The following is a 40596-nucleotide window of genomic DNA, read 5'->3' as shown; positions in this document are numbered from 1 at the left end:
CTTGGGTAATTTTTGTGAATGCATCTTCGCCATTAACTGCTTTAGTAATCTTATAGTTTTGCAGATAAAGATGGTTGACCAAAACCTGAAGATTTACTGGTTCATCATCTACAATCAAGATTTTCAAGGCTTTCATAGTTGGTGGTGATAAGTTCTGATCAGACATCAGGTGATCAGACATCAGGTGATCAGATATCAGGTGATCAGATATCAGGTGATCAGACATCAGGTGATCAGATATCAGGTGATCAGATATCAGGTGATCAGACATCAGGTAATCAGATATCAGGTGATCAGATATCAAGTGTTCAGAGTCACTTGCCATCGCCAAATAATTCTGAACCTGGGAAACTTCCTCTCGCTGTTTCCTCTCTACTTTACCCTTTGATATCGGTAGAGTGAAACTAAACCGTGAGCCAAGGTTTGGCGTAGACTCCACATCAATATTTCCGCCGTGGAGCTGCACCAGTTTTTTAGTAACAGCTAAACCTAACCCCACTCCTCCATATTTCCTATTAATGGAGCCATTCCCTTGTTCAAAAGCTTCAAAAATTCGGTCTACTTTATCAGGTGGGATACCAATCCCTGTATCATAAACGGTAATTTTAAGATAAGAATTGACCACCTCTGCTGATACTTTAATGGTACCACGTTCAGTAAATTTAATGGCATTACCCACCAAATTATAGAGAATCTGTTGGAGTCGGTTTTCATCAGCATCCACAGGGGGACTCGATGAGGAAACTTGATTAATCAGTTGTAGGTTTTTATTACCCACAAGGGGACGGGATAGCAATAAAACAACTTCTGTGATTTCTCGCATCCCCACTGGCTTGATTCTCAGGTTGATTTGTTTATGCTTGAGGGCAGAAAAATCCAGTAAATCGTTAACAAGCTGAGTTAACCGTTTGCCACTAGAGACAATCAGAGAAAGATTAGATGCTGTTGACTGGGATAACTCACCTGTTGCTCCATCAATCAGAGATTCAGCGATGCCGATAATGCCATTCAGAGGTGTTTTCAGTTCATGAGATGTATTAGCTAAGAATTCATTTTTGAGCTGATCCATTTCCTGAAGAGCAGCATTCTTGGTTTCTAGTTTCTGGTTATATTCCTTTAGCAGTCGCCTGGTTTCAGCAAATCGTCGTTCTAAAATTAATCCTAAGGATAGGATAAAAAGCAACATTCCCCAAGGATAGAATCGCTGATACCAATTTTCCGGTTCAAAGCGATAAACTAAAATATCATGCATTGCTGTTATAGCCAGGATAGATAATCCTAAACTAAATATTTTCGCATAATAGTTTCTCTTATTAATAGCTATAGGAATAGCATGGATCAATAAAATTATTGTACTAGCCAGGAGCAGGTAGTGATCAATATATATCTCATACAACCAGGAACTGTTGTAGATAAAAATTAATCCTAAAGAAATTACGGAATAAATTATGTGAATTTGCCATAACCGCTGGATGATGGAAAAATACCCTGAACCAAATATTTGTTCAAAACCAATCAGGCTCAGAATAGGAAGAAAACAAAAAGCCGTATATCGACTATACTCCCAATTCATTGAATCCTTAAATAATAAGGGAACAATGGTTGATTGGCTAAGGTTGTAAATGCCACCAGCTATGGCTAATAATGCAAAGGCTAGAATCAATCGTTTATCTTGAGACCGGAATAGACAGGTTAAACTAAACCACAGCCCAATTAAAATAAAAATGCAGCCTAAAATAGTGCTTATTTCGTCTTTGAATAAACACCGAATTACGTTAAATTTAGAACCAATAACTATCCGGTCGAAAAAACCGATGTAAATAGACTGATCACCACCGACATAAACATTAATGAACAATGATTTGCCGGAAAAATTTGAATCAAGAGGAACAATTGGCCATTGATACCCTTCACCATGACCTGGAGGCAATGAGTTAGGGGATAATCGGGTATAAATCAGTTGCTCATCTAAATAAGCTTCTAGTATATTCGGAACTGCTCCGAGATAAAGAGTGGGAGATTGCAATTTACCCTCTGGTAACCTAACCCCTAACCAAACATTGTTTTGCTGTTGATCTTGCGGTGACTTCCATAGTCTTTCTGGAAACGTAAATTCTTTCCAGCAAGGGTCGCCGTTGGAAATCTCGAGCTTAGGACAAAGCTTGGCATTATGGAGGTTATTGATAGAAACATCACCCCAGAGATAGTGCCATCCTTGGGTAATCTCCAATCGCGGCAAGGTTTTAGTTGCCTGAGATTGTGCTTGACTAGGTGCTATGGTTAATAGGCTAATCAGTACTGATATCAAAAAAGCACCCAAACACAAGGGGATTTGGGCACGTTTCCAACTAAACATACGTTTCACTGGTATCTCCTGGAGGGGCTATGGGTCACACCCCCCTCTACTAGTTTAAGTTGGATTTTGGAGCTTGGAAACTGTTTGTTAAACTTTGCTTAGCTCCTGGCATCGGTTAAGTTAGGCAACGAGACTGTAGGAGCTATCTCCGGTAACCCACCAATAGTCAGGGACTAATCAGTGTTTTAATATCTACTTTCTGAACAGTCTCTGATTATTCGGCGTTGCTTAATAATGGAATGATTTTAAGACTTTTGTGGAACGGGCATCTTGGTGGAACGGGCATCTTGGTGGAACGGGCATCTTGGTGGAACGGGCATCTTGGTGGAACGGGCATCTTGGTGGAACGGGCATCTTGGTGGAACTGGCATCTTGCCAGTTTCAATATATTCCCAGGCGGGCAGGATGCCCACTCTACTCCTATTCAAAAGAAGATTCACCAACGCCGATTGTTCAATGTTCAAATACATCTCGATAGTGCAACAAATCGAGAGATACCATAGTCGGTAACGCCTCAAAGCACTGTTGAGCTAATTCCCACCGGTCTTCCCGTTCCAGCATATTGATCAGTTTTTGCCGCACATTTAACAAGTAGCGTACATCATTAGCAGCGTATTCCAACTGCTCATCGGAGAGGTTAGCGACATTACCCCAGTCAGAACTCTGAGCACTTTTATCCAAATCTATCCGTTCTAGCTCTTTGACCAATTCTTTGAGACCATGGCTACTAGTATAGGTGCGGGCTAACTTACTAGCAATCTTGGTGCAGAATACAGGATTGACTTCAATACCGAGATTTTGCCTGAGCATAGCGACATCAAACCGAGCAAAGTGAAACACTTTGAGCACATTAGTCGCTTCTAACAACTGTTTTAATCGGGGTGCTTCTGTTTGTCCTTTGTCAATGCGGACAAAGGTGACTCGTCCTTGTGGATCACACAGCTGTACAAGACATAAGCGATCGCGTTGGTAAATCAGTCCCATGGTTTCCGTATCCACGGCGAGGGAATCTGCCCTTAGATACTCTTGGCATATAGATTCGGGTAAATCGCGATCGCAAACTTGAAAATCCTTCAATTCTTCAATTACAGTTGTGTTGGTCATTGGTTCAAAGGTTATAGGTTGTAGGTTCTAGAAGTTTGTTGGATGGGATAATGTTTGATGCGATAGTATTGATGCGATAGTATTGTTAGGGATAACTCCCAGGATTTGGTTTATTCGATGCTCCTATGGGGTACCGTTTCTGTTCCCATGATCAGAAGGTCTACGGCATAGTTATTCGTTAAGATGACAGTAACCACTGAGACTAACCACTACCGGTAGTGTTAGTTAGTAGTGTCAGTTAGTAGTGTCAGTTAGTAGTTTTAGTTATCGCTGTAAAGCGATGTTATAGCACCATAACTAGCAAATAAATCACAGTGGTTACTAGAGTTAACCACCCTTGATAAAAACTTGGGTTAATTCCACAGCAAAGATCAGCATTCCCAAACTAATCTTGAGCAATGGTGTTGGCATGAGCAGGCTGGCTAAAAGCTGGGCTCTAATTTCTAGGAATTACTGTATCGTAGTTTACAATTTACCCTTGACAGTCCACATTTCCTATGTATTTTTTATTTTCTTAATCTTTCGAGGTCTGAGCTGACATAAATTTAGCAACAGTTTGCACATCCTTATCACCGCGACCGGAACAGTTAATCACGATCTGGGGATTACCACTTAGTTGGGGACATAGAGTTTCGAGATATGCGATCGCATGAGATGTTTCCAGTGCCGGTATAATTCCCTCCAGCTGAGACAAGCGTTGAAACGCAGCCACCGCTTCTTTGTCTGTAACACTATAATACTCTGCCCGACTGCTATCCTTCAAATAGCTATGCTCTGGACCAACACCAGGATAGTCCAATCCAGCACTAATCGAGTGAGCTTCGAGCACCTGACCATCCTGATCTTGGAGCAAATAACTCATTGCCCCGTGCAACACTCCTGGTCGTCCCTTAGTTAGAGTAGCCGCATGTTTAGCAGAATCTACACCAGCGCCTGCTGCTTCTACTCCAATCAGCCGCACAGAGGGTTCATTAACAAACTCATGGAACAGGCCCATGGCATTGGAGCCACCTCCGACACAAGCTAACAAAATATCCGGCAAACCGCCCCACTTTTCCAAGCATTGAGCGCGAGTTTCCTGGCCAATCACAGCATGGAAATCCCGTACCATTTTTGGGTAAGGATGAGGACCTGCCACTGACCCAAGGATATAGTGAGTAGTTTCCACATTTGTCACCCAATCTCGAATCGCTTCCGAGGTAGCATCCTTGAGAGTACCAGTCCCAGCCGATACCGGTTGCACCGTTGCTCCCAGTAGCCGCATCCGAAACACATTCAGGGATTGCCGTTCCATGTCCTGAACGCCCATATAAATGACGCATTCGAGACCAAATCGAGCACATACTGTTGCGGTAGCCACACCATGCTGACCCGCTCCCGTTTCAGCAATGATGCGCCGCTTACCCATGCGCTGGGCTAGCAATACCTGAGCCAGAGCATTATTAATCTTGTGAGCACCGGTGTGATTTAAATCTTCCCGTTTTAAATAAATCCGTGGTCCACTACCATCAGATTTGGTATAGTAGTTACTCAGACGTTCAGCAAAATACAGAGGACTAGGACGTCCCACATAGTCTCGCAGCAGTTGTTGTAGTTCCTGTTGGAAATCCGGGTCATTACGGTATTGCTCAAAAGACTGCTCTAGTTCACTTAGAGCAGGCATCAAGGTTTCTGGAACATACTTGCCACCAAATTTACCAAAACGTCCCAAAGCGTCCGGTTGTTGGGTCGCTTGGTCCCTCTGGTCGCCGATACTAAGGGGTAGGGGGGTTTTAGTCACAGCGGTGTCAAACAATTATAGAACGAACATCTCGAATATATATTATAAAACCCAAAATGCTTTACCACCAGTCTTCTAGCATTTTGTATCAACACTAACAATTATTTTCGAGCTAATGTAGAAAAGTAATGACCATAATTACCAAGCCGGTGCCTTAGCAGCTTACCATGAATGAACCAACTGATCAACAAATTAACAATCACTCCAATTCCGTAGAGGCAGATGTTCAACCAAAGGTCAGTGTCGAAGAATTCAGTATTAGTGGTAATGACCTGATTGACAAAGTTAAAGACCTAATTAATCAGGGGAATATTCGCCGAATTATGATCAAAAATGAGCAGGATCGGATTTTGTTGGAGATTCCGCTAACTTTTGGCGTATTAGGAGGAGTTACTGCTATTTTCTTGGCTCCTTGGTTACTCCCCCTGGGAGCGATCGGGGCATTGGCGGCTCGATTGAAAGTAGTGGTAGAACGAAAGGAATAGCAGTCTAGATATCTACGAGATCTACCCTAACCCCTAAACAGGTATGGGACATCCTAGAGAAAGATTGCCCGCGATCGCTAAAAATATCTTAAGATATACTTAAGATATACCTTGAGCGGTCAACTTTGAGTGATCAGCTTTGAGTGATCAGCTTTGAGTGATCAGCTTTGAGTGATCAGCTTTGAGTGATCAGCAGTCAGCCAAAAGCCTATAAGTCACCCTGGACAACTAAACTAATTATGCCAGTGTGACTTACATAATCATGGGTTTCTTGCTCTGTAGCTGGGCGGTTAAGAGAGCCCCTGAGGTGCTGAACTGGTGGCTTGAAAAAATAAAATTAGTTAAACCAACTTAATTAAATAAACCTGAGCAAAACTGCCTAATCCTAGCATCAAGCCGACTCTCAAAGCTATCAGTTCTGAAAACTATCAGTAAGTAATGATTCAATAATCTCCGGGACTGGATGAGTGATTGGTATCACTGGGTTTGACCAGGGGCTGGTAAAGGACAGCAATTGACATCATTCAAGCAAACTTTGCCCCACTTTAAGGCCCAACGAACCAAACCAACCCGGTTATCAGTGCAGGTTTTGGTCAGAATGTTACTGATATGATTATCAACAGTGCGCTTACTGATTGCCAGCTCCTGGGCGATCTCGAGATTGGTTAAACCAGCCGCTACATGTTCGATGATTTGCAATTCGCGGTAAGACAGAGTTGCGGGAGTCTGGGATTTACCACTAGCCATAAGTAATTTTTCTCTAGTAGATATACCTATCTTATCTAATTTTACCGCCAATGGTGACCCGCTTCACTTAATTTGCCATGGGGAAATTAAGTGATTATCAATAAACAGGACAAGGAGGAGTTGGGGAAAGGGGAGTGGGAGGAGTGTGGGAAGTGTGGGAAGTGTGGGGAGTCAGATGAGCAACTGGCGTCGAAACTTCTGAAATTAACATCAATGGAGAGCAACTAATGGAAGGTCTTAGTAATTTTATTAACCAGAGAATGGAAGAGTGGAAAGTCCCAGGGCTGGCTGTCGCTATTGTTCACGATAGCGAGATCATCTTTTGTGAAGGCTTTGGTTTTAGGAATGTAGAAAAAGGCTTAAAAGTAACCTCTAAAACCATCTTTCCGATTGGGTCTTGCACTAAAGCGTTTACCACAATGGCTATGGGCATCTTGGCTCAGCGACGAAAATTAGATTGGGATAAACCAGTTAGACATTATCTGCCCACGTTTAAACTATACGATTCCTATGCTAGTGAACACATGACTCTCCGTGACCTGGTCACTCATCGTTCTGGCTTACCCGAGCATTTGTTCATGTGGTATAACAGTTCTTTGACTCGTAAAGAAATAGTTGAGCGCTTACAGTATCTCGAACCTAATCATGAATTGCGGAGTGTCTATCAGTATCAAAATTTGATGTACATGACGGCTGGCTACTTAGTCGGTCAAATTGCCGAGAGCAGCTGGGAAGAATTTGTTCAGCAGGAAATTTTTAATCCCTTGTCGATGGCAGACAGCAATTTTTCCGTTGTCAAATCCCAGGAGACTGACGATTTTTCCCTTCCTTATCGAGAGAAAGATGACGTAGTTAAAGCCATCCCATTTCGCAATATCGACGCCATGGGTCCTTCTGGCTCTATTAATTCCAATGTTACTGATATGGCGAAGTGGCTTCTACTCCATCAAAACCAGGGAAACTATGAGGATAAGCAGATTATCAACCCTGGTATTCTGACTCAGATGTATACACCACAAATCGTGATACCGTTATCCCTTGAGTATCCGGAAATCTGGCATTACTCTTATGGATTAGGATGGTACCTCACTGCCTACCGAGGTCATAATCACGTTCAGCATGGGGGTTATATTGACGGATTTTATGCCCTGACAACGTTGATGCCTCAAGATAAAATTGGTGTGGTAGTTCTCACCAATCTCGAAGTAAACCCATTGCGAGAAATTATAACTTATCACATTTGCGATCGCTTGCTCGGTCTCGACGAAGTTCCTTGGAATGAAAGGATTAAGAGTAAGCTTGAGGAAGCTAAACAAGCTGCTGAACAAGGCAAACAGAACACCAAACCACAGCCTAAAACTGGCACTCAACCATCACATCCCCTAGAAGATTACACAGGAGATTTTGAGCATCCCGGATACGGAATAGTTTCCATTGCGATCAAAGATCAGCAGTTAACGGCAACTCATAATTCAATTGTTTATGAACTAAAGCACTACCACTATGATAGTTTTGAATTACTATCAGAGGGTTCTGATAATTTTCAACTATTATCATTTTTTAATGACCCCAAAGGAACTATTCAGAGACTGTCCATACCTCTAGAACCGACGGTGAAGGATATTGTATTTGAACGAATCCCTGACCAAAGCATTTTAACCACTAGTTTTATGGAAAAATTTGTGGGTGACTATGACATTTATGGTCAATCATCTATAACTATCTTGATCAAAGATAATAAACTATTTTTGTCATTAGCTGGTCAGCCAGAGATAGAGTTAGTTCGTTACCAAGGAACCGAATTTTATTTTAAGGATGTACCAGGATATAGTATTAACTTCACTACCGATAATGCTGGGGTTGTGACTCAAGCAGTGATTACTCAACCCAATGGCGTATTCACGGCTAATAAAAAAGTGTCTACCTAAGCTATAGGAAAGGGAGTAGGGAGTAGGGAGTAGGGAGTAGGGAGTAGGGAGTAGGGAGTAGGGAGTAGGGAGTAGGGAGTAGGTAGAATGAAATTGTCTGTACCTCATAAGTACCAGAAATGGTATATATGTATAATAAACCTCTTACAAAATTAGTTTTCTGATCGTGTTTCCGTCAATTCTTGTCCACTGTTCCCTGTTCCCTGTTCCCTGTTCCCTGTTCCCTATTCCCGACTTCTGCAAGAAGTCTAATGACTAATTTCTTGAATTCAAACCTTCCATCTACTCAACCCCTACCTAAGGTAATTGCTAATCACATTGCTACAGCACCTAACCAGCGAATTACCTTTGCCCAGTACATGGACTTAGCACTATACCATCCACAGCTAGGTTACTACGCCAGTGGTGCAGTTAACATTGGTTCATCAGGAGACTTTTTCACCTCACCCCACCTAGGAAAAGACTTCGGGGAGTTACTTGCTGAACAGTTTGCCCAAATGTGGGATATCCTCGGACAACCTAATCCCTTTACTCTGATGGAAATGGGAGCAGGACAGGGACTCCTAGCAGCAGATGTTCTAGTTTACTTGCACCAGCACTACCCAGATTGCTATGGTGCCGTAAATTACATCATTGTGGAAAAGGCAACAGCAATGATTGCTCAACAGAAGCAGCTGTTGTTGAAACTCAACCTACCTAGACTGGACAATGACCAGCCCTCGTTACCTGTGCGGTGGTGTTCTTGGGAAGAAATAGAAGACAATTCCGTGACTGGTTGCTGTTTCTCTAACGAATTGGTTGATGCGTTACCGGTACATCAAGTTGTGCTGCAAGCAGGAGATCTCAAAGAAATCTATATCGGAACCGTTGATCAGGATGACATTAAGTTTGTAGAAGTTTTAGATACCCCTTCTACACCCCAACTGAGAGAGTATTTTGATTTGGTAGGTATTGATTTGTTCTCTGGTTCCTATCCAGAGGGCTATCGCTCTGAGGTGAATCTAGCAGCACTGGATTGGATTAAAACTGTTGCGAAACGGTTAAACCAGGGGTTTCTCCTAACCATTGATTATGGCTATCCAGCCCAAAAGTATTATTTGCCAGCCCGTGATCAGGGAACATTACAGTGTTATTATCGCCACCGCCACCATAATAACCCCTATAGTTATATCGGCGAACAAGACATTACGGCTCATGTGGATTTTACTGCCCTAGAGCGACAAGGAGAGTTATGTGGTTTGGGTAAAGTAGGTTTCACCAAGCAAGGGTTGTTTCTAATGGCATTGGGATTAGGCGATCGCATAGCTGCCCTTTCTGATCCTAGAGAAAGGGGAAATGCGAAAGCAACAGCACAGGATGTGATCAACATTATGCAGCGTCGCCAACGGTTACACCAGTTGATCGATCCCACCGGATTGGGTGGCTTTGGGGTTTTAATTCAAAGTAAGGGGTTAACCCCATCAGCAGAAGGGGTGGCTCTTAAAGGGTTGACCGTACCACCGATCAGCTAATAGCGCTGGGAGCGGGGAATAGGGAAAGAGAGGGGAGTGTGGGGAGATGGGGAGATGGGGAGATGGGGAAATGGGGAGATGGGGAGATGGGGAAATGGGGAGATGGGGAGATTTTTATTAAGGGTAATTATCGGTTCTTGTAGTAATAAGGTAAACAATATTTTTTCCCAATTCCCTACTCCCTACTCCCTACTCCCTACTCCCTACTCCCTACTCCCTACTCCCTACTCCCTACTCCCTACTCCCTACTCCCTAAAATTCAAAATCCTATTTATCACAAAAAATTCACACTTGTTTTAGATAGTGTATTTGTTGAATCTTGGCTAGAGGCGATTCATGCACCAATCGCCTCGTTCCTTATATTTAGGCTAATTTTCAGTAAACTCATTCCACCGAGTAATCAGATTAGAAAATTTTTTCTGGATGAATAAACTGGTAACCTGCATCAATTATTTTTTTATTTGACACTCGGGCATTGTAAGGTCGGGCTTTAGTAACGGATGAATCCCAGGATACGGGGGGTAAGTTGTGCTGTTTAAATACTTTTTCAAGCAAGTCTTGATAAGTCAGTATTTGGTCATCTACTAGGTTATAAATCCCTTGAAGTTGGTGAGAACGGACAAATTCTATTGCACCAACTATGTCATCTAGATGAATCCAATTGGTGACTTCTTGACCCGAACCCTCACGAGTAGTACCTGCGAATCGACCAAATATTTTGAGTAGTTCCCGCTTCGGACCATAAATTCCTCCCAGACGCAGGATACAAACCTTCAGATTAGGATTGGATGCTGATAGTAATACCTGCTCAGTTTCTGCCAGAATTTCATAATTGGGACTAGGGGGAGCAATCGGTGATGTTTCGTCTACCCAGCCTGCCTCTCGATCACCGTAGACAGCATAGCTTCCCGTGTAAATTAGCTGTCGTACCCTAGGAGTGGTTTTGAGCACAGAAACTAAGGTTTGGGCTGTGTCTAAGTAGGCTTCTTGATAGACCTTGCCATTGGCAGCACCCACAGACAAAAGAATAATCTCCTGGTTTTTCACTACCGATTCGAGACCAATAGGGTCGTTTCCTTTAACCACAACGACTCGGTCAGCAATTGTTTCTAGTTCTGGGACACGCTCAGGGGTAGTAGTGGTTACTGTAGTTGATAACCCTAACTCTTGATGCCAAAGGTGAGCAACGGCACTACCAACGTATCCACAACCAATGATTGCTACATTCATCGCTCGATTGAGTTTTATTTTTTAAAATTCGATTATTATAAAAAATCTTACCTTCGCGCAAGCTTTACCCGGGTGTATCTCAATGCATGAAATTAGGCAAAAATTCCGGCGAAAATTCCCGCGCCCGGGCCCCACACTCCCCACACTCCCCGCGCCCGGGCCCCACACTCCCCGCGCCCGGGCCCCACACTCCCCACACTTGCGATCTTTTTTACAAATATGAGATGCACCCTACCCCTTGGGTCTTTCCTTGAAAACCCCGTCTTTTTCAAGGGGGGATGAAACGTGAGCGTGTGGGGAGGTTTTAACCGCCGTGGATAGTTTTCTTGACATCTGGGACTAATTGCGTTAAAATCATCCTGGATTACAATAAAGTTTTAACAAGAGTAGGAAAGAAAAATTTAGCAAGTAACAAAAGTTAAAAAAAAATAAGTTAATAAACTAATAAAGTAATAAACCAACAAATTAAACCAATAATTTCAAACAATAATTTAAAAATAAGTTAAAAAAACAATAAGTTATTGCCCAAATCCTTCGTCCGTAGAGTAAAGTAAAAAGTATCGCCAGAGATAGGGTACTGCGTAATCCTTGCCTAACAATTTGGTCACCTAGGTCGGCTTAGAAGCAAACAACTAGTTAGCTATCAAAAGCCGTTTTGAGAAACAAGTTACAGCAGGGAATGCAGAAAACTGGGTCAATAAGACCTAAAACCCTTCGGTAGATTTGCCCTCTAGCTTGGTTGGTATAAACCCGTCAGGTTATGGCGAGTCGATCAACCTAGAATCTCCGTCCGTTTAGAGCGGAAAATGTCAAGATAGAAAAGTTTAGCTATCAGCAAGCCCCAGGTCTATATGGCTCGCTACAATCGTTCCATTAAAATCACTATTTCCCTTGATCGTCTTCTACCGTTACTGATTGAGGTTCTAAAATCCTGCCATTTTGAGATTCTCTACGAGAGTGATGACTATATAATGGCAAGAGAGAGTCCGGATAATATATCCTTTACCAAGCTGGTTACAGTGGACGTATTGATTGACAAATCGAAAGCCACTGAGCAACAAGTGCCCATAAATTTTGTGGTCAAAAATGAAGAGTTACCTCTACAGGTTAATAACCATTGTCGGCAAATGTTTGAGCTACTTCAAGAGGCAGTTAATAACAATCCCGATTGGCAAATTGTGGAGGAGCTAGCTAGTTAACAAGTAAGCAATCAGCAATCAGCAATTAGCAATCAGCAATTAGCAATCAGCAATCAGCTATCAGCAATCAGCTATCAGCAATCAGCAATCAGCTATCAGCAATTAGCAATCAGCTATCAGCTATCAGCTATCAGCTATCAGCTATTGAATAGCTTTTGAATAAAATGAGGTTTATTTTAAGCACCTCAAGTAGCCTGGCCATTCCCGTAGCGTGGCCAACGGCTGACCGCTGACCGCTGACCGCTGACCACCTAGCTAGTTAACAATAGTTTTAAAAACATCTTCTCCATTGTAGCTCGCTACCAGCTGCATTTTTAAAGGACCAGCTGTGTAGGCAGTTTCTTGGGCAATAGCTTTGACATTAAGGGGTTGACTATACTGCTCCAGCTGCTCAATAAAGTTGGTTAGGGTGGTCAGCCGACCATCTCCGACTTGGATATCACCCAAAATCCCAGCGCGACGAGCACGGAACTCAGAGGCTGCCAACAACTGATCGAGCCGCTTGCGAATTTGCTCATTGGTCATAGTTGAGGGATTAGTCGAGATGGTAGCAAGCACATCACCCCCCTTAAAGACAACCTGATTGAGGGCTGCATCTGCAAATACTTGTATTGGTTTTTCCCCCTCAACGTAGTTACCCGCTGAGAGAATTCGCACCACGTAGTCTCTACCATCTTTAATCTGCTGGATTAACTGATCTACTTGTGCTTGAGTAATTTGCACCAGTGGCTCTTGGGAATTACTGCTACTAGCACGGGTAATGTCTACGGCTGTCTTATTGGCTTGGCTCAACAGTTGATCAACGGCTTGATTTACAGCTGTTGGATCGACAATTCGTACTACTCCAGAGGTGAGTACCTGACCACGAAATAAAGCAACATTTCCCTGACGCAGTACTCGATAATTCTGATAGTACTGTTCTAGAATTGCTAGTTCCCGTTTTAAAAAAGCCAGTTGTTTTTCTTGTGATTCAAGTTGTTGATTACGTTCAGCCAGTTGACTCTCCTTTTGTTTAAGTTGTTGTTCAAGTTCTTTAAGTTCTTGTTCGAGTTCTTTTAGGAAAGTTTCACGCTGAGCAATGACTTGATCTCGTTCAGCAATTTTCTGGTCAAATTGTTTTATAGCTTGGTCTTTCTCAGCCAGATCCTGCTCCCGATCCTGGATCGTTTGGTCTTGTTTGAGGATAGCTTGGTCTCGCTCTTGGATAGCTTGGTCTCGCTCCAGCATTTCCTGATCCCGTTTCTTCACCAATTCTTTTAATTGAGTGATTTGGCTTTGGAGTTGGGTAATTTGTTCATTGAGTTGATTCCGCTGTTGGATTAGCAGCTGACGTTCCCTTAGGAGTGATTTAATTTCAGTACGCAGCACCCCAACCTGAGCAGAGACATCTTTCAGTTGATTTTGAGCCTGTTGGAAATTTCGATTGGTTTCATCCAAACGCTTCTGAACCTCTATTTGCTCTGCTCTGGCGTCCTCTAACTGCCGCTCTACTCTATCTTTCTCATCCTCTAATTGGCTGACCTCCCGGCGAGCACTTCTAAGTTTTTTGAGGATATTATCAAGCTCAAAAATCCCATCCCGTAGAGACTCACTGGTGGCAAACAAAATCCCCAAGGTCGAGGCGGAAATTAAGCCACCGGTGATAATTGTTACTACCGTGGCAGTAGTACGGGGACGTAGATTAAATAAACTCAGCCGTGCTTTTCCTACTCGTGTACCCATGCGATCGCCTAAGGTAGCGAGTAACCCCCCCAACACCAAAATTGAGGCAATCAGGATATAAGCGCTGGTCATCTAAAGCCTCACGGGACAGTGGAAACTACTATTATTTATGTTATTTATGTTATTTATGTGGTTATTTATCTGGTGAAGGAAACGCGAGGAGGCGATTTTAACTGTTGTCAAAGTACTACAATAATAGTTATACAAAAAAAAACATTCGGTTGGCTGGGACTCCCAGTAGTGGGAGCTTCCACTGAAAAGACAATCAATCGAAATTATTGATTGGCTACAGCCACGTAGTCTAGTTTTAGCCCCTACAAGCAAAGGCTTTAAGGCTAGTGAATTAAACCACATACTTAACCTCAACCCCCACCACCGTGAGAGAGTAGCGGTAATTGGCACTGCCTGATGGACTGCAAGCTTATTGGTGTTACGGCAGGTTAAGTTGATGTGATTGTTTCGAGCAATGGCTAACATTTGTTAGTTAACTCCTCCGAAGAATCTGCGCCTATGGAAGAGCGCAGAGTTTCAATACTCCATTGTTGTCTATCCAGATACAGCCTATCTCATAGGTTTAGAGAATTATGTTTTTTTATGGTAAACGCTCCAAAAGATTTATCGACTTCCAGCACCAGCAGTAGGGCGTGGGGAGTAACCCATAGACTAACAAATTATCCCTAGTTTGTACAAAGGGCGCTCTAAACAATAGACCTGGGAGTTTTGAGTTCTAAAACTAAAAAAATGTGATTTTTATTTAAAATTTTTGTTGAAAGAATTATTTCCTTGGGCTGTAACGCTTATATGCTACACTCTACAAGTCTTTGCATAAATGAAGTATACCACGCCTCACACCCTACCCGAGATAACCACACGATACCGGATACAGACCGATGATTACTCCAGATGAATGCCATACAGACGGGTAGGTGTCCCATCTGGGCATCTAGATTCCATTTGATTTTACTATAGGCTATCCACTCTCCCCTCACTCTCCAACCGATGCGTTCACCTAGCCTGACGCAGTCTCCTCCAGCCTCTTGATAAATGGATTGTTGAACACTAAGTCCAAAGTGTCCTTGGCTGTATCTTACCCAAAGCTGGTCAATGGTCAGCAGGTCAGCACAGGGAAATGTTTTGAGCGACTCTACATCTAGCCATTTTTCAGCTTCTCGACCTGCTGCTTCCAGGAGTACCCTGGCTGTCTCTAAGTCGGCTTCTTTCCACTTTCCTGCTGCTAGTACGTCTCGCAGTTTAGTGTAGTCTACTCCTTTTTCAGAACGCAGTTTGAGTTCAGGTTCATAGTGATGTCGTGTCATAGGTTTGCGCCATGGTGATGGGAGTTGATCAGCAAAGATACAGTAAAGATAAAGTTTTGGCTTGTCTGTCAGGTGTGGGGTACATCCATCAACCATAGCATTGCCCTAATAGTCAACTACCAGACACTGACCGCAAAGCCATACAGCAATAATCGAGAAATTCTAGGTATTAGGCTAATCGTATTAGGTATGAGCTACAACAGGGGCACTTGAGCACCTCCGTCCTAAGAGAGCTAGACAACTTTCAACAGAACCCTCCCTAGAGTCTAAACCCTAGAGCCTAAACCCTAAATTCTGTTCGCGAAGGGTGACCGCAGGTCAAACAGGTATCTAAGAGACAAAATATGTAACAAAATGCGTTCCCGTAGCGTGGCCTACGGCCAATCGCATCTTTACAGATGTTCCTAGTCGTGCTTCAATGTATAGCCTGTGGTTATGGAGTTTAACAGGAAACCCGCAAAAAAAGGCTTAGGGGTAACACCCCTCATTCAAATTAACTACCAGTATCGGAAAATTACTGGTAGTCTAATTTAATGAACATTAGACCTGCTCCCATTTAGTTGCTCCATTTCTGTTGAAGGTTGACACAAAATAATCAACTATAAAGTGTCAACATAAGGTGTCAACATAAGGTGTCAACATAAGGTGTCAACAAAACCAAGTTTCACCGAATCGTGCAGGTAAAATGTGGCTCAAACGGGTTTTTAATGCAAATTATTACGTTGGAGCAAACCGAAAATTATGGCACCTGTATTGCCTCTACAGACGGTCGTGTTTCAAACTCTCTTCCTGCTGGTGGTAATTGCGGTGGAAGGGATAGTCCTGCAACGAGGGCTAAAACTCAACCGCAAAACCAGCATGCAGCAAGCTACATCGATTAATCTACTTTCCACTATTGTAGGTTGGTGGTGTTTTTTTGCCCTTCACGACCAACTCCCTACGGAATTTCAAGGCCAGATGATTAGTTATATCTTTTTCGATCACTTTTCAGAGGATAAGCCTGACAATTTTTATACTCTTATCGCTATGAGTGTGATCACAATTTTCTTTCTTTCCTTTATTATTAAGCTGGCAGGGCTGAGGTTACTCAAAATCTTTTTAGAACTAGCTGAAGATCAGGCAACTGCTTCCACATCAGCTTCCGACGAGGAAAAGTCATTATCCTTGAGGCGCTCTGGTCAGAGAGGATCGGGTGGGGAAAATCGAGCTATGGTCGTCCTCATTGCTAATTCCTGTAGCTATAGCGCTATTTTACTGCTTTTGTTTCTGCGTTTCCTTTATGTCAACCCCATTAGTGGATAACTAGCGTCGTGAAATTTTTCACATCCCTATTCGAATTTGTCATTGGCTTAGCGGTGGTAGACTCGCTGGTAAAGGTACTGAAACCTCCCAAGGCATTTTCCTGGCAGGCTCTAATGTGGCTAACTGTTTTTTCCTATGTAATGGCAGGGTTAGCCACGGGATTTGTACAACGGCTGATAGCAAGCTGTGGTGGTATTTTATTTATTTTATTTGTCTACTGGGTAACGGCAGCGGCGGCTAAGCTAAGAATTGCCAAGAAGAACAAAGACGCCAAGACAGGCTTGCCCCTGGGTCCCTGGATTACTGGCGCACTAACTAGTATTTACCTATTCGGCATCAATTTAAACGTTGGAGAATACCAGCTCGTAATTGACGGTATCAGTACCTATTTATTGGGCATCGACTCCAAAGACGTATCACCCTTGACGTTCATTAGTTGGCCATTGATATCAGCCGTAATTGCGGCTTTACCTTATATTTTAGCAGTAAGATTGAAGGTAAAAAAACCGTCTCCAGCAGAACGTCAATATCTAGTTATCTTATTCGGTAGCCAGCTCCTGATTAGCTGCTGGATACAGTTTTATTTCGTGATTCAAAACTGGCTAGTGCAATATCCTAGCTTACTGAGCGATGATTTTATCCATAGTTCCTTTGTCTGGAAATTGCCCTCTGCCCAAGTCACTATGGTATCTAGAGGTGTATCGATCTTAGAGGGGATGGAAGTTCAATTGAAAGAAGAGTTGAATGAAAAATCTTGGTCAGAGGTTGAGAAATCCCTGCTTAAAGTAAATCATAAAAAGTTGCTGAAGGGAATTGAATATCAAGCCAAGCAAAGCTCACCGGTTGCTGAAGATCCTCTATGGAAAGTGACCTATAAATTTTCATCCAGGAAGTCTGGGTCTGACTATAACTTAGACTTGCAGGCCAATTGGAACGGCCCCCGTTCAAACCCTGACACCAAACCTGACTCTTATTCCTTCACCAAGTCTTGTCGCATTAAGCAGGTAGATGGGCGATCAGGGTTAGGTTCTAAACCAATTGGTAATGTGGAATGCCAAGCCTCTAGGACAGGAGAAATTGAGGTGTTCGCTGACCAAGGTAAACAGTAAAAAGTAAAATTCAAAAGACTTGCTTGGATCCAGTAAACTAGAAAATAGCAACTAGAAAATAGCAACTAGGAAATCTAGGATTTATAAATAGGACACGAACAATATTGCTGATTTTTAATAACACCAAAAAATCTTCCAATCTCTTTCCTACTGCTCCCTACTCCCTGCTCCCTGCTCCCTTTTTAATTTAATCCTATGTTCACAACTAAAATAAAAATGCTATAGCAAATACTAAATACCAATTACCAATTACCAATTATTAAATACCAAATGACCAATGACCAATGAGGAAGAACAAATTCCCATTCATGGTATCAGTGGACTGGGAAAGTGTAGCAGCACGAGGATACTATCAGCCCTCCCGTAACATCAAAGTAGCTGAATCGGGGGGAGCTTACCAATTACCGCTCTCCTTTGAGACTCACTCACCCAAGGGATGCCCTAGGATACCACCAGATATTCAGTTGCGGCAGTATCAGCGGCAAGCGGTGGCCAATTGGTTTGCCCATCGGGGACGAGGAACCCTGAAAATGGCAACGGGTAGTGGTAAAACGATTACTGCTTTAGCGATCGCAACGGAACTGTATCAAAAAATCGGCTTACAGGTGTTGCTGGTGGTTTGCCCTTACCGCCACTTGGTTACTCAGTGGGCAAGAGAATGCGAACACTTTAATCTCGAACCGATCTTAGCCTTCGAGAGTGTCTACAGTTGGCAGAGTCAACTGTCTGCCCAGCTATACAACCTCCAGGTTGGGAAACAATCGTTTATTACCATAATCACTACCAATTCTACCCTGATTAAGGATGGTTTCCAGTCTCAGCTGAAGTATTTTCCTGAAAAAACCCTGATAGTGGGAGATGAAGCCCATAATTTGGGGACTACCCGCATCGAAAAGAGTTTACCCCGTAACATTGGACTGCGCCTTGGTCTGTCAGCTACACCGGAACGGTATTTTGATGAAGCTGGCACAGAAGCGTTGTTTGACTATTTTGGTTCAGTGTTACAACCAGAACTGACCTTAGCCGATGCGATTCACCAAGGAGCGCTAGTGCGTTACCTATACTATCCGGTGTTCGTGGAATTAACAGAGGCGGAAAATATTGCCTATGCTAGATTAACTCAACGGATTGGTTGGGCATTAGGGGAAGCAGACGATATAGAAAATGACACTACTTTAACATCGTTATTGATGCAACGAGCTCGGTTAGTTGGGGCGGCTGCTAACAAGTTAAGGGCGTTGCAGCGGTTAATGGCTAAGCGTCTCAACACCTACCATACCTTGTTTTATTGTGGGGATGGTTCCGTAGATGGGCAAGTGAGTAATGAAAGCAACCGTCAGTTAGCAGCAGTAACCCAGTTATTAGGTTCTCAACTGGGCTATCGGGTCAACACCTACACTGCTCAGACACCGTTGGCAGAACGGGAGGAATTACGTCGTCAATTTGAGCGGGGGGAGTTGCAGGGGTTAGTAGCAATTCGATGTTTGGATGAAGGGGTGGATATTCCATCCATTGAAACGGCGGTAATTCTGGCAAGTAGTAGCAATCCCCGGCAATTTATTCAGCGGCGAGGGCGAGTGTTGCGACCGCACCCAGGTAAGGAACGGGCAACGTTATTTGACATGATTGTTTTGCCCCCAGATTTAGGACGAGAAACTTGGGAAGTGGAACGGAGTTTGTTGAAAAAGGAATTGAAGCGATTTTTGGAGTTTGCTGAGTTGGCCGATAATGCTGGGGAGGCCAGGGTAAAATTGCTGGAAATTCAGCAGCGCTATGGAGTGCCAGATTGCTAATTCCCAAGAAAGCGATTTTTCTAAGAGACCAGTTTTTCTGGCCTCCCATGATTTTTGATCAAAAAAAGCGATGCAGCGCGGTCTTGGGGAGCCAGTGCGGTCTTGGGGGTTCCCCCCATGAGCAACTGGCGTGGTTTCCCCCATGACCGCGCTGCATCAAGACACGGTGGCAGTGTCACCGATTACGACAATAAACGATTGTCAATCTTCCGGTTCAAAATCTTCCTTACTCACCCCACAGGTCGGACATACCCAGTCATCTGGAATATCTTCAAAGGGTGTTCCCGGTGCAATGCCACTATCTGGATCCCCTACCTCTGGGTCATATACATAGCCGCAAACGGTACAGACATATTTCTTCATGGATATTGACCTAAATTAGTGTTCTTCTCTCATCAGTCTGATCATATCGTGTGCCGTTGTTTCGGTAGTGTTCTTTGTTATTGTTTTTTTATATAATTAATTCCATGACTCCCATGGAACTGAGCGACCAAGCAGTTCTTCCAATGCTGTAACTTCCTGTTTATAATACTTAGTAAGAGCATTTTTGATAGCTGGTGAAATCGACACTTTTTCCTGAGGCTGCACGTTAAGGCGTAAATAGATCGGATCGAGCGACCGTCGAATTTTCCTTAAAACTTTGTGAATGGGTTTGTCTTGTGTATATTGACGCATCGACTTTAAAAACTGCTCATAATTCCGGTGAAACCACCAATTTTTTACTGCCTTGCTGGGATTATATACTTTAAAGAGATAATCCCCATAGAAGCTGGGATCAATTCCTGCAAATCCACAGATTTTTTCAAGCACAGATTTGGGATTACGGGATAATTCTTCATAAAAATCTACATAAATTCTATCGGAGCCGAATAAGTCAAAGTAAGGCTTTAAGTAGAAAGAATAACGTCCTTGCTCAAGGGAACGCATATAGGTATAGGTATTTTCGTGATAAAAATTATCATTAATTAATTGCTGGTTAACATAGTTATCAAAGCTGATATCTTGAGGAATATACTCTTTCTGTTTAGCAAACTTATACCAAGAAATTAAGCGATAAACCGGTTCCCTTAGGATAAATATAAGTTTTACATTTGGTAGAGATAGTTTGATTTTATGGGGTGTCCCTGATGAGTAAAGATAGTCTGGTGTTGCCTCCATCCGAATTTTTTCGCAATGGTAACACTGAGCATAACGGAAAATATCATCATATTTTTCTAGACCATCTTCATATCGATAGTTGGAAGCTTCCGGATAATCTTTATCCAAAAAGAAGCGAATTTCTTTGAGGTTAGAGGTACAAACTTGAGGATGATCAGCTAGGTAATAAAATAGTGATGTTGTTGCCGCTTTTGTCGTGCCTCCAATAATCAAGTAAGCGTGCTGTTTAATACTTGAACTATTCATAGAGTTTATTAACCCTGATTAACTAGGATGGTTGGTGAGGACAGAAACACCCTTTTGATGGAGTAGATAGATGATAAGTATCACATAGATAAGAGCCATAACAGGCCAACTCATAGCAATACCAATCAATCCCCAAACTTGCCAAAATAACCAACTCAGAGCAACCCCTACAAATGCCATAGTCACCATACTCCAGACAACCAAACCATAAGCTCTCTGAGCATACAAGCCAGCTTCAAGCACGGGGATTAGAGAAATAAATGCCAACGACAGCCCTAACCACAAGAACACTTGAGACGTCTGCTCAATAGAGGTAGCTTCAAAAGAACCATGTCCGTATAGCAAACGAATGATTTCCCCATGGGATACCACAATGAAAAGTACTGCAGGTAAGCTTACTAATAGGGTTTTAGTCAGGTTTTTGCGCAAAGCCGATCCCAACCGGGATTTATGCCCAGCTAAGTCATGCTCTGTCATGGCAGGCAAGCTGGTGGTAGCAATACTGACACCAATAATCGTTTGAGCAGCGGAGACGATCCGAATCGCAAAGTAGAATGTGGACACCCCACCAACTGCTACTAAGGAAGGCAGCATCTGGCTCTTGACTAGATTAGATGCGAGCTTAATAACAAAACCGATAGTGGGTAAAGAACCTGCTTGCCACAGACGCAGGAGGTCATCTTTGCCAGCCCAGGCCAACCATTGATGCTGGTGTCCCGCTTTAAAAGCATCTAGAAATACCAGCACAAAGAATCCACCAAATCCCAAGGTATAAGCGTACGCTATCCACAGAGCAATACTAGACTGATGCCATGCCAACCCAATGGCAGCCACTACGAAACCTGGTGCGATCGCATTCCGCAGAGCTACCGCACTAAAGCGCCTTTGGCTGTTGAGGATTACACTAAAGACCGCAATCCCAGGAGCAAACAAAACCATTGGCGCACAGACCCGAAATAAAAACGTTGCTTGTGCTCTACCCTCTGGGGAAAATCCTGGGGCTAACCCAGTTATAATCAATGGCGCTAGAATTTCCAACAGAATAGTTAGACTAACACCGAGTACTAAAGCTAAGTTGACAATGCCACTGACCAAGCGATGATATTCCCTGAGACTCAGAGCATCTCGGCGCTCCATGAACATTGGAACCAAGCTTTGTCTGGTTCCCTCCCGGCTCACGGTATCAATTAGTCGTGGTAAGCTCAGGGCAACAATCAAGGCATCTGTGGTTTGACTAGTCCCCAGTTTCGCCGCCATCAAAATGTCTGCAACCCACGCCAGTAGCATACCCAAGAAGGTCAGAGACATCACTCGCAGCGTGGGAGATTTCCAGCCTTTGATTATACGGTTGGATAGGTTCATTGCTATTACTTACTGCATAGACCTGATTAAGGTAGCAGACTTGGAGTTTTTCCCTTTTGGTTGTCCGTGCTGGTAGTATCCAAAAATTACGAAATTGTTGGTAGATCCAAATTGTTGGTGCTTTTGAATTTACTAGTTTAAGACTCGGGTTGAAGTACCGGAGTGGAATCTTTGGGAGCGTCTGTCTTAGAACTCGGTTTTTCCCAGGCCAGGATAACCAGCCCAGTTGTAATTAACAGGCAAAGCGCCACAGCCCCCAGCATCACCGTTTTTTTGGTATTACCAACAGGTTCTTTCGGTAAGTTCGGCTCTACTAACAATTGCAGGGTTGGATAAGCAGTAGCATGATCCGATTTATTCAAGTTTAATTGAGCCGACTTCGCCGTAAATATAGCTTCAGAGATTTGCACCTCTCGCTCAAGCTCAGTCAGGGTTAACTGCTCCTGAATCAAGGTTTGAAGTCTAGACTCTAGCTGAGCAATTTGTTCTGCCAAGGTGTTAACTTGACCGGTTAGTCCCTGCTGTTGAGCTCTCTGGTTGATTAACACTTGTGCTAGATTTGCTCGACCTGTCTGGGCATCTAAGCCTAAATTGAGATTATCCAAACGTTGAACATCCATCCGCTTGCCCAATAGCTGTTGGCTACGAGCAAGTAATGCCTCAAGCGCCGCTTGCTTCTTAGCTTTGAGATTAATCACCTGAGGGCTATTTGGTGTCCATTGAGTATTGAGTATCGTTAGGTTAGCGCTGATATCGCTATAGTTTTGCCAAAGCTTTTTAAAGACTTCATCATCCTGAAGCATCAGAGCATCGGCTGCTTGGTCAGTTGACAACCTTAGGTTAGCTTCTAGCTGCCTTAATCCAGAGGTAGCCGCTTGCTGCTGAGCCAATAAATTAGCACGCTCCACTCGCAAGCTCTCTACTTCTTCTGAAAGGTTCTTGATTTGTTCAGAAATTTTGAGCGGTGAATTCTTTTTGAATTGAGAAAGCTTTGTTTGGGCTTTTTTTAAGTTACTATTAGCAGAGTCTAACGCTAACAACGTCTTGTTATCCTGACGAGCTGATTCTTCTGCTCTCAAGTAATCAATCCGCTTGACTAAGGCTTGATAAAAAGCCCGAGTATTTCGCTGAGCTTCCAGTTTGCTTTTGCCATCCACTTCAAATTCTATGATAGTGGTACCTCTATCCAAAGAAACCCTTGGCTTGGCAAACTCTTCAAAATCTTTGACTGAGGTATTAACAGCAGCAGCAGCTTCAGTTAATACGACGTCACTCATGGCGATATACTGGTAGTTTTCTCGTGGATCTACCTTTAAAAGATATCCGTAAGGAGACTTCTCACCTGGATTGGAGGAAGCTTGACCGACTCCAGGGAGTTGAACAGATCCTTGAGAACCCACACCAGGTATAATTGCTGCTGCCTTACTGGTGTAAGTTGGAGGGATTTGCTCGAGCACAAAAAAAGCTAAACCCAAAATAGCAGCATTACTCAAAATCCCCAAACTTATGTAGGAAAACCATTTCAACCCATTGGGTCGAGAACGTTGGCGTGCTTTTGGTAAGGCTCGAATCGGAATTGAAGATTCTGTCATCGTCTGTGATCAGAATAGATGCAGTCCACAAATTTACATTCAGACTAAATTATGAATATTTTGTGATTGTAGTTCAGATACCGTGCTTTTAAACAATTTTGACCAGTGGGATAAATCCTCTAGCTGCTATTATTATAGAACTAGATGACAGAATTAGATGACGCCCACAATAGTTTTTTTTTGCCCATTGAAATCACACCCCCATAATACTACAGATGCAGATGGGGTTAGCCAAGACCAACTAACAACGGCCTAGCCTAATCGATCTTAAAATTCACTTGATCAATCAGTTCTGATCCATGTTCAACCTACCCTACAAGGGAAGCCAAGGGTTAACAACCTTCAACCTTCAACCTTCAACCTTCAACCTTCAACCTTCAACCTTCAACCTTCAACCTTGGCCAAAAGGCCACGCAATCGCGTTCAACCTTCAACTTCCAATCTTCAACCTCCCAACTCCCGAGAACGCTGATAAGACCCTAAAACCGCCTCAATCAAAGCTGATCGAAAACCAGCCTTCTCCAACTTAGCGATCGCAGCAATTGTGGTTCCCCCAGGACTAGTCACCTTATCCTTCAATTGAGCTGGATGCATTTGAGTTTCTTGTAACAGCTGGGCTGTCCCCAATACTGTAGACAGGGCCAACTGTAATGCGATCGCTCTGGGTAATCCAGCTGCCACGCCCCCATCTGCTAGGGCTTCCACCAAAATCGCCACATAAGCTGGGCCTGACCCAGATAAACCGGTCACCGCATCCATCAGGTGTTCCGGAATCTCAACTACTTCACCAACAGCCCTAAAAATTGTCTTTGCTTGCTCCATTTGATCAGGCGATACCCATTTTCCGGCCGCTAGGGCTGTGATTCCTGCCCCAACTGTTGCAGGAGTATTAGGCATTGCCCGGATCACTGGCTGGGAGGCAAAAGCGGTTTCCAGTCGTTCCAGAGGCACTCCAGCTATAATTGAAATCACCATTGGCAACGTTCCTAAGCTGTGACCGTTGTCACCTCTACCCATTCCCAGTTCTGCCGCTACCGCTTCAAATACCTGAGGTTTAATTGCCAGTAACAAAACCTCTGATGCTGCCGCTGCCGCTTGGTTATTGGCAGTGACCCTTATGCCGTATTTTTGCGCCAAACCATCACGGCGCTGCTCCAGCAGCTCACTCACCAAGACCTGATCAGGGTGGTAAAGTTGTTGGGCAAGTAGACGGGATAGGAGGGCTTCTCCCATGACACCGCCACCAATTATGCCAAGTTTTATAGGCAACCCAACACCTCTCTTTTCAACTATTAATGTTATTCATGAAACACTATACACTTGTCAAGTCCTGACGCTTACTGAGCCATCTGATCTGGCTCAGAACCCCAGGCTGGTGACGGAGCTGTCTGACGGGGATTAGGGACTTGGGGAGTAGGTATCTCATGAATCACACCAGACTGAGTACTTACCTGAACACAGCTTGGTGTGAACAAGAAAATACTTTCACCAATACGCTCTTGATGACCATCAATAGCGTAAGTCCCACCAGCCACAAAGTCCACCGCTCGTTGTGCTTGGTCTGGATCCATGATAGTCAGGTTTAAGACCACCGACTTCCGTTCCCGCAGTGCCTGAATCACTTGGGGCATTTCTTCAAACGAACGAGGTTCAATCACTGCCACCTCTGAAATCCCATTGGCTGCTCCAGGCATGCCAATCACATTATTGATCGGAGATGGCCCTACGCCTGCTTCTGATACCGTTGTCCGCTCCCGAGAACGACGTCTTGTCGGACGTTCCTCCTCTGGTGGCGGTTGCACCGGTTGCTCTTGTGGGTAGGGAGTTGGGTAAGCATCCCCCTCCATATCTTCATATTCGTATTCGTATTCCACTGGCTCATTCAGACCGACGAAATCGCGCAGTTTATTAAAAATACCGCTCATAGTCAACTCTCCATCACAACTTTAGTGTAAGCTTCTGCAAAACCGATAATCGACCTTCTCTAGGGCAGCAGTCTTGAGTAGATGCTTAGACTAGAACGTAAACAGTCTAACTTACCCCATAAGCTTACTTAATAATTTTCACCCTTGAGAACACCACAAGGTTATCAATATAGAATATATATCTGCCTTCTGCTTGGGGTGTAGTTGTGGAAACAAACACTTAGCAGAAGGTTATGCCATTATATATAAGAGGGCAATATTGATGATGGATGTGGTTGGGTATATACTACCCCATTACTTGGCTCTAGCCATAACCTAATTTCAGAAAACCCTCACAATCATCGTTTATACCTACTTCTGGCGGTAATATCAGCCCATTCACCTTGTCCGGCTCCAAAGAGTCTCCCAATTAACCCGAACGGGTTTCCTAATGGAACTTATTGGAAGGTTTGCTGATGGATAATCCGAAGCTGCTCATAGTCAGCCGATGAACCACTGCGCCTAAGTAAGCGAAGGCGATTTTCTACCAACAGCCGAGCCTCAGAACGACTGATTGGCTCAAAGGCAATACCATTGGTGGTACTTTTCACCAAAAAGAAAAGTCTCTGGGCATAGATCGTAGTGAACAACTCTTGTTGTTCTTCAACAATGCAAACTCGAAACAGTAGACCAAAATTGGGGTGATGGAGGTAGTTTTCAGAACTCATCAAAATCCATACTAGGCGGTACTTGAGCACCGAACAGTCTGATTTGGGTCAAATAAGTCATTGCCATGACTTACTTTTCCTTAGTCAGGTTAGTGGTATTATGCCAGGGGTTTTGGTTAATTAGTTAATTCAGGTCACACTAGGAGTCACCAAGACCCTAACAATTCCTAAAGACTTTAACCAAGTTATAGAGATAATAGCTTGATTAGTGGATTTGAGTTTGCCAGGGAGAACAATTAGGGGATTGGGTCATATTGTTTCTGACACCATAAGATTTCTAAGATCATGGCAATCTGATCTAACTCACTAAGTCTACCCAAATCTTACATAAATACATCTCCCCTACCTTGGTTGAACTGCTCAATACCGATACCAACAGATTTGAGATAGACTGAGGATTGATAAGAATCCCATAGGGAAAGAGGATGGGGAGGAAAAAAATACACTAATAGTTTTGGCAATAGTTTTGGCAATAGTTTTGGCGGTGACTTCGTGAAACTTTAATAAAGATTGCTCAGAAATCCACATGTTTCAAAAATTCTAGGTCGATAATGGTTCTATAAGCTAATGATTCCCCTAGTAATTAGCCAACAAACTATCCGGATTAACGAGTCTAATGACTGAAAAATTGAATGAACAAGAGACAAAAACTATCAGTATAGAGGTGCATCCAGATAATAACTGATTAGGCGTTTTCAGGATGTTATTGATTAAGGGTAAGCATTTTGCTAATAGCCTAATCTCGACCCTGCAATGTTTGTAGGGTCATTATTATGAATTGATAGTGATTTTACAATTGTCCATGTTACTTTGTCTCAATTGCTGGGCATCAAGCGTGAGTAAGTCCTGGTAAATTGGTCACTCAATTTGGTCACTCAATTTGGATAGTAGGCTGACACACTGGGCTGTTAGTCTGTGAACTTCAATCGATAAATCTTTGAGGAGTAAAGTAGAAACATAATGTTTGACTGCATAATCGTTGGTGCGGGACCGGCTGGTGGAACTGCTGCTTATCACCTGGCTAAAGCTGGAAAGTCTGTGGTGGTTCTAGAAAAAGAATCCTTACCCCGGTACAAAGCTTGTAGTGGTGCGGTTTCCCCACAAGTGCAACAGTGGTTTGATTTCGACTTTACACCTGTCATATCTCTAAAAGCTGAGAGTGTACGCTACACCTGGAAAATGGATGATCCAGTAGAGGTGAAACTGGACACTCAAGAACCGGTTTGGATGGTGCAACGAGATGTTTTCGATCACTATCTCATCCAACAAGCCCAAAAACAAGGTGCTGAAATTCGAGATAATACAGCAGTTACAGGGGTAGAGTTTAAGGGAGACCACTGGCAGGTCAACACTGTCAATGGGACTGTGGAAGGTCGCTATGTGATTGCAGCTGACGGTGCTACTGGACCGATGGCAAAATGGTTGGGATTCAAAGAACGTAAGTCACGTTTAGCATTAGCCCTAGAAGTGCCAAAATCGGACACTAATAGTAAGGAGATCCATTTTGACTTTGGTCAGGTCAAAAATGGCTTTATCTGGAATATTCCTAAAGCCGAAGGCTACTCCATTGGTCTTGGCTCCTTACGGGGTGGTGACCTCAAAGACATCCAAAAGATAGTCAAAGGTTATGCGGAGAAATCCGGCTTAGACCTGAGTAGCTGTCAACAGCACGAAGGTGCCATCTGTGTCTGGGAAGGTCAGGAGAAGCTCCATACACAAAATGCTGTATTAGCTGGGGAAGCTGCTTGTGTGGTGGATCCCATGACTGCTGAGGGAATTCGACCCTCCATGTTTAGTGGGATGAAAGCAGCTGAGGCCATTCAACAAGCTTTGGCAGGTCAAGCTGATGCCTTAGAAAACTATACCCAGGTGATGCAGGAAGAACGGGGAACTGATATGAGTTGGGCTGCTAAGCTCGCTGGTGCGTTCTACAGCTTTCCCGGAATTGGGTACAAAGTCGGCGTTAAAAAACCCGTTGCTACTCAAATCATGCTCAACATTCTGTGTGGGCAATTACGCTACTCCGAAGTAGTAAATCGTGCCATGAAGCGCTTGAACCCATTAAGCGGGGGATAATGGTGATAGGATAATTAATCTTTTCTGGTATCTTATCACGTAAATAGTTGGGGTTGTTGAGGGTGGACGCTTGACTGTCAACCCTCAACCGTCAACAGATAATACCATTAATGTCGGGTAAAAATGACCATACTTGACCCCACCACAGGACTACGGGCAAGTAACTTTCCCTCTAGGTCAGTAATTTCCAACTTGCTAAAGTCTAATTCTTGAGACTGACTCAGCATCCTTTGAGCTAAGGTATTCTGCTGAGCATCGTTGAGTTGGTACCACTCATCATTTACCTTGACCAAGAGCATACTTCTGAGAAAGTTCGCCTCAATTGCTTGAATCAGGTCATTACCGTACTGAGCGGTAATAGCGGCAATTTGATTTTGAATTGCGACAATCAGGCTTTGTTCAGGAGTTAACTCTGGTGTGGGTATGGGTTCCGATTCCACCAGTTGTGATTCCTGAGGAACTTCCAAATTTTGTGGAGAATTAATGGTATCAGCAGGAACTTGTGCCACCTGTGCTGGTGTCTTTGGTAGAAGCGTTAGTGTTGTCCATAGAATGACTACTACCACGCTTGCGATCGCACCAGTCAACATCCAATCAGACAGTTTTTCATTCCAAGCTGCCGGTAGCAAGGAGCGGACTTTTTTTAAGGTGCCATCCCAAAACTGGCCAAGAGTACTAAGAATCGGCAGCAAGCGATTCATTAATCCAGACTTAGGCTCAGAAGACGATAACTTTCCCTTGCCAGTTGTCTGAGGCGATGGACTTGTTGTTTCCAAGCTGTCTTCGGATTTATCTGTCACTGATGGTGTCGGCGGCGTTTGAATTGGTTCATCATTTGCCGCTTCTGGCTGCTGTTTTTGCTCTTCTGACATTATACTTCCTCCCAGGCAGCGCCATTTGTTGATTCAATGGATTAACACTCCTCCTTACTCACTATATGTCGGTTTCGCGTTGCTCAAGCAAGTTGATGTCAGGGGTAAGGCTAACCCCGTATCTATAGCACCTCACCCCTCACAGTCCCCAATTTTTCGGTCAAAATGTTCCCATAATGTTAATGGGAAATTGAAGAGGTATTATACCCAATCAATTTCCCAGTATTAAAGCTCCGTCTTCAAGGTAGGAGGGCTGAGATATTTGCGATTCGGTTATACCGCAGCAAAGTAAACTTTTGATTTAACAGGGTCAGGGTTCATAGTTTTGTCACCTGGTTGCCACCCTGCTGGGCAAACTTCATCGGGATGAGCTTGAACGTATTGAATCGCTTTCAAGGTACGCAGGGTTTCGTCAACGCTACGACCAAAGGAGAGGTTATTGATAGTAGCGTGCTGGATTATGCCCTCCTTGTCGATGATGAATAAACCACGCAAGGCAATACCGGCTTCCGGGTCAAGAACGTTGTAAGCTGTGCTGATTTCTTTTTTGATATCAGAAACCAGAGGATAAGCTAAATCGCCTACACCACCACTCTTGCGGTCAGTCTGAATCCAAGCCAGGTGAGAGAATTCGCTGTCAACAGAGACGCCAAGGACTTCGGTGCCTAGTTCTTTGAATTCTTCAAAGCGATCGCTAAATGCAGTAATTTCGGTAGGACAAACAAAAGTGAAGTCTAGGGGATAGAAAAACACAACGACGTATTTACCACGATAGTCAGACAGTTTAATTGTCTTGAACTCTTGCTCGAATACAGCAGTGGCCGTGAAGTCGGGAGCCAGTTGGCCTACCCGGAGACATCCTTCTGTTGTAGTCATATAGTTATGCTCCTTAAAGTGTGTAGGGTGTCAGTTGGCTACAGATTGCTGATCAAGTGGTGGTCACCTCAAACCGTGCTACCCATACTATTTCTCAAAGTGCTGGCTAAATACATACATCTTGAGAGGGAGTTCATGGATAAGAAAATTATCTACCCAATATCCGATTTTCATGGTCAGACCATGATCTGTAACCAACCACACAAATGGTATCAAATCTAATTGATTATTTACGAACCTTTACAAATATATCATAGTCATAACGATTTTGATTAGTAGGGTTTTCTTCAGGTGCGACAATCACGCGAATTTAATTCTTAATGGTAAGAGCGCACCTAAATATCCAGTATTAGAAAATACTTGATGGAGCTTTATCCTTGATCCTTTCCACCTTATCCTTGATCCTTCCTATTTTATCCTTGATATTTTCCACTTCATCGTTTAAAATTGCGACTTTATAATTGATCCTAAATCCTTGATCCTTCAAGAATACTCAATTCCAACAGGGTTACCTCCCAAACCAATCGCGGTTGAGCATAACTGAGCAGGTATCGCCGAGCTTGCTCTAGCTTTTTAATCATGTCTGGTTGAGTGTGTGATTGCCAGTAGCAGTGTTGTAAATACTTCACTAACCAAAGCTGAGTGTGGGTATCCAGCTTGTTGTCGATTTCCTTTGCCAGTTCCAATGCTTGACGGGATGTGTGGGGTAACTGGGTAAGTTGGGTAAGTAAGTTTGGAGGCATGGCTTTGAGTTGCTCAAAAGCAGCGATCGCTTCCCCCGGACTTCCCTGGGCAATGGCGAGTACTGATGGTTCCTGTAAAATCTGTTGATGACCGGTTTGCCGCAGCACTGTTGTCATAGTTTCGGGCCCCAGGCGATAAAATGGAATCCGCTGACAGCGAGACACTAGGGTCGGCAACAAAGATTCAGTGTTAGGTGCGATCACTATCAATGTAGCGTTTCCTGGTTCTTCGAGAGTCTTCAGCAAACCATTGGCTGCTGGCTCTGCCATAGTTTCTGCCTGCTCTAGTACCACCACCTTGCGCGATGCTTCTAGAGGAGAATTACTCAGAAACCGAGCAATTTCCCGAATTTGTTCCAACCGAATTTGGGGGGGTGCCTGACGCTGAATTCCTTTTTGGACAGCCTCTGTAGCAGAAACAAGTATACCATTGTGGAGATAGGTTGGCTCTACCCACAATACATCCGGGTGATTGCCCTGAATCAGTCGTTTTTTAATTGATACTTGCCCATCAGCTGGGATACCTTGACAAAACAACTGTTCAATAAAAGCCCGTGCTACCAGATTCCGCCCCACCCCAGATGGACCGGCAAACAGGTAGGCAGGGGCAATGCGGTTGGTTGTAATTGCTCCGTGCAATAATGCGATCGCTTGGTCTTGCCCTAGGATAAAATCGAATGCTCCTGGAACCATGATTTAAACCGTTCACGCAAAATCTTCTGAATGGAATTATGGACTTCCTCCTCACTGTAGCTAGCATCTACCCGAACAATCCGATGGGGATTTTGTTGATACAACTCCTGAAATCCCTGCTGCACTCGTCGGTGAAATGCTAAGTCAGCTTGCTCCATGCGGTCAACGGTTCCCCGCTGTCGCGCCCGTTCCAGACCAATTTCGACATCAATATCCAGCCACAGGGTGAGGTCACTTTCCAGTCCAGCGGTAGCAATTTGATTAAGCTCCTCGATCAATTTCAAGTCAATACCTCGCCCATAACCCTGGTAGGCAATTGTCGAATCCGTGTAGCGATCGCATAAGATAATTGCTCCGTTGACTAACTGTGGCTTAATCAACTCTTCAACATGTTCAGCCCGATCAGCAGCATAGAGTAAAAGTTCAGCCCGAGGGTGAATCGGTGAGGAATCTTTATCCAGTAGCAGTTGGCGAACCTTAGTGCCTAATAATGTTCCCCCCGGTTCTCTAGTGACTACAACAACGGGCATGGTTTGATCCAAAGTACCTAGACAGTCTTGTAAGCCACTAGCTCGAAGCCAATTTGAGCATCGCTGTAGTTGGGTAGTTTTACCACCACCTTCCACTCCCTCGAAAACAATTAGCTTACCGCTCAAGCCTACCTCCTTTACTACTCATGCATAAACATGTTCAGGACTTACGCAACTGGCACAGTGGATAGCTTAATATAGTACTTTAGTACTATATTAAGCTACGTCTGTGATCAGCCCTTTTTCAGATTAGTAATAGTAATTAATGGTCGTTCGTTTTTTAATTTTTCTGATAAAATTAGAGGAGGGTGCTTTAAAAAATTCAGTTAGTGATGAAATTTACTAAACTTAACTATTGTCAATACTTATTAAGTAGCCACCTCAATTATACTCTCACCAATTTAGCCGAACATTTAGAGCAGATTAGCCATGATCAAATTAACCGTTATCTAAAAAATGAGAAGTTGACCCCACGCTTACTGTGGGATAATGTCAAAGACTTAATTGAAATAAATGAGCAAGCCTATCTAGTTTTTGATGACACAGTAATTGATAAACGATACTCTAGAAAAATAGAGATAAGTAAACGACAATATAGTGGTAATTCCCATGGTATAATCCAAGGAATTGGATTAATAAATTGTATATATGTCAATCACGAAACCAAAAAGTTTTGGGTAGTAGACTATCGTATTTATGACCCAGAACGGGATGGTAAGACAAAAATAGAACATGTTTTGGATATGCTCCAAAACCTTGTCTATTCTAAGGATTTGCCATTTAGAACTGTATTGATGGACAGTTGGTATGCCACAAATAAAATAATGTTATATATCGAAGGTTTGAGAAAATATTATTATTGTCCTCTCAAACGGAATCGACTTGTGGATGATACTGGCAATTCCCGAAGATTATCAAAGAATTGAATCATTAGTTTGGGATGAGAAAGAATTAAACTCCGGGAAACTAGTAAAAATTAAAAAATTTCCCGGCTCCAAAAAAGTGAAACTTTTCCGGGTAAGTGTCTCCACCGACAAAACGGATTTTATCGCTACAAACGATTTATCTCAGAATTCTACGGACGTTGTACAAAAAGAGTGTAAGGTTCGATGGAAGGTTGAGGAGTTTCATCGAGAATTAAAACAATTGACTGGTATTGAATCATGTCAATGTCGCAAGGGTCGTATTCAAAGAAACCATATTGCTTGTGCTATTTTAGTTTGGCTCAGACTCAAAAATTTAGCTTATAAAAGTGGTCAAACAATTTATCAAATTAAGCATGGACTCTTTTCGAATTACTTAATTAACCAACTAAAACGTCCCGACATTACTATGTCTATAGTTTAGTTATTACACTCTCGCCGTGCTCTAGCCCCACCATTAGTTGTGCCAGTTGCGTAAGTCCTGATGTTGATAGCCTACAGCTTAAACCATGGGTTGAACAAGCTCAGGCATTCAGCGGTTCCAATTAGCTTGGCTATAAATTACTTCTCATTAAGCTGTGCTAAGAAATACTGACGATATAAATCACAACTTGGCATGACGTGATTCCCGTCAAAGGTTATCAAACCTAGATTCTTTAATCTATTGATTAAAATTGAATCTAACTCAACACCTCTATCGGTTTGAATCACCTTGTTGAAGAAACTGGCTAACTCATGATTTTGCCTAAGTCTAGTTAATTTTAGCAGCAGATGAACCCTAGAAATTCCCTCTCCAGTAGGTGCTTGCTCAAGAATTTTTTCTAGGCTAAGGTTTTGGCAAGCCAAGTGATAGAGAGCAAGCTGCCTAGAGGGGCGACAATTAGGGGGAAAAATCAGGTATGACAAGGGGTTTAAGGAAATAGCCTCCGGAAAAATCGGAGGCTATTGTCAATAATTTTTATTTGTTGACAACAAAATTATGCAACGCCCTGAATTATTACCAAAAAAATGCAGCAGTAGCTTGGAGGAACAAAAACAAGTCTTATCACCAAGTATAGAGTTATTGAAAGAATGTTCCGATATCTAAAAAGAGTAGGATATAGTATGGAAGATACTAAATTCAATAATGACCGACTTGTTTCTATTATTTTATTGCGGTGCGCATTCCATCGCCTAGGTAATGCGCACCAATATAAATTAATTTAGACTATAGTTGGGCATTTTTTTTAGGTCATAACGGCAAACATAAAGGTGTCTCACTATGTAAATAGTACCACTTAAAAACAAATATTATACAAACGACATAGTAATTTTTTTATCGTTCTGTTTAAACATAATTAATTTACTTGCTTTGTTTTTTTGTTTTTTTAGAATAGTTAATGCAATAATTTATCTCTTTATATCCCCATAAACATCACTATTATCGCCAATGTGTGAGAGCTGCTTTCCTTCTCCAGTAGGCTTTATAGCCTTCATTATCGCCCCCCAGGAAGTTTTAAAACTTACTTTGTAAAAATTTTTGTTTATTTTGAAAAACTATTTGCGTTCTTTAGTCCCCATGACTAGAGATGAGTTAGAACAAGCTCTAGTTGATTGTTGTAATTTTTTGACTAAAGAAGAGATAACAAAATTTTTTTATTATTGTTGTTATTGTAACTAAGTTAAGTGCAAACTGCTATAAGTCCTGGTGGTTTATGGGTAGCGATCGCCCTTCTTTGCCTGAACTAGCCACAGTTAAGGGTGCCTACAGGTAAACTATAACAGTAACCATAAACTATTCCCTGTCTAGGACAATTGAACCCCTGATGCTCACAGACCTTAACTTTAGTGGCTTAATCAATCAGCGCTTCTTCCACAATTTTGTGCCTGTACCAGCAACTAACGCCCTACAACTCGGAGCAAGGACACCTGATTTTGAGCTACCAGATATTACCAATAACCGTCAGACCAAATTATCCGATTATCAGGGTAAACAACCGGTCATCTTGGCATTCACCCGAATTTTCACAGAAAAGCATTACTGTCCCCTGTGCTTCCCTCACATCAAAAACATCAATGAGAACTACCAACGTTTCACTGAGAAAGGAGTTGAGGTGTTAATGATTACGAGTACAGATATCAGGCAAAGCCAACAAGTTGTTAACGATCTCAGTTTACGAATGCCACTTCTGAGCGACCCCAACTGTGGCACCTTTCGCGGCTATAACCTTGGTCAAGCACTGGGTGCTCCCCTACCTGGCCAATTTCTTTTAGATCAGCTAGGAAAACTCCGCTTTCAACATCTATTTTCTTTTCTCAATTCAAATGCTGAAGTAGAGACACTGTTAAATGCCATCGATACCCTCTTATGAGGTAAAGTCAATGGTCTTACCCCTACTCCCTACTCCCTACTCCCTACTCCCATTAACCCACTCCTAGTAAGTCCCTCACCCAATTGAGAACTGCTAGATATAATCATAGTCGAACTTGGGACAAGTGACTCCGGGGATTGAAGCGGCGACTTTCACGGATTTTTTCATAGTACTCCTGCTCCTGATTGGTGAGGTTTTTCGGAGTTACTATCGTAATTCGCACTAACTGATCACTACGTCCACCCTTAGGTAAAGACCAGCCTTTACCCCGCAACCGCAGAGATTGACCAGAACGAATACCAGCAGGAATATTCATACTCACAGAGCCATCTGGAGTTGGTACGTCGATTGACCCACCCAAAACGGCTTCATCTGGTGTGATTGGCACTTCGCAAACCAGATTCTCACCATCGAACTCAAAGAAAGAGTGAGATTTGAGTTCTACTTTCAAATACAAATCTCCCTTTTGCTGATTCAGAGGGTTGACCTGACCCTTGCCTCGCACCCGAATACGACTACCGGGTTTGGCACCAGGGGGAATCTTGACAGTTATAGTTTCACTACCTAGGCTGAAACGTTTTTGGACACCATTAAAGGCTTCAGACCAACTGAGGCTAATGGTTGCTTCCCGGTCAGCACTTGCTCCCGTAGTGTTGTTAAAGCCTGAGGTGCTGCTATAGCCACTAAAACCACCAAAATCATTAAACCCATTAGAGTTAGAAGTACTTGTACGGTAGGAGTAGCTATGACTACTTCTGCTTCCACCACCGGGCGCACCAGTGCTAAAGCGACCTAACAATTCATTAATGAACTCGTCAAAGCTGCCGTACTGGCTAAAATCAAAGCCACCAACATCAACACCGACTCCACTACCACCAGACCATCCTTGTCCCGCTTGCTTCCAGTACTGACCAAATTGATCGTATTTCTTCCGTTTGTCCGAGTCAGATAACACTTCGTAGGCTTCATTGACTTCCTTAAAGCGAGCCTCGGCTTGTTTGTCCCCAGGATTCAGGTCTGGGTGGTACTTCCGGGCCAAACGGCGAAAGGACTTTTTAATGTCATCAGCACTAGCAGTTTTGCTGACTCCTAGGATGGAGTAATAGTCTTTGAAGTCGGTCGCAGCCATCAAGAGTTTCTCCTAATCGTCTAAGATCGTAACGGGTAAGTTATTGCCCTTGGATTATGGTTTATCTACCTCAACGCTAGGGTAACAAAGGTTTCAACTAAACTTAGTTCGGTTCTTCCTCACTGGTGCGATCGCAATTTCCGTACATGTTAAATACTCTGTCAAGGCTGTTTTCAGGGTTAGGGCAAGGTCTTCGGTAGCAAGGTGTTAGGCTAATGCTTGTAGTAATTAATGCCTAGGCTAAGCATGTCTAATCCCTATCCCTAGGGTAAGTTTGCCTAGCGCCTAATTTTGATGTAGATGAACTTACCGTTTCCACCCCATAGGACTAAATCACGGCTCCATGGGGAATTACGGCATTTTTGAGCACTACAACAATGCCATTACGAATATAAAATCCCTCGCTTTCGCAGTTGGCTTCTTCTACACGATCCTTGTTGAATATTTTGACATTGTTACCGATACAAGCATTTTTATCGATAATTGCACGACGAATAACAGTATCCTTACCAATCCCTAAAGTCACTTGGCCTTGTTCTTGGGCTGATAGACGTTCTGTTAAAGATTGATAGTAGTCAGCCCCCATAATTAAAGAGTCCTCGATAACTGTTCCAGCTTCCACTCGCGATCGCAATCCCAATACCGAGTTATTAATGCGGCAGTCTTTGAGAATACACCCTTCCCCAATGATTGACTCTGTTACCCGACAGTCTAAAAGCTTTGAGGGCGGTAGATAACGAGCCCTGGTGTAAATCGGAGCATCTTCCTGATAAAAGCTAAAGGATGGCTTAGGTTGACGAGTCAGGGATAAGTTAGCATTGTAGAATGCCTCAATAGTGCCGATATCTTGCCAATAATCATTAAATAAATAAGCTTGAATGTTATACTTTTGCATCGAGGCTGGGATAACTTCGTTACCAAAGTCTGTGTGCTCAGAATTAGCTTCGAGGAGTTCTTTCATCACTGCTTTACTAAAGACATAAATCCCCATAGAAGCAATATAAGGACTATTTCTGGCTTGTTCTGGTGTAAGCCCAAGCACAGTAGTATCCACTTGCATTTGTTTGAGCAATTCCCCTGTGGGTTTCTCGCGAAAGTCAATCACCTTGCCCCGATCATCAATTTGCATCAAGCCAAAGCTAGATGCCCGTGTCTCATCAATAGGCACAACCGACAGAGTAATATCCGCTCTAGTGTCCCGGTGACGTTGGAGAAATAACCGATAGTCCATCCGGTAGAGGTGGTCTCCGGATAGAATTAGGTATTCATCAACATCCCAGCCATCAAATAACCAGAGATACTGACGAACCGCATCTGCTGTTCCCTGAAACCAGCTTGGGTTTTCGGCAGTTTTTTGGGCTGGTAAAATTTCAACAAACCCTTCTGTCAAGCCAGAGAAATTATAGGCACGGGTAATGTGGCGATTGAGAGATGCTGAGTTAAATTGGGTTAGGACATAGATTTTGTAAATCTCAGAATTAATGCAGTTACTGACAGGAATATCGATCAACCGGTATTTGCCTGCCAATGACACCGCTGGTTTAGCCCGGGGCTTGGTTAGTGGATATAAGCGGCTTCCTGCACCACCGCCGAGAATGATTCCTAAAACTTTTTTCACAAAACACCTCTGAAAGGCTCATGCCTGAACAACTCCAGTCTCTGATCGGTTTGGGGCAGTTTTCAAGGGGGCTAAGCCAGTACTTTATTATAAATGCAAAGTTTTCGAGAAGTCTATGTAAAATCCCTAGTTAGCGCCACAGTAAGTTCGGTACTTTCCCGGTGAACAGTAGTAGGTCAAGGGGAAGAGAATAAAATCGCTGGGTCAAATTAATTGGGGAAAGGTTTTAAGACAAATTGAAACCCGGTCGGGCATTTGTATTGCCAGAGGATGGATAACTCAGATGGATACCTATACCAGTGGGTGTCCGGAATCCCTTTAGCCAATTCCTATAGACCCAAACCCGAAGCCAATTCTGATGCAGCTATCCCTAATTAGCAATTGGTACTAGCTATTGCTATAGATAACTAACTAAACATTTTGAATCACTATAGCAAACGTTACTCTTCTCCCCCCGCTGTTTTGGGGGGCTAGTTGTGATTCTCAATCAGCTCAAGTTATGACCCTGGGTCATTATCGGTAATTTCAAGGGTGACAGGAGTAAGTTCAGTATCTTCGGGATAGTTGGTTTCGTCATCTGTGGCTGTAACAGTGTGAGTGATGGTGCCGGGGTGAACACCTTCAGGAGTGCCATCATCTATAACCCGCACCGTCACAGATCCAAAGCACAGTTTATGCCTGTGGAAGTTATAGGGACTTGGTATCAGTAGTTCCAGTGAGCTTAGCAGAAAAAACCCCTTACTGAGTAAGGGGTTTTTTCTACTTTTATCAACCTTCCTGTTAATCAACCCTTCTTGGGTTTTTTCCCTGTTTTAGAATTGCTGAAAAGGATTTGGATTAAACGCGATCGCCAATTTCTGCCAACTCACGTCCACCAAAAATTGCTGAACCATCAGAGTAGAACTTAAACTCCATTAAGTTATAAAATGGATCTTGGAGGAAAAAGGTGCGATGCTCTGTAAGTTGACCGGGAAAGCGAGTCTTGGGTTGCTCGTAGAAGGGTAATTCTTTTTGTTGAGTACGGGAAAGTAAGGCTTCCCAATCAGCCAGGGATGTAAAAACTAACCCGAAATGTCGAGGATAAATACCCCGCTGAGGTGTCAGGGGTTCTTTGGTTAGGTGAGCCACGAGTTGATGACCGTATAAATTCAGAATCACCGCATGGCGAGATTCTCTACCGATTTCGCAGCCAAGTCCATCACCGTAGTAAACTTTAGTTTGCTCAATGTCGGTAACGGGAAATGCGAGATGAAATAGCACTGGTTTCATAAGTTTTGGTTTGAAGGGAAAACTGTTGAAGGTTTTGACAGTTGAACGCGCACGCGTGGCCTTTTGGCCAAGGTTTTAAAGTTTGAAGGTTGAACGCGCACGCGTGGCCTTTTGGCCAAGGTTTTGAAGGTTGAACGCGCACGCGTGGCCTTTTGGCCAAGGTTTTGAAGGTTGAACGCGCACGCGTGGCCTTTTGGCCAAGGTTTTGAAGGTTGAATGTTTAAGGTTGTTCTTGCCCAGGGATCTCTTGTAGGGTAGGTTGAACGCGCACGCGTGGCCTTTTGGCCAAGGTTTTGAATAAATTCAACTTTATTCAAGAATCTGAACTAATCTGGTATCCGATTGCTTCAGTAGTGTGCTTTGTTGTTGGTTTTTTGGATAATGGGGAATAGGCAATGAGTAGTGGGGTAATGGCTCAGAAGCAATCACAATTACCAATTACCAATTACTAATTACCACTTCTAGCAATTCTCATACTGATGAGGTACACAGGATTTTTTAGCATTCTCCCCATACCCTCGCCCGATAACCCTACTCCCTACTCCCTACTCCCTAAAACCCAGTAATTTGTACCTCACCCAATTGATAACTGCTAGAGCAATTATCAATTACCAATTACCAATATAACTATTTTGCTATGCTTGATGATATTCTTTCTTTAAATCCTTGGCTAGTTGCTGTTGGAGTGAACACAGTTTTCCTAGCCATGGTATGGATTGCTCCCAAAAAGTTACTCACCCCTGCTGGGATCGTCCACGCTTGGATATTAGGGGTACTGATTTGGGGTACTCTGAGTTGGCCAGGTTACACAGTAGTTGGATTTTACTTTTTGGTAGGGTCTGGTGTCACCCGCATTGGTATGGCGCAAAAGGAAGCGGCAGGAATTGCGGAAAAGCGTTCCGGTGCTAGGGGACCAGAGAATGTTTGGGGTTCAGCACTTACTG

The 40596-nt window shown here is 43.3% G+C and carries 37 protein-coding genes and 1 pseudogene; 13 read left to right on the top strand and 25 right to left on the bottom strand.

Going from position 1 to position 40596, the window contains the following annotated elements; genetic code table 11:
* Positions 1 to 2356, bottom strand: a 2356-nt coding sequence (locus F6K57_RS19650; protein ID WP_293070066.1) for an ATP-binding protein, incomplete at its 3' end; no start/stop codon positions are given.
* Between the two features lie 239 nt (positions 2357 to 2595).
* Here F6K57_RS19650 and F6K57_RS19645 point away from each other — a divergent pair.
* Positions 2596 to 2859, top strand: a complete 264-nt coding sequence (locus tag F6K57_RS19645; protein WP_293070064.1) for a hypothetical protein — start codon at positions 2596 to 2598, stop codon at positions 2857 to 2859.
* Here F6K57_RS19645 and F6K57_RS19640 read toward each other — a convergent pair.
* Together F6K57_RS19640 and trpB are read right to left on the bottom strand one after the other, a co-directional pair.
* A complete protein-coding gene (locus F6K57_RS19640; protein WP_293070062.1) occupies positions 2810 to 3460 on the bottom strand; it encodes a ribonuclease H-like domain-containing protein in 651 nt (216 codons plus the stop codon). The two genes, F6K57_RS19645 and F6K57_RS19640, sit on opposite strands and share 50 nt — an antisense overlap.
* A gap of 514 nt (positions 3461 to 3974) precedes the next feature.
* Positions 3975 to 5240, bottom strand: coding sequence for a tryptophan synthase subunit beta (gene trpB / locus F6K57_RS19635; protein ID WP_293024999.1), 1266 nt, complete (start codon positions 5238 to 5240; stop codon positions 3975 to 3977).
* A 167-nt stretch (positions 5241 to 5407) separates the two neighbouring features.
* Between trpB and F6K57_RS19630 the strand changes: the two genes are divergently transcribed.
* Positions 5408 to 5725 carry a DUF4342 domain-containing protein gene (locus F6K57_RS19630; RefSeq protein ID WP_293070060.1) on the top strand — a complete coding sequence of 106 codons (318 nt, stop codon included), beginning with the start codon at positions 5408 to 5410 and terminating at the stop codon, positions 5723 to 5725.
* Positions 5726 to 6202: 477 nt separating this feature from the next.
* Here the strand turns inward: F6K57_RS19630 and F6K57_RS19625 are convergent, their stop codons facing one another.
* Complete coding sequence (locus tag F6K57_RS19625) at positions 6203 to 6472, bottom strand: LuxR C-terminal-related transcriptional regulator (RefSeq protein WP_293025003.1); 270 nt, start codon at positions 6470 to 6472, stop codon at positions 6203 to 6205.
* A 227-nt stretch (positions 6473 to 6699) separates the two neighbouring features.
* Here F6K57_RS19625 and F6K57_RS19620 point away from each other — a divergent pair, with 227 nt between their 5' ends.
* The 3 genes from F6K57_RS19620 (at position 6700) to F6K57_RS19610 (ending at position 10211) form a co-directional block, all read left to right on the top strand.
* Positions 6700 to 8400: a serine hydrolase gene (locus tag F6K57_RS19620; protein WP_293070058.1), complete on the top strand. Its 1701-nt coding sequence runs from the start codon at positions 6700 to 6702 to the stop codon at positions 8398 to 8400.
* 251 nt (positions 8401 to 8651) lie between these two features.
* On the top strand, positions 8652 to 9911 hold the full coding sequence (locus F6K57_RS19615; RefSeq protein WP_293025007.1) for a class I SAM-dependent methyltransferase: 1260 nt from the start codon (positions 8652 to 8654) through the stop codon (positions 9909 to 9911).
* Positions 9912 to 9965: 54 nt separating this feature from the next.
* The gene (locus F6K57_RS19610) at positions 9966 to 10211 is read left to right on the top strand and encodes a hypothetical protein (RefSeq protein WP_293070056.1); all 246 of its coding nucleotides are present in this window, start codon (positions 9966 to 9968) and stop codon (positions 10209 to 10211) included.
* Positions 10212 to 10316: 105 nt separating this feature from the next.
* Here the strand turns inward: F6K57_RS19610 and F6K57_RS19605 are convergent, their stop codons facing one another.
* Positions 10317 to 11141, bottom strand: coding sequence for an NAD-dependent epimerase/dehydratase family protein (locus F6K57_RS19605; RefSeq protein WP_293070054.1), 825 nt, complete (start codon positions 11139 to 11141; stop codon positions 10317 to 10319).
* A gap of 851 nt (positions 11142 to 11992) precedes the next feature.
* On the opposite strand from F6K57_RS19605, the gene F6K57_RS19600 reads away from it, so the two are divergent.
* A complete protein-coding gene (locus F6K57_RS19600; RefSeq protein WP_293025011.1) occupies positions 11993 to 12340 on the top strand; it encodes a hypothetical protein in 348 nt (115 codons plus the stop codon).
* Between the two features lie 255 nt (positions 12341 to 12595).
* Here the strand turns inward: F6K57_RS19600 and F6K57_RS19595 are convergent, their stop codons facing one another.
* Positions 12596 to 14134, bottom strand: a complete 1539-nt coding sequence (locus tag F6K57_RS19595) for a DUF3084 domain-containing protein (protein WP_293045623.1) — start codon at positions 14132 to 14134, stop codon at positions 12596 to 12598.
* A gap of 725 nt (positions 14135 to 14859) precedes the next feature.
* The gene (locus F6K57_RS19590) at positions 14860 to 15474 is read right to left on the bottom strand and encodes a GUN4 domain-containing protein (RefSeq protein WP_293025015.1); all 615 of its coding nucleotides are present in this window, start codon (positions 15472 to 15474) and stop codon (positions 14860 to 14862) included.
* A 645-nt stretch (positions 15475 to 16119) separates the two neighbouring features.
* Between F6K57_RS19590 and fraC the strand changes: the two genes are divergently transcribed.
* From fraC to F6K57_RS19575, 3 genes are all read left to right on the top strand, one after another.
* Positions 16120 to 16680, top strand: a complete 561-nt coding sequence (gene fraC, locus F6K57_RS19585) for a filament integrity protein FraC (RefSeq protein WP_293070051.1) — start codon at positions 16120 to 16122, stop codon at positions 16678 to 16680.
* Between the two features lie 8 nt (positions 16681 to 16688).
* Positions 16689 to 17789: a DUF5357 family protein gene (locus tag F6K57_RS19580; protein WP_293070049.1), complete on the top strand. Its 1101-nt coding sequence runs from the start codon at positions 16689 to 16691 to the stop codon at positions 17787 to 17789.
* 284 nt (positions 17790 to 18073) lie between these two features.
* Complete coding sequence (locus F6K57_RS19575; protein WP_293070048.1) at positions 18074 to 19582, top strand: DNA phosphorothioation system restriction enzyme; 1509 nt, start codon at positions 18074 to 18076, stop codon at positions 19580 to 19582.
* Positions 19583 to 19783: 201 nt separating this feature from the next.
* On the opposite strand, the gene rd is transcribed toward F6K57_RS19575, so the two are convergent.
* From rd to F6K57_RS19535, 8 genes are all read right to left on the bottom strand, one after another.
* A complete protein-coding gene (gene rd / locus F6K57_RS19570) occupies positions 19784 to 19945 on the bottom strand; it encodes a rubredoxin (RefSeq protein WP_293025023.1) in 162 nt (53 codons plus the stop codon).
* Between the two features lie 96 nt (positions 19946 to 20041).
* Entirely contained in the window at positions 20042 to 20986 is a 945-nt protein-coding gene (locus F6K57_RS19565) for a sulfotransferase (RefSeq protein ID WP_293025025.1), read from the bottom strand.
* Between the two features lie 18 nt (positions 20987 to 21004).
* Positions 21005 to 22348, bottom strand: coding sequence for a lipid II flippase MurJ (locus F6K57_RS19560; RefSeq protein WP_293025027.1), 1344 nt, complete (start codon positions 22346 to 22348; stop codon positions 21005 to 21007).
* Positions 22349 to 22485: 137 nt separating this feature from the next.
* Positions 22486 to 23940, bottom strand: coding sequence for a hypothetical protein (locus tag F6K57_RS19555; RefSeq protein WP_293070045.1), 1455 nt, complete (start codon positions 23938 to 23940; stop codon positions 22486 to 22488).
* Between the two features lie 444 nt (positions 23941 to 24384).
* Positions 24385 to 25209, bottom strand: a complete 825-nt coding sequence (gene proC, locus F6K57_RS19550) for a pyrroline-5-carboxylate reductase (RefSeq protein WP_075900396.1) — start codon at positions 25207 to 25209, stop codon at positions 24385 to 24387.
* A 68-nt stretch (positions 25210 to 25277) separates the two neighbouring features.
* Positions 25278 to 25865 carry a cell division protein SepF gene (locus F6K57_RS19545; RefSeq protein WP_293025031.1) on the bottom strand — a complete coding sequence of 196 codons (588 nt, stop codon included), beginning with the start codon at positions 25863 to 25865 and terminating at the stop codon, positions 25278 to 25280.
* Positions 25866 to 26302: 437 nt separating this feature from the next.
* Complete coding sequence (pipX, locus tag F6K57_RS19540; protein ID WP_293025033.1) at positions 26303 to 26572, bottom strand: transcriptional coactivator PipX; 270 nt, start codon at positions 26570 to 26572, stop codon at positions 26303 to 26305.
* A gap of 323 nt (positions 26573 to 26895) precedes the next feature.
* Positions 26896 to 27045 (bottom strand): hypothetical protein, encoded by a 150-nt coding sequence (locus F6K57_RS19535; protein WP_293070043.1) that lies wholly within the window; start codon positions 27043 to 27045, stop codon positions 26896 to 26898.
* 487 nt (positions 27046 to 27532) lie between these two features.
* On the opposite strand from F6K57_RS19535, the gene F6K57_RS19530 reads away from it, so the two are divergent.
* Positions 27533 to 28648: a geranylgeranyl reductase family protein gene (locus F6K57_RS19530; RefSeq protein ID WP_293025037.1), complete on the top strand. Its 1116-nt coding sequence runs from the start codon at positions 27533 to 27535 to the stop codon at positions 28646 to 28648.
* Between the two features lie 107 nt (positions 28649 to 28755).
* On the opposite strand, the gene F6K57_RS19525 is transcribed toward F6K57_RS19530, so the two are convergent.
* The 4 genes from F6K57_RS19525 to tmk form a co-directional block, all read right to left on the bottom strand.
* Entirely contained in the window at positions 28756 to 29520 is a 765-nt protein-coding gene (locus tag F6K57_RS19525; protein ID WP_293025039.1) for a hypothetical protein, read from the bottom strand.
* Positions 29521 to 29793: 273 nt separating this feature from the next.
* Complete coding sequence (locus F6K57_RS19520) at positions 29794 to 30396, bottom strand: peroxiredoxin (RefSeq protein ID WP_293070040.1); 603 nt, start codon at positions 30394 to 30396, stop codon at positions 29794 to 29796.
* Positions 30397 to 30863: 467 nt separating this feature from the next.
* Positions 30864 to 31832, bottom strand: a complete 969-nt coding sequence (holB, locus tag F6K57_RS19515; protein WP_293070038.1) for a DNA polymerase III subunit delta' — start codon at positions 31830 to 31832, stop codon at positions 30864 to 30866.
* On the bottom strand, positions 31802 to 32488 hold the full coding sequence (gene tmk / locus F6K57_RS19510) for a dTMP kinase (protein WP_293070036.1): 687 nt from the start codon (positions 32486 to 32488) through the stop codon (positions 31802 to 31804). Before tmk ends, holB begins: the two co-directional genes overlap by 31 nt.
* Before the next feature lie 206 nt (positions 32489 to 32694).
* Between tmk and F6K57_RS19505 the strand changes: the two are divergent.
* Positions 32695 to 33709 (top strand): annotated as a pseudogene (locus F6K57_RS19505) (transposase).
* Positions 33710 to 33846: 137 nt separating this feature from the next.
* On the opposite strand, the gene F6K57_RS19500 reads toward F6K57_RS19505, so the two are convergent.
* Positions 33847 to 34191, bottom strand: a complete 345-nt coding sequence (locus F6K57_RS19500) for an AAA-like domain-containing protein (protein ID WP_293070034.1) — start codon at positions 34189 to 34191, stop codon at positions 33847 to 33849.
* Positions 34192 to 35090: 899 nt separating this feature from the next.
* On the opposite strand from F6K57_RS19500, the gene F6K57_RS19495 reads away from it, so the two are divergent.
* A complete protein-coding gene (locus F6K57_RS19495) occupies positions 35091 to 35636 on the top strand; it encodes a redoxin domain-containing protein (protein WP_293030349.1) in 546 nt (181 codons plus the stop codon).
* Positions 35637 to 35739: 103 nt separating this feature from the next.
* Here the strand turns inward: F6K57_RS19495 and F6K57_RS19490 are convergent, their stop codons facing one another.
* The 5 genes from F6K57_RS19490 to F6K57_RS19470 all read right to left on the bottom strand — a co-directional run bounded on the left by F6K57_RS19490 (position 35740) and on the right by F6K57_RS19470 (position 39812).
* Entirely contained in the window at positions 35740 to 36765 is a 1026-nt protein-coding gene (locus F6K57_RS19490) for a DnaJ C-terminal domain-containing protein (protein ID WP_293070032.1), read from the bottom strand.
* A gap of 328 nt (positions 36766 to 37093) precedes the next feature.
* On the bottom strand, positions 37094 to 38383 hold the full coding sequence (locus tag F6K57_RS19485; protein ID WP_293019000.1) for a glucose-1-phosphate adenylyltransferase: 1290 nt from the start codon (positions 38381 to 38383) through the stop codon (positions 37094 to 37096).
* A 497-nt stretch (positions 38384 to 38880) separates the two neighbouring features.
* A complete protein-coding gene (locus F6K57_RS19480) occupies positions 38881 to 39039 on the bottom strand; it encodes a hypothetical protein (RefSeq protein WP_293070030.1) in 159 nt (52 codons plus the stop codon).
* A 181-nt stretch (positions 39040 to 39220) separates the two neighbouring features.
* Positions 39221 to 39652: a VOC family protein gene (locus F6K57_RS19475; protein WP_293018997.1), complete on the bottom strand. Its 432-nt coding sequence runs from the start codon at positions 39650 to 39652 to the stop codon at positions 39221 to 39223.
* Entirely contained in the window at positions 39606 to 39812 is a 207-nt protein-coding gene (locus F6K57_RS19470) for a hypothetical protein (protein ID WP_293070028.1), read from the bottom strand. The genes F6K57_RS19475 and F6K57_RS19470 overlap by 47 nt, the downstream gene beginning before the upstream one ends.
* 477 nt (positions 39813 to 40289) lie before the next feature.
* Here F6K57_RS19470 and F6K57_RS19465 point away from each other — a divergent pair.
* On the top strand, positions 40290 to 40596 hold a 307-nt coding region (locus tag F6K57_RS19465; protein WP_293070026.1), incomplete at its 3' end, for a DUF92 domain-containing protein.

The sequence above is a fragment of the Moorena sp. SIO4A5 genome, assembly GCF_010672005.1.
Lineage (GTDB): Bacteria > Cyanobacteriota > Cyanobacteriia > Cyanobacteriales > Coleofasciculaceae > Moorena.
Note: the sequence above shows the minus strand (reverse complement) of the source record. Positions and strands in the feature narration are given on the sequence as shown.

Excerpts from the sequence above, each read along its gene's own strand:
- F6K57_RS19625 (WP_293025003.1), bottom strand. The coding sequence starts at position 6,472 with ATGGCTAGTGGTAAATCCCAGACTCCCGCAACTCTGTCTTACCGCGAA.
- F6K57_RS19555 (WP_293070045.1), bottom strand. The coding sequence starts at position 23,940 with ATGACAGAATCTTCAATTCCGATTCGAGCCTTACCAAAAGCACGCCAA.
- rd (WP_293025023.1), bottom strand. The coding sequence starts at position 19,945 with ATGAAGAAATATGTCTGTACCGTTTGCGGCTATGTATATGACCCAGAG.
- pipX (WP_293025033.1), bottom strand. The coding sequence starts at position 26,572 with ATGAGTTCTGAAAACTACCTCCATCACCCCAATTTTGGTCTACTGTTT.
- F6K57_RS19590 (WP_293025015.1), bottom strand. The coding sequence starts at position 15,474 with ATGGTTGATGGATGTACCCCACACCTGACAGACAAGCCAAAACTTTAT.
- F6K57_RS19490 (WP_293070032.1), bottom strand. The coding sequence starts at position 36,765 with ATGGCTGCGACCGACTTCAAAGACTATTACTCCATCCTAGGAGTCAGC.
- F6K57_RS19530 (WP_293025037.1), top strand. The coding sequence starts at position 27,533 with ATGTTTGACTGCATAATCGTTGGTGCGGGACCGGCTGGTGGAACTGCT.
- F6K57_RS19640 (WP_293070062.1), bottom strand. The coding sequence starts at position 3,460 with ATGACCAACACAACTGTAATTGAAGAATTGAAGGATTTTCAAGTTTGC.
- fraC (WP_293070051.1), top strand. The coding sequence starts at position 16,120 with ATGGCACCTGTATTGCCTCTACAGACGGTCGTGTTTCAAACTCTCTTC.
- F6K57_RS19600 (WP_293025011.1), top strand. The coding sequence starts at position 11,993 with ATGGCTCGCTACAATCGTTCCATTAAAATCACTATTTCCCTTGATCGT.
- F6K57_RS19615 (WP_293025007.1), top strand. The coding sequence starts at position 8,652 with ATGACTAATTTCTTGAATTCAAACCTTCCATCTACTCAACCCCTACCT.
- F6K57_RS19475 (WP_293018997.1), bottom strand. The coding sequence starts at position 39,652 with ATGAAACCAGTGCTATTTCATCTCGCATTTCCCGTTACCGACATTGAG.
- F6K57_RS19575 (WP_293070048.1), top strand. The coding sequence starts at position 18,074 with ATGAGGAAGAACAAATTCCCATTCATGGTATCAGTGGACTGGGAAAGT.
- F6K57_RS19610 (WP_293070056.1), top strand. The coding sequence starts at position 9,966 with ATGGGGAGATGGGGAAATGGGGAGATGGGGAGATGGGGAAATGGGGAG.
- F6K57_RS19565 (WP_293025025.1), bottom strand. The coding sequence starts at position 20,986 with ATGAATAGTTCAAGTATTAAACAGCACGCTTACTTGATTATTGGAGGC.
- F6K57_RS19520 (WP_293070040.1), bottom strand. The coding sequence starts at position 30,396 with ATGACTACAACAGAAGGATGTCTCCGGGTAGGCCAACTGGCTCCCGAC.
- F6K57_RS19620 (WP_293070058.1), top strand. The coding sequence starts at position 6,700 with ATGGAAGGTCTTAGTAATTTTATTAACCAGAGAATGGAAGAGTGGAAA.
- F6K57_RS19605 (WP_293070054.1), bottom strand. The coding sequence starts at position 11,141 with ATGAATGTAGCAATCATTGGTTGTGGATACGTTGGTAGTGCCGTTGCT.
- F6K57_RS19525 (WP_293025039.1), bottom strand. The coding sequence starts at position 29,520 with ATGTCAGAAGAGCAAAAACAGCAGCCAGAAGCGGCAAATGATGAACCA.
- holB (WP_293070038.1), bottom strand. The coding sequence starts at position 31,832 with ATGGTTCCAGGAGCATTCGATTTTATCCTAGGGCAAGACCAAGCGATC.
- F6K57_RS19595 (WP_293045623.1), bottom strand. The coding sequence starts at position 14,134 with ATGACCAGCGCTTATATCCTGATTGCCTCAATTTTGGTGTTGGGGGGG.
- F6K57_RS19645 (WP_293070064.1), top strand. The coding sequence starts at position 2,596 with ATGATTTTAAGACTTTTGTGGAACGGGCATCTTGGTGGAACGGGCATC.
- F6K57_RS19560 (WP_293025027.1), bottom strand. The coding sequence starts at position 22,348 with ATGAACCTATCCAACCGTATAATCAAAGGCTGGAAATCTCCCACGCTG.
- F6K57_RS19495 (WP_293030349.1), top strand. The coding sequence starts at position 35,091 with ATGCTCACAGACCTTAACTTTAGTGGCTTAATCAATCAGCGCTTCTTC.
- F6K57_RS19545 (WP_293025031.1), bottom strand. The coding sequence starts at position 25,865 with ATGAGCGGTATTTTTAATAAACTGCGCGATTTCGTCGGTCTGAATGAG.
- F6K57_RS19630 (WP_293070060.1), top strand. The coding sequence starts at position 5,408 with ATGAATGAACCAACTGATCAACAAATTAACAATCACTCCAATTCCGTA.